Consider the following 56,681-nt stretch of genomic DNA (forward strand, 5'->3'; position numbering starts at 1 on the left):
GCGCACCGAATGCCGCGTTGGGTGCGTGGGATGCACCGAATGCCGCATTGGGTGCACCCGATGCACCGAATGCCGCGTTGGGTGCGTGGGATGCACCCAACGCCACATTGGGGCGGTTCCCGGCGAAGCGAACTTCGAGTCGATCCGCCACCCGAACTCCGAACCAGCCCCCGCGCCGAACCGCAGGCCAGCGCCACGATCCCGATCCCGACCTCGATCCCGACCTCGATCCCGACCTCGATCCCGAGCCCGACCTCGAGCCCGACCCCGACCTCGAGCCCGACTCCGAGCCGAGCAAGCCTCGCCCGCCGAACAAGCCTCGCCCTCCGACCAAAACCGTCACCCGAGGTCCGCCAGCAAACCCATCTCCGCGATCACCGCGCGCGCCGCCCGCAGCGTCGGCACCGCCTGCACCGCCCCGCTGCCTTCCCCGAGCCGCAGGCCCAGATCCAGGATCGGCGTCAACCCCAAAGCCTTCAAAGCAAACGCTTGCGCGGGCTCAGTCGAACGGTGCCCCGCCAGCCACCACTGCTCCGCACCCGGTGCGATGTCCCGGGCCACCAACGCGGCCGTCGCGGAGAAGATTCCGTCCAGCACCACCGGGATCCCCCGAACCGCCGCTTCCACCAGGAACCCGGCCGTCGCGGCGAGACAGGCGCTGCCCAGAGCGGTCAGGCGGTCGAAAGCATCGGTCACGGAACGGCGCGCAAGAGCAGCGGCAACGACCGAAGTCTTGCGCTCCAAAGCCTCCCCGGACACACCAGTCCCGGTCCCGACCACTTCGGCAGCGGGCAGGCCCAAAACCGACGCCACCACCGCAGCACAGACAGTGGTGTTGCCGATGCCCATGTCGCCAGGAATGAGAACGTCCGCAGTGGACTCCGAAGCAGCGATGGCGCGACCCGCCTCGAAAGCCGCAAGAGCCTCGCCGGGGGCCAAAGCGTCTTCGACGTCGATAGCGCCCGAACCGCGGCGGATCTTGTGGGCGGTGACCTCTGCGGGGACGTCCGAAGCATCCCAGTCCACGGCGATGTCGGCTACCCGCACCTTTGCCCCGACCTGTGCCGCGAGCACTGTTACCCCGCTCCGCCCGGCCAGGAAGACGCGCACCATCGCCGCCGTCACCTCGCGCGGGTACGCCGACTGCGCCGACACCCCGTGGTCGCCGGCGAAGACGACCACGCGGACGTCGTCCAGCGGGCGCGGCGGGACCGCGCCGTGCGCGGCGCTCAGCCAGGCCGCGAGTTCTTCCAGCCTGCCGAGGGAGCCGACCGGTTTGACCAGGCCGTCCAGCCGCTCCAGGGCGGTGGCGCGGGCGGCGGCGTCCGGGACGGGGATGGCGAAACGCGGCACGGCTAGCTCCTCACGGAAGGTCGAGCGCCCGCCCGGCGACGATGAGCGAAACGCGGTCGCTGTCGGCGGACACCCGGTTGTTGAGTGCGCCCAGCACATCACGGAAAAGCCGCCCGGACACCGTTGCGGGCACCACACCGCTGCCGACCTCGTTGCTGACCGCGACGATCGGCACCCGCGCCTGGCTCCACGCGGCGAGAAAATCCTCGAGCCGGTCGTCCAGTCTGCGCTCCCAGCCCGTTGTGCCCGTCCACGCGCCGACCTCGTCGAGCACCCGCGACAGCCAGGTGCCGAGACAGTCGATCAGCAACGGGCTGGTCGCGTTGCGCAGCACGGTCGCCAGATCGGTGGTCTCGATCGTCGTCCAGTGGCGCGGGCGGCGGGCCCGGTGCGCCTCGACGCGGGCGGCCCATTCCGGGTCCTCCGCCGACGGGGGCAGCCCGGGAGCGACGTACACGAGGTGGGGGTGGTGCGCGACGAGCCGCTCCGCGTGCCTCGACTTGCCCGAGCGAACCCCGCCGAGAACGAGCACCTTGCCGTCGTCGCGTCCGTACCGGCGGAGGGCCTGCGCCAGGGTTTCGAGAGACCCGGCGAGCCGGTGCGTCAGCTTGGTCATACCCGGCATTCTCTCCCTAGCGCTACGGTTCGCCACGTGCCACTCCGACAAGCCGCCGCCGCGGCCGGGATCGTTGCCGGATACGCCGCCGACGCGTGGTTCGGCGACCCGCGCCGGGGCCATCCGGTCGCGCTCTTCGGCACCGCCGCTGGCCAGCTGGAACGCTGGTGGTGGGCCGATTCCAAGCCGCGTGGCGCGGGCTACGCGGCGGTCTGCGCGGGGTCGGTCGCCGGGCTGGGATTTCTTGCCGAGAGAGCCGCGCGGGACCGGCCTGGTGTCCGATTTGTCCTGACTGCTGCGGCGACGTGGGTCGTCCTCGGCGGTCGCGGGCTCGCCGCGGAGGGGCACGAAATGGCGCGATTACTCGAATCGGGTGAATTGCCCGCCGCTCGGCAGCGGCTCAGCCACCTCTGCGCGCGCGACGCCACCGGCCTCGACGCCGCCGAGCTGACCCGCGCGGCCACCGAATCGATCGCCGAGAACACCTCGGACGCGGTCGTCGCGCCCCTGCTGTGGGGTGCGGTCGCGGGCGTGCCGGGCCTGCTCGGGTACCGCGCGGTGAACACGCTCGACGCGATGGTCGGCTACCGCTCGCCGCGGCATCGCAACTTCGGCTGGTTCGCCGCGCGTGCCGACGACTGGATCAATCTGGTGCCGGCGCGCGTCGGCGCGGTGCTGACGGTGCTGACCGCGCCGTTGGCCGGTGGGCACGCGCGGTCGGCTTGGCGTGCTTGGCGACGGGACGGGAGCGCGCATCCGAGTCCGAACGCGGGACAGGTCGAGGCCGCGTTCGCGGGGGCGCTGGACATCCGGCTCGGCGGCACGAATACGTATCACGGCGAGGTCGAGCGCCGGGGCACGCTGGGTGACGGACGTCCGCCGGGGGCGCGCGATTTGCGCGGAGCCGTGCGGTTGTCGCGGCTGGTGGGGGCGGCGGCGCTGGCTGTCTCGGCCGGGATCGCGATGAGCGGGTTGCGGAGCGCAAGGATTACGGTGGCGAAATGAGCGGGCTGCTGATCGCCGGGACGACCTCCGACGCCGGGAAAAGCCTGGTCACCGCCGGACTCTGCCGGTGGTTCGCGCGGCGCGGGGTGCGGGTCGCCCCGTTCAAGGCGCAGAACATGTCGAACAACTCCATGGTGTGCGCGGACGGCGCGGAGATCGGCCGCGCGCAGTGGCTGCAGGCGCGGGCCGCGCGGGTGGAGCCGGAAGCGGCGATGAACCCCGTGCTGCTCAAGCCCGGCAGCGACCGGCGCAGTCACGTCATCGCGCTCGGCAAGCCGTACGGCACCCTCGAAGCCGGGGAGTACGCCACCGGACGCGCTGGTCTCGCGGAGATCGCCTTCGACGCGTTCGCCCAGTTGCGGCAACGGTTCGACCTCGTCGTCTGCGAAGGAGCGGGCAGTCCGGCGGAGATCAACCTGCGCTCCGGCGACTACGTCAACATGGGCCTCGCGCGGCGGTTTTCCCTGCCGGTGCTGGTGGTCGGCGACATCGATCGCGGCGGGGTGCTCGCCGCGATGTTCGGGACGCTCGCGTTGCTGTCGGCCGAGGACCAGGCCTTGGTGGCGGGCTGGCTGGTCAACAAATTCCGCGGCGACGTCGGATTGCTGCAGCCGGGGTTGAACAGCCTGGAGAAGGTCACCGGACGGCCGGTGCTGGGTGTGCTGCCGTGGCTGGACCGCGTGTGGATCGACTCCGAGGACGCCCTGGCGGCAGCCGGATGGCGGCACGAAGCCGCGCAACGCGGGTTGCGGGTGGCAGTGGTCCGGTTCCCTAGGGCTTCCAATGCCACCGACGTGGACGCGCTCGCGGCCGAGCCGGGCGTCACGGTGAGCCTCACCGCCGATCCGGACATCGTTGCCGCAGCGGATCTGGTTGTGTTGCCGGGCTCTCGGGCCACTGTGGACGATCTGAACTGGTTGCGTGAGCGAGGTTTGGCGGACGCGGTGACCGCGCGGGCCAAGGCGGGGCTTCCGGTGCTGGGGATCTGCGGCGGGTACCAGATGCTCGCGGAGTCCATTGAGGACGATGTCGAATCGGGTGCCGGTCTCGTCGAAGGGCTGGGGCTGCTGCCGACGCGCGTGACGTTCGCGGGGGAGAAGGTGCTCGGCCGTCCGACCGGCGAATGGCGCGGACATCAGGTCGACGCGTACGAGATCCACCATGGCAGCGCCGCACCGGCGGACGCGGAGTCGTTTCTGGACGGTTATCGCGTCGGTTCGGTGTGGGGCACGACATGGCATGGCGCGTTGGAGAACGACGGGTTCCGCCGCGCTTGGCTTGCCGAAGCGGCGGCGCAGGCGGGCATCGAATGGCAGGCCGCTGAAGGGGCACCGGGGTTCGCGGACTTGCGCGAGGACATGCTGGACCGGTTGGCCGACGCGATTCAGTCCGAAGTAGACACTGGGATGCTCATGGCACTGGCGGAGGCGGGCGCTCCGGGCGGATTGCCGTTCGTGCCGCCGGGCGCGCCCTGACCGGTCAGTGCACGACCCGGCCGGTGGTGGGGAAGTCGGTCTCGAGCGTGCACACCGCGTGTTGATCGGGTGAGTCCGATGTGGACGGCTGCCGTGCGCTCACGTGAACGTAGTCCGGCGGGACACTGCTGGCGAAGTACTCCTTGGCTTCGGCCGCGCAGGCGCTGCGGAGCGAATCGCCGCCGGGTGCCAGGCGGAACACCTCGATGTCGTGCGCGTCCTCGCATGAGACAGGACTGGCCTTGGTGCCTGAGCGGAAGCAGTCGCCGGGGCTGGCCTGGAACAACGGGTCCGCTGACGGACTGGCGACCGCGAGCCCGATCAGGAGCACCGCCAGCCATGCGCCGCTGATCGACAGCCCGGCGATCGCGAGCCCGCGGCCCGGGCTGCCGAACACGCGGATCTGGCGGAGCGCGATGATCCCGAACGCGATGCTCAGCGGCAGGCTGAACGCCGGGATGGCGAGGACCAGCGACGCGATCGCGAAGCCGTTGGCGCCGCGCGGTTGCATCGGCGGCGGTGGCGCGTCTTCGTAGCTCGGTCCGGTCGGTTTTGGCGGCAGCATGGGGTCCCCTCGGAAATGGCCCCCCGACCCGGCGTTGAGCATAGAACCTGGCAACCCGTTGCGGGATAACGATTCAGGCGAGCCCGGCATCGTGCACGAGAATCGCGACCTGGGTGCGGTTCGCCGCCTCGGTCTTGGTCATGATCCGTCCCAAGTGGACCTTCACGGTCGCCTCGCTGAGCCCGAGCCCGCGGGCGATCTCGGCGTTGCTCGAACCCTGCGCGACGGCCACGGCGACCTCGCGTTCCCTCGGTGTCAGCGGTTCGAGCCGGGCGCGGGCGGGCGTCGGGGTGGCGGCGGTGGCGAAGTGCGTCAGCAGCCGACGGGTGATCGACGGCGACAGCATCGCCTCGCCGCTGCCCACCACGTGCATCGCCTTGACCAGCTCGCGCGGCGGCGTGTCCTTGAGGAGGAAACCCGTGGCACCGTGGCGAAGCGCCTCGTGCACGTACTCGTCCAGGTCGAACGTCGTCAGCACGACCACCGCGGGCGCGTCCGGTTCGGCGGTCACCAGCCGGGTCACCTCCAGGCCGTCGACCTCGGGCATCTGCACGTCGGTGAGCACGAGGTCCGGCCGGTGCTCGCGGACCAGCCCGAGCACTCCGCGACCGTCGCCGGCCTCCGCGACCACCTCGATCCCCGGATCGGACTCCAGGATCATCCGGATGCCGCTGCGCACGAGCACCTCGTCGTCGATCAGCAGGATTTTCAGCACTTTTCCTCCGCTCGCAGCGGGAACGCGGCCCGCACCCGGTAGCTGCCCGCGCCGTCCGGACCGACGCGGAGCGTTCCGCCGGTCAGCGTGACGCGTTCGCGCATGCCGATCACGCCGTAGCCCGCACCGGGCAGCCCGGCCGAATCGGCGAGCGGATTGGCCACTTCGACCACCAGGTCATCGTCGGAAGCGGACAGTCGCACGTCGATTGTCGTTCCCGGGGCGTGTTTCGCGGCGTTGGTGAGCGCTTCCTGCACGATCCGGTACGCCGCGCGCCCGATCTGATCGGGCACATCCGGCATCGGGTCCGGCAGGTCAGCGCGGACCCGCGCACCGGCGGCGGCGAGGTCGTCGGCGAGCTGGCGGACTCCGGCCAGCGTCGGGTCCGGCAGCGAGCGCGGTTCCGGACCGTCGTCGCGGAGCACCTGCAGGATGTCGCGCAATTCGTTGAGCGCGGCGGAACTCGATTCACGGATGATCTCGGCGAGCTGCACGGTCTCGTCGTCCTTGGCCCGCACGGAAAGCGCGCCCGCCTGCAGCGCGACAATGCTGACCCGATGCGCGACGACGTCGTGCATCTCGCGCGCGATCCGCCGCCGCTCCGCTGTGACGGCCCGCTCGCCGAGCAGGTCACGCTCGCGTTCGGCCTGTTCCGCGCGGTCGCGCAGGGCGGCGAGCAAGGCCGCGCGCTGGTGCATCCACAGTCCGGCCAGCGTCGGGACCCCGACCATCAGCACGAGGGCGAGTCCGAACGTCTTCCAGTCCTGCGGCGTTGACGTCCGGGAAAACGACGCCATCAGCCCGATCTCCGCCAGCACCGCGACCGCGGTCGGCCAGCGGAGCCCGCGCAGCGAAGCGACCGTGTAGAGGGTGACGGACGTACCCCAGAACGGCGGCGTGGCGAGCGCGACGCCGACCGACACCAGCATCGCGCTCAACGGGAACCGGCGGCGCAGCAGCACCGCCGCGAACATGCCCGCGACCGCGACCGGCCAGAACCACGGCCGGCTCGCGTCCGGCAGCTCGCCGGCCAGCGTCAGGCCGAGCACGGCGAGCGCGACGGCCAGGTCGATCAGGTGGTTGCGCACCAAGCCACCGTAGGCCTTGCACGAAATTCCCTCACCGGGCGTCCGCGGGGGAAATCGGGGTTCAGCGGCCGGCGAACCCGGCGATCGAGGCGAGCAGACCGTCCACATGGGACGCGAAGCCCGGACTGGGCGGCTCCGGGCACGAGCCGCCGGGGGGATCGACGGTGCGGCGCTGACGGAACGGATCGTCCGGGGCAGGGGAGCACGCCGAGCGCGGCCAGTTCGGCATCGGCGTGTCCGGAGGTGACGGGCTAGGCCTGCATCAGCGCCGGTCGATTCGCCGCGGAAGCCCAGCGCGAGACGCACGGCTGCGGGGCCGGAGCTCCCACTCGAACTGGCGACGACAGCGATGGGCTGGTCCGGCAGAAAGCGGCGACATGCCCGGCTTCGGCTGGCAAGTGCGGCGGATCCCGGAGGCGATCAAGGCCCATTGCCGTCCCGGCGGAGGCCACCGGTGATCCCCGGCCGCGTCCAGAACCGGTCGGCGTCCATGTCTTCCCACAGTCCGCCGTGGACCAGCAGGAAAACCACGTTCACCGGGCCCGGTCGGCGGGGGTGATTCCCAGAGTCTTCGTCAGGTCCAGCAGTTCGGCCCGGTACAGCCGCCCCGGGTCGAGCACCTGCGGCCGCAGATGCCCGTACACCTCCAGCGCCACCAGCCCGTGCATCCGCCCCCAGACCCGCATCGCCAGTGCGACCGCGGCGGGCGGCAGGTCGGGGAATTCTCCCCGGATCACCGCGGCGAAACCGGGGTCGAAATCCGCCCAGGCGTAGCCGTCGTCGGACAGGCGTTTGCTCGCGTGGGGCCAGGCGTCGGCGACGAGTCCGGTGAGCACCGCGCACGCCCGGTGTTCCGCGTCCGCCGCCGCGCCGCCTTCGGGGGCCTGGTAGCCGGGCAGCGGGTCGCCGTAGATGAGCTGGAACTCCTCGGGACGGCTGACCGCCCAGTCCCGGAAGGCTTCCCCGACGGCGAGCACCCGGCCCTCCGGATCGTCCTCGGGCACGGCGTCGCGGGCGGCTTCCTCCTTGCCCGCCAACGCCGAGTAGATCTCCGCGATCAGTGCGTTGACCAGGTCGTCGCGGGTGGCGTAGTAGCTGTAGAGCGCGCCGGCGGTCATGCCCATCTCGCGCGCGATCGCCCGCAGCGAGATCGCGGACGGCCCGCCTTCGGTCATCAACCGCAGCGCGATCGCCTTGATCTCCTGGCTGGCTTCCGCGCGCAGCCGTTCCCGCCTGCTGGGCACCCGAGTTTCCACGCTTGACACTCTACAGCGCTCGGCTACTATTCGCCGTGCTGTTACTGAACGCCGTGTAGTAATTGATAGCCGTGTAGAACGGCTCGGAGGAAACACATTCGATGGAGACCTCAGTCGCCCGGCGGTCCGGGCTGGCCCTGGCGCTGCTGGCGTTCGCCCAGTTCGTGATCGCGCTGGACTACAACATCGTTTACGTCGCGCTGCCCGACATCGGCCGCGAACTGGGCTTCACGGCGCAGTCGCTGCAGTGGGTCGTCAGCGCGTACGCCGTGGGGTTCGGCGGGTTCCTGCTCTTCGGCGGCCGGATCGTCGACAGATTCGGGGCCCGACGCACCTTCGTCGCGGGCCTCGCCATTTTCGGATTCGCCTGCCTCGCCGGGGGTTTCGCGGGAAATCCCGGACTCCTGGACGCGGCGCGCGCCGTCCAGGGGCTTGGCGCGGCGCTGCTCACCCCGGCGACGCTCGCGTTGATCAGCACGAGCTTCGCCGAAGGCCCTGCCCGCAACCGCGCGCTGGCGGTGTGGGGCGCGGCGGGCAGCGGCGGACTCGCCGCCGGCGCGTTGCTCGGCGGCGTGCTCACCAACGCGCTGGGCTGGCAGTGGGTGCTGTTCCTGCTGGTACCGCTTGCCTTGGGTGCTGCCCTCGCCGCTCGTCCGGTGCTCGCCGCCGACCCCGTTCGTTCCGCTGCGCGCGGCGGATTCGACCTCACCGGCGCGATCGTGGCCAGCGCCGGCTCGTCGCTGCTGGTCCTCGGCCTGGTCAGCGGGCCGGAAGTGGGCTGGGTTTCGTGGCGGGGCCTCGGTGCGTTGCTCGGCGGGGCCGTGCTGCTGGCCGGGTTCGCGGTCGTGGAGAAGCGCACTCGCGACCCGCTGGCCCCGCTGCGACTGTTCGGCAACCGCAGCCTGCTCGTCGCGATGGGAGTGATCCTCGTCTTCCAAAGCGGCCTGGGCGGGGCGTACTACCTGTTCACCGCCTACCTGCAGAACGTGCTGGGGTACAACGCTTTGCAGGCCGGTCTCGCGTTCCTGCCGCTGACGATCATCTCGATGGCGGCGTCGCTGAAGCTGACCGGAATCCTCCTCGGCCGGTGGGGCATCCGCACAACGCTGTTCACCGGCATGCTCGTCAACGGCGCCGGACTGGCCTTGCTCGCTGTCGGAATGGCCGTCGGCGCGTCGTTCTGGACTGTCCTCGCCGGACTCGTCGTCTGGGGCATCGGCGGCGGGCTGACCTTCCCGGCGATGTTCGTCTCCGCGGCCTCCGGCGTCGCACCTGGAGAACAGGGCATCGCCTCCGCGTTGGCGACCACCTCGCAGCAGATCGGCGGCGCCATCGGCCTCGCGGTACTCGTCGCGGTCGCCAACGCGGGCCTCGATCTGCACGCGGTGCCGGAGCCGTCCGCGGTGGTCGGCGGACTTCGCGTCGCGCTGTGGGTCGCCGGTATCGCCTCGGTGGCCGGCGGCTTCCTCGCGTTCCTGGTGAAACGACCGCCGCGGCAAACCCGCACAGCCCCGGACGCCGTCGGCGCTTCCGCCGAATAACCCACAGAAATGGAGAAACATCAATGAGCACCACTGCAAGCGAACTCGTGCAGGACTACTTCGAGGCGTGGAATACCTTCGACGCCGAGCAGCGCCGCAAAACGCTCGAAGCGATCTTCACCGAGGACGCCGACATCGTCGACCCGGACTGGACTGCCGACGGCCGGGAGGCGATCGTCGACGCGGTCGGCCAGGCCCGGGAGAAGCTGGGCGACCTCGCCCTAGGCCTCACCCAGGTGATCAGCGCGCACCACGACGTGGCTCTGTACGCGTGGTACCTCGGCAAGGAGACCGAGCCCGTGGCCGCCGGATACGGCGTCCTGACGTTCGAAAAGGGCCGCATCAGCCAGGCTCGCAACTTCTTCGGTTGACCGACCGGGGCCAGGCAGCGCTGCCCGGCCCCGCGCCGGGGAACGAGTCGCGAACGCCCGCGAGCCCGAGGTAGTCTCCCGACATTGCCAACGGACCCAGCCCGGGAGTGCGGATCATGTCCTACACCGTCGATTTCACCACCGTGTCGACAGTCGGCCTGGAGTCCTCTCCGGTCGCGGACGCGCTCGCCGGGCTGCGGGCCAACGAGGCTCGCTACTTCAAGAACAAGTACGACCACGTGTTCACCGTCGAGCCCGCGGCCGAGGTCCCGGAGATCGTCGACTGGGTGCACGGGATTCTCAAGGACGAACGGGATCTCGTCATTTCCTCGCGGCCGCTCGAGGCGAGCGAATTCGAGGTCGACGGCATCCGGATGGCTTACGTCTTCTACGAGAGCGGCCTGTCGATCAACGTCATGTACACCCTGGGGGAGGGCGGCAAGCGGGCCGTCGGGTTCAAGCTCTCCGACGGGATGGACGTGCCCGGGGAACTCGCCGACAAGTTCAAGTTCGCGCGGCAGAAGTCGAAGCTCGCCGGCACGATCCGCGGGTCCTACTTCGTCATCAAGAACGAGCACTGACCCGCAGCGCGGCGCTGCGCAGGCACAACAGCAGCGGGAGAGAGCTGTCGTCGCGCAGTCGCGGCGGCAGTGCGCTCGCTTCGGCCAGGGGCACGCCGTCGGTCAGCTCTTGGCCTAGCGCGGCCAGATCGATCTCCAGGACGGTGACTCCGGCGCTGTAGAGCCGTTCCGCGCCCTTCGCCCGGCGGCTGGTGAGTTCGCTGCTGTCGACGGACAGCTGCGTGATGCCGAAGAACTCCGGTTTCGCGCCGCGTTCGAGCCAGCGGGCGAAGCCGGTCAGCCGCGTCGACGAGACTTCGCTGGGCTGGACCGCGGCTTCCTCGCAGAGTTCGCGTTCCATTCCGGCGCACACTGCGGTGTGCAGGGTCCGGCGGGTTCCTCCTTGCGCGGTAAGGAGATCTCGCGGTTCGAGGCTGCCGCTTCCGGACGGGGCGAGCAGCAGTCCACTGGCCGAATTCCGCGCCGACTGGCGGACCACGACGAGCAGACCGTCCGAAGTGAACGCGATCGTGGACACTCCGACGAGATCGGCGAGCGTGCTCGCGGCGAGGGTGCGCAGGGCGCCGGACGAGTCGGTCAACTCCTCGTTGCGCAGGTCGTATTCGCGGCCGTCAGCGGAGTTCGTGATGCGCAGCGACGCCAGTTCGTTGCTGCAGACCGCGTCGAAGAACCGGGCGCGGTGCAGGACGATCGGCGCCGGCCTGGCTCCGGTGACCGGCAGCGGTTCGCCGCGCATGCCGACGATCGGGCCGTTGAACAGCAACCGGCCGCGCGCCCGCAACGGCAGCACGTGCGGTGCGGTGGCCTTCAGCTTCGCGGGGAGCCGGTACGGATCTTCGGAGACGGTGATGCTGAAGGTGGTTTCGGTGAGCGCCGCGTCGATGGCGTCGCTGACCAATGCCGTGCCGCGGGCGGGAATCGCCAGGTACTGCGCGTCTGGGTAGGCGGTCGGCGGCGGCGTGTCCGCGATCGGGAACGGCGCGACGATCGCGGTGAATTCGTAACCCGCCCACCGTTTCCGCAGCAAGCGGATGTCTCGCACCAGGGTCAGCAGGCCGAGCAGGAGGGCGACGATCGAGACCGCGACGCCGAACGCGCTCGGCAGGATCGTGACCGCACCGAGCACGACCCCGAGCGCGGACACGGCGACCGGCCATTCCCCGGCGCCGACGAAGAAGAGATAGTCGGCCGTGGCCCGGGCCCGGCGGGTCAGTTTTCCCATCGCCGCACTGTTTAGCACGGGATCGGCCGCCGGGTCACCGGATCGGGCGAAAAAGCCGCTACAGCCAGATCGTGCAGTAGAGACGGTGGCCGTCTGTGGCGGCCCCCTTGGCCAGGGCGGCGAGTTCCTTCAGAAAGGGGACGAGAAGCTCAGCGCTGATTTCTTGCCAGTGCTGCTCCGCGAAGGCAGCAGACGCGTCTTGGAGAGCAGTGTCGTCGGCGGCAGCCAGTGCGTCGCGGAAGGAGTTGGCCAGCGACAGCACCGCAGCAGCTTCCCCGTCTTCGAGGAGCGCGATGTCCCGGCCGCGGTCAGGGTCGGCCTCGACCTCCGAGGTGGTCCTGCGAGTCAGAGATGTCTCGACGGGCAGCAGATCCGTGATCGGATCGGCTCCCTTCACGGCGAGTTCGGCGTAGCCCGCGCAACGGGCATTGTCGGGATCGTCGAATGCGAGCGCGGCCATGGTGTCGTCCACCGCGACGAAGTAGTCATAAAGCACCAGCCGAGAATAGCCAAGCAAACCCGTTGTGCCCCAACGAAAACTTCTCACCGAGTGCGGCTCATTCGCCCAACGCGCCACGAAACTCCCGTAACCCCTCGACCAGCGCCAGAATCGACGGCCGGGCGTAATGGTCCGGTCGCCAGCCCGCGTAGAGCGGCACGGTCAGCGGCCCGTCGGCGGTTTCGATCGGGACGGAGCGCAGGCCGAACCGGACGAGGTCGGTCACCAGGCACACCTCGCCGCGACCGGCGGCGCGGGCTTGGGCGACGCTGGGTGAGCCGGTCTCGTTCAGCTCCGACGGGATGAGCCCGGCGCGGTGGAACGCCTCGTCCACGACCAGCCGCGCCGCGTTGCTGCGGTTCATCACCAGCAGCGGTTCGGTGGCCAGTTCGGCCAGCGGGATGGACGCCGCCTCGTACCAGCGGTGGCCCGGCCGGACCTGCGCCGACACCAGAACCCGGCCCAGCGCGGCGGTTTCCAGCTGCGCGGGCGGCGGGGACGTCGAGATGCCGAGGTCGGCGCTGCTGTGCAGGAGCCGGTCGAAAACCTGGTCCGGCGCGACCGGGAACGCGTCCCGCAGCACCGGCCCGGCCTTGCCGGTGGCCATGAACGGCGCCAGCAGACTGTCCACTGTGCTCGGCGGCGCGACGAGCGTCAGCGGAGTGTCCTCGGTGCGGCCGATCGCGGCCATCACCGCGCCCGCCTCCTCGGCGCGGCGCACCAGATCCTGGGCGATCGGCACGAACCGGGTGCCCGCCGCGCTGAGCGTCAGCGAACCGGGCGACCGCGAGAACAACGCCACCCCGAGTTCGGTTTCCAGCGCCCGAAGCTGCCGCGACAGCGACGGTTGCGCGACCCGGACCGTGCGCGCCGCGGCGGTGACTGAGCCTTCTCGCACGACGGCCAGGAAATAACGCACTACGCGCAGTTCCACGCCTATGCCTCCGAGGTATCGGAATGGGTCCGGACAGGTATTGGACAGCATAGGTTCCGGGACGAAGACTCTGGGGAACACCGCCGCCAGGGAGTAGCCCGTGAACCACGAAACCGCCACCGGCCGCCGGGCCGCGCTCGCCTCCTTCGCCGGGACGGCGATCGAGTGGTACGACTTCTACTTGTACGGAACCGCGTCCGCACTGGTCTTCGGCAAGCTGTTCTTCCCGGAGCTGAACCCGGCGACCGGCGTGCTCGCCGCGTTCGGGACGTTCTGGGTCGGCTTCCTCGCCCGGCCGCTGGGCGGGATCGTGTTCGGGCACCTCGGCGACCGGGTCGGGCGCAAGAACACGCTGGTCGTCACGCTGCTGCTGATGGGTTTCGCCACCTTCGCGGTCGGGTTGCTGCCGACCTACGCCAAAATCGGCATCGCCGCGCCCTTGCTGCTCGTCGCACTTCGCGCCGTGCAAGGCGTTGCGGTCGGCGGGGAGTGGGGCGGCGCGGTCGTGCTCGCTGCGGAGAACGCGCCTGCTGGGCGGGGTTCGTACTTCGCCATGTTCGCTCAACAGGGCTCGCCGGCTGGGTCGATTCTGTCCACAGTGGTCTTTCTGGCTGTGGGTGCGTTGCCGGACGAGCAGTTTCTGACTTGGGGCTGGCGGGTGCCGTTCCTGCTGTCCGGCGTGCTGGTCGCGCTGGGCTTGGTGATCCGGCTGAAGGTCGAGGAACCGGCGGAGTTCCTGCGGGCCAAGGCAAACGCTGCTGTCGCGAAGGTGCCGCTGGTCGAGGTGCTGCGGACCGCTTGGCGCACAGTGCTGCTCGGCATCGGCGCGAGCATCATGGGCATCGCCGCCGCGTACTTCAGCAACACGTTCGTCCTCGCCTGGTCCACGAACGAACTCGGTATCGGCCGCCAGACCATGCTCTACGTGCTGCTCGGCGCGTCCGTGGTGCAGTTCTGCTGGCAGCCGCTCGCGGCGCGGCTGGCCGAACGGGTCGGCGAAACCCGGTTCATGGCCGTTTCGCTGGCCTGCAACATCGTGGTGACCGTGCCGATGTACCTGCTGATCGCGTCCGGCAACCCCGGGCTGGCGTTCGTCGGCATCGCGGTCGCGACCGTCTGCGGCTCCGGCTACTACGCGGTGCTCGCCGGATTCCTCACCCGCGGGTTCCCGATCCACTTGCGCTACACCGGAATCTCGCTGTCCTACCAGCTGTGCAGCACGATCTTCGGCGGCACCACGCCGTTCATCGCGCAGGCTCTGCTCAACTCGACGCACGGGGCGATCTGGCCGGTTGTCATCTACCACGTCGTGCTGCTCGCGCTGACTCTCACCTGCGTCCTGGCACTGGCCCGCCGCACCGCGGCCGTCGCCGAATCCGAGAAAACCCTGACCCGACAAGGATGAACCACGTGCGTCTCGATGCTTTATTCCATAATGGACGATTCAGCACGCTGGACGGAGACCGTCCACAAGCGACCGCGCTGGGGGTGATCGGCGGCCGGATCGTCGGATTCGACGACGAGGTCCGCGGTCTCTCCGCGGACGTGGTGGTCGACCTCGGCGGCGCACCGGTCGTCCCTGGTCTCAACGACGCGCACCACCACTTGAGCATGCGCGGCAAGCGAATCCGCGAGCTGGACGTCTCCGCCGAGGCCGCTCCGACGCTCGACGCGCTCTACCGCGCGGTGGCGGAGCGGGCCGCGACCCTGCCCGCCGACGCCTGGGTGACCGGCGCGGGCTACGACCAGAACAAGATCGGCGCACATCCCACCGCCGAAGCCCTGCACCGCGCCGCCGGAGGACGGCCGGTCTGGCTCACGCACACGTCGCGGCACATGGCCGTGGCGAGCACCGAAGCCTTCGCGCTGGCCGGATATCCGGACCGCCTGGGCGTTCCTGACGTTCCCGGCGGCACCGTGATCCGCGACGAAGACGGCCGCGCCACCGGATTGCTGCAGGAACGCGCGACTGCCCTCGTCGACCGCCTGCTGCGCCCCGAGGCGACCGAAGAGGTCATCGCCAACATCGCCGCCGGTGCGCACGCCGCTCTCGCCGACGGCCTGACCAGCGTCACCGAACCCGGCATCGGCACCGTCGACGGCATCGGCCACGGCCGCGCCGACCTCGATTCCTTCCAGCGCACCCGGGAACGCGGCCAGTTGGGCGTGCGGATGACGGTGATGCCCTACATCACCGCCCTGCGCGACTGCGGCCCGTTCGAGCCAGGCGGCGAATGGTTCGGGCTCGACCTCGGCGTGCGCACCGGCGTCGGCGACGACCGGTTGCGCATCGGCCCGGTCAAGATTCTCTCCGACGGTTCGCTGATCGGCCGGTCCGCCGCGATGTGCTGCGAGTACGAGGACACCCCCGGCAACCAAGGGCTGATGCTGTTCGAGCCGGACGAGCTGCGCCGCTACATCCTCGAGGCGCACCGGTGCCACTGGCAGATCGCCACCCACGCGATCGGCGACGCGGCCCTCGGCGCCGTGCTCGACGCGTATGAGGAGGCTCAGCAGAAGTACCCGCGCGAGGACGTCCGGCACCGCATCGAGCACTGCGCGGTCGCCGACGATGCCGCGGTGGCTCGAATCGCTCAGCTGGGCGTGATTCCCGTGCCGCAGGGGCGATTCCTGTCCGAGATCGGCGACGGGCTGCTCGCCGCGCTTGGTCCGGAACGCAGCCGTCTGGCGTATCGGATGCGGAGCTTCCTCGACGCCGGGGTAGTGCTGCCGGGGAGCACGGACGCGCCGGTGGTCGCGGCGTCGCCGTTGCTGAGCATCCACGACATGGTCAACCGCCGGACCGCGTCGGGCCAGCCGATCGCGCTGGAGGAGGCGGTGACTCCACTGGAGGCATTGCGCGCGTACACGGTCGGTTCGGCTTATGCGGTGCACGAGGAAACGATCAAGGGCACGTTGAGCCGGGGGAAGCTCGCCGACTTCACCGTGCTGAGCGACGACCTGCTGGCGGTCGACCCGGTAACGATCGGCGAGATCAGCGTCGGCGCGACTGTGGTCGGCGGCGAGGTCGCCTACAACGACGGGGCGGCGCGATAAAAAGGGCGGGTGCGACGTCGTTGTCACACCCGCCCAGCAGCCGGGGCAACGCGGCGGCAGTGACGCATCAACCCCGAAACTGAACGGAGCAGGCGCGGCGACGTTGACGCGCCTGCTCCGAGCCATCAGGAGATCGGCCGGTCCGTCGGCGCGATCGGGGCCGGGAGCACGCCCCGGCCGGTGAGGAAGGCGTCCACGCCGGCCGCGCACGAGCGGCCCTCCGCGATCGCCCACACGATCAGCGACTGCCCGCGGCCCATGTCGCCCGCCACGAACACGTTGTCCACAGTGGTCTGGAAGTTCTTGTCCCGCACGACATTGCCGCGCTGGTCCAGGTCCACGCCCAGGTCGGTCAGCAGGCCTTCGCGCTGCGGGCCGAGGAAGCCCATCGCCAGCAGCACCAGCTGCGCGGGCAGCTCGGTCTCAGTGCCCTCGACCGGCACGAACTTGCCGCCCTCGTTGCGCACCTCCACCAGCTTCAGCGCGCGCACGCGACCGTCGGAATCGGACAGGAACTCCTGCGTGTTGACCGAGTACAGCCGCTCGCCGCCCTCCTCGTGCGCGGACGTGACGCGGTAGATCATCGGGTACGTCGGCCACGGGTGCGCGTCCGAACGCGACTCCGGCGGCTTCGGCATGATCTCCAGCTGGGTCACCGACTTCGCGCCCTGCCGGTGCGACGTGCCGACGCAGTCCGCGCCGGTGTCGCCGCCGCCGATGACCACGACGTCGAGGCCCTTGGCCGAATACGGCGACTCCGCCAGCTCGCCCGCCGCGACCCGGTTGGCCGGCGGCAGGAACTCCATGGCCTGGTAGATGCCCTCGGCCGAACGGCCCTCGATCGGCAGATCGCGCCACGCCGTCGCGCCGCCCGCCAGCACCACCGCGTCGTGGTCCGAACGAAGCTGCTCGACAGTGACGTCCACGCCGACGTTCACCGACGTCCGGAATTCCGTGCCCTCGGCCCGCATCTGGTCGAGGCGGCGGTCAAGACGGAACTTCTCCATCTTGAACTCGGGAATGCCGTACCGCAGCAGCCCGCCGATCTTGTCGGCCCGCTCGTAGACCACGACGGTGTGGCCCGCGCGGGTCAGCTGCTGCGCCGCGGCCAGCCCGGACGGACCGGACCCGACCACCGCGACCTTCTTGCCCGTCTTCGTGACCGGAACCTGCGGCGTGACCCAGCCCTCCTCGAAGGCCCGGTCGATGATCGAGATCTCGACCCGCTTGATGGACACCGGGTCGTCGTTGATGCCGAGCACGCACGCGGTTTCGCACGGCGCCGGGCACAGCGTGCCGGTGAACTCCGGGAAGTTGTTCGTGGCGTGCAGCCGGTCCGCGGCCTGCTGCCAGTCCTCCCGCCACACCAGCGTGTTCCACTCCGGGATCAGGTTCCCGAGCGGACAGCCCTGGTGACAGAACGGGATGCCGCAGTCCATGCAGCGCCCGGCCTGCTTTTCCAGCTTGGTCGACGCGAAGTCCTCGTAGACCTCGCGCCAGTCCATCAGCCGCAGGTCCACCGGACGCCGCTTCGGTTCCTCGCGCGTGGTGGTCAGAAAGCCCTTGGGGTCAGCCATGTGCGGCCTCCGTGTTCTGCGGGATACCCGCACCCAGTCGGCACTCATAGCTGGCTTCGCGATTATCAGCCATGAGCTGCCTCCATGATCGCCTCGTTCACGTCCCGGCCGTCGCGCTCAGCCGCGACCTGGGCGGCGAGAACGCGCTTGTAGTCCTTGGGCATGACCTTGCCGAACCGGTCGACCGCACTGTCCCAGTCCGCCAGCAAGGCCCGCGCGACGGCGGATTCGGTTTCGTTGTAATGCTTTTCGATGGTTTCGCGCAGGAAGTCGACGTCCGCGGTGTCGAGCGGGTCGATGTCGACCATCTCCGGGTTGACCCGGTGCGCCGGCAGGTCCAGCACGTACGCGACGCCGCCGGACATGCCCGCCGCGAAGTTGCGGCCGACGTTGCCCAGCACGACCATCCGGCCGCCGGTCATGTACTCGCCGCCGTGGTCGCCCACACCCTCGACGACCGCCAGCGCGCCGGAGTTGCGCACGCAGAACCGTTCGCCCACCTGGCCGCGGATGAAGATCTCGCCGCTCGTGGCCCCGTACGCGATGACGTTGCCCGCGATGATGTGGTTCTCCGCGACGATCGGCGATTCCTTCGGCGGCCGCACGACGATCCGCCCGCCGGAGAGGCCCTTGCCGACGTAGTCGTTGCCGTCGCCGTAGAGCCGCAGCGTGATGCCCTTCGGCACGAACGCGCCGAACGACTGGCCCGCGGTGCCGGTGAAGGTGACGTCGATGGTGTCGTCGGGAAGCCCTTCGCCGCCCCACTTCTTCGTCAGCTCCGAGCCGAGCATGGTGCCGACGGTCCGGTTCACGTTGCGCACCGGCAGTTCCAGCCGCACCTTGTCGCCCGCCGCCAGCGCGCCCTCGGCGAGCTGGATCAGCGTGTTGTCCAGTGCCTTGTCCAGCCCGTGGTCCTGCTTCACGGTCTGGTGCCGCACCGCGCGCGGCGGCAGCTCGGGCACGTGGAAGATCGGCGACAGGTCGAGCCCGGCGGCCTTCCAGTGGTCCACCGCCTTGCGCTTGTCGAGCAGCTCGGCGTGGCCCACGGCCTCCTCGACCGACCGGAATCCCAGCTCCGCCAGGTATTCCCGGACCTCCTGCGCGATGAACTCGAAGAAGTTCACCACGTACTCCGCCTTGCCGCTGAACTTCTCGCGCAGCTTCGGGTTCTGCGTCGCGACGCCGACCGGACAGGTGTCGAGGTGACAGACGCGCATCATGATGCAGCCCGACACCACCAGCGGCGCGGTCGCGAAACCGAACTCCTCGGCGCCGAGCAGCATCGCGATCATGACGTCGCGGCCGGTCTTGAGCTGGCCGTCGGTCTGCACCACGATCCGGTCGCGCAGCCGGTTGGCCAGCAGCGTCTGCTGCGTTTCGGCCAGGCCCAGCTCCCACGGTCCGCCCGCGTGCTTGATCGAGGACAGCGGCGAGGCGCCGGTTCCGCCGTCGTGACCGGAGATCAGCACGACGTCCGCGTGCGCTTTGGACACGCCCGCGGCGACCGTGCCGACGCCGACCTCGGACACGAGCTTCACGTGGATGCGCGCGTCCGGGTTGGCGTTCTTGAGGTCGTGGATCAGCTGCGCCAGATCCTCAATGGAGTAAATGTCGTGGTGCGGCGGCGGGGAAATCAGCCCGACGCCCGGCGTGGAGTGCCGCGTCTTCGCGATCCACGGGTACACCTTGCCGCCGGGCAGCTGCCCGCCCTCGCCGGGCTTCGCGCCCTGCGCCATCTTGATCTGGATGTCGTCGGAGTTCACCAGGTACTCGCTGGTGACGCCGAACCGGCCGCTCGCGACCTGCTTGACCGCGCTGCGCCGTTCCGGGTCGTACAGCCGCTCCGGGTCTTCGCCGCCCTCGCCGGTGTTCGACTTGCCGCCGAGGCGGTTCATCGCGATCGCCAGCGTCTGGTGCATTTCCATCGAGATCGAGCCGTACGAGATGGCCCCGGTGGCGAACCGCTTCACGATCTCCGAAATCGGCTCGACCTCTTCGATCGGCACCGGCTTCCGGTCGCTGTACTTGAAGTCGAACAGCCCGCGCAGCGTCAGCAGCTTCTCGGCCTGGTCGTTGACCGCCTTCGTGTACTCCTTGAAGACGTCGTACTTCCCGGCCCGCGTGGAGTGCTGCAGCTTGAACACCGTCTGCGGGTTGAACAGGTGCGGCTCGCCTTCGCGCCGCCACTGGTAGTCCGCGCCGGTTTCCAGCTCGCGGTGGCTCGCCCGGACGCCGTCGGCCGGGAACGCCCGCACGTGCCGCTGCGAAACCTCCTCGGCGAGGGTGTCGAAGCCGACGCCGCCGAGCCGGGAAGTGGTTCCGGTGAAACAGGTGTCGATCACTTCGGCGCCGAGGCCGACCGCCTCGAAGATCTGTGCGCCGGTGTACGAGGCCACCGTCGAAACGCCCATCTTCGACATGGTCTTGCGGACACCCTTGCCGAGCGCCTTGATGAGGTTCGTGGTGGCCTGCTTGGGAGTCACGCCCGGGATGAGGCCCCGGTGCGCCATCTCCTCGACCGTCGCCATCGCCAGGTACGGGTTCACCGCGGCCACGCCGTAACCGACCAGCAGCGCGATGTGGTGCACCTCGCGCGCGTCGCCCGCCTCGACGATGAGGCCGACCTGCGTGCGCGTCTTCTCCCGCACCAAGTGGTGGTGCACCGCGCCGGTGAGCAGCAGCGACGGGATCGGCGCGTGGTCGGCGTCGACCCCGCGGTCGGACAGCACGATCAGCCGCGCGCCGTCCTCGATCGCCTCGGACACCTCGGCGCGGATCTCGTCGAGCCGCTGCAGCAGCGCGTCCCCGCCGCCGTTCACCTTGTACCGGCCCATGACCGTGACCGCCTGGAACTCCGGCAGATCGCCGTCGTCGTTGACGTGCACCAGTTTCGCGAGCTGGTCGTTGTCCAGCACCGGGAACGGCAGCACGATCCGGCGGCACGACGACGCATCCGCGGCCAGCAGGTTCGGCTCCGCGCCGATCTGCGTGCCCAGCGCGGTCACCAGCTCCTCGCGGATCGCGTCCAGCGGCGGGTTGGTCACCTGGGCGAACAGCTGGATGAAGTAGTCGAACAACGGACGCGAACGCGACGAAAGGGACGCGAGCGGCGAATCGTTGCCCATCGACCCGATCGGCTCCGCTCCGGTGCGGGCCATCGGCTCGAGGATGGTTTCCAGCTCTTCCTCGGTGTAGCCGAACGCCTGCTGCCGCCGGACGAGCGCGGCGTGCAGCGGGACCTCGCGGTCGCGCTCGGGCAGTTCCTCCAGGCGGAGCAGCCCGGCGTCGACCCATTCGTCGTACGGGTGCTCGGAAGCGAGCTGGCCCTTGACCTCCTCGTCCTCGACGATGCGCCCGGCGACAGTGTCGACCAGGAACATCCGGCCCGGCTCCAACCGTCCTTTCCGGACAATCTTCGCCTGGTCGAGCTCGAGCACGCCGACCTCGCTGGCGAGCACCACGAGACCGTCGTCGGTGACCCAGTAGCGGCCCGGACGCAGGCCGTTGCGGTCCAGCACCGCGCCGATCTGCGCGCCGTCGGTGAACGCCACCAGCGCCGGCCCGTCCCACGGCTCCATGAGCGTGGAGTGGAACTCGTAGAAGGCGCGGCGCGCGGGGTCCATCTCCTGATGGTTCTCCCAGGCCTCCGGGATCATCATCAGCACCGAATGCGGCAGCGACCGGCCGCCCAGGTGCAGCAGCTCCAGCACCTCGTCGAAGGACGCCGAGTCGCTCGCGCCGCGCGTGATGACCGGGTAGATCCGCTTGAGGTCGCCGGGGACCAGGTCGGTCTCCAGGAGCGCCTCGCGGGCGTCCATCCAGTTGCGGTTGCCCTTGAGCGTGTTGATCTCGCCGTTGTGCGCCACGTAGCGGTACGGGTGCGCGAGCGGCCACGACGGGAAAGTGTTGGTGGAGAAGCGGGAGTGCACCAGCCCGATGGCGCTCGTCACGCGCTCGTCGGAGAGGTCGAGGAAGAACTTCTCGACCTGCGGCTCGGTCAGCATTCCCTTGTAGACGATCGTGCGCGAAGAAAGAGAGGGGAAGTACACCCCGCCTTCTTCACCGTCCTCGACCAGCTCGTGCTCGGCGCGCTTGCGCACGCAGAAGGCGGCGCGCTCGAGTGCGAGGCCGTCGAGATTGTTCTTGCGCCCGGCCAGGAACAGCTGGGTGAAGTGCGGCATGGTCTGCGCGGCGGTCGGGCCGCAGTGCGCGGTGTCGACCGGCAGCTCGCGCCAGCCCACCACGCGCATGTCCTCCTCGGCGGCGATCCGCTCGATGGTGGTCATGGCGCGGCCGCGGCGTTTTTCGTCGCGAGGAAGGAACGCGGTGCCGACGGCGTAGCTGCCTTCCGGCGGCAGCTCGAACCCGGCGACCTCGCGGTAGAACGCGTCCGGAACCTGGATGAGCAGGCCCGCGCCGTCCCCGGTGTCCGGTTCCGCCCCGCGGGCGCCGCGATGTTCCAGATTCTTCAACGCGACAAGGGCTTTCGCCACGATCTGATGGTCTCGGCGACCGGTCAGGTCCGCGACGAACGCCACCCCGCAGGCATCGTGCTCGTAAGCGGGGTCATAGAGGCCGTCAGTGGCCGGGCTGCTCGAACGGTGGGTCACGGCTGGCCGCCTCCCAAGGCGTTGGCGCGGTTTCTTTACTCCGAAGAGGGGTTCATCACTGAACCGGTTAACGAAGTGGTCCGAAACCGCGATGGTCAGTCGAGAAGGGAAACCATCCGGTGCCTTCGCACCCGCGAGGCGCGGCACTGCGTCGCGATGCGTGGCTGACCGCGGCCGGTCGACGACCGGTCCGGGTGCCGGATGGTTTGTCACCGCACGGCGATGGGCGGCGGAAAAAAGTTCTGCACGTCGCTGTACAGGCGCACGCGCCGGGGTCGGTCAGCCTGTGTGGTGGGGGCCAGCCGGGGCGCGTGGTGGTGACTCCCGGGTTCGCCGGGTCTTATGACGATAGTGTGAATTCGCTGTGATCGACATACGTCATCGCGCTCTCGTGGGATAAGCCACGCATACGTTGACGCCCTCCGGGGTACTCCCATATGTCGGGCCGTCTCTCCCGGCACGCGGTCAGCCAGTGCGCTGACCTGCGAAAACATGTCTGCCCGCCCGGTGTCAACCCCGCGTCTGCTGCTGGTTGACTGGTGGTCATGAGGGGGAGCGCCGATGACTGATCGTTATCTGTCCGTGGCGGCGGCCGGGGCGCACGAGATGGAAATACGGCGTTCACGGTTCCTGTGCGCGCTCGCTCCGGTGGCCGACGAAGCCGCCGCGCGGGAGATCATTTCGGCCCGCCGGCGCGCCGAACCCGCGGCCCGGCACCACTGTCACGCGTTCGTCCTCGGCCCGGACGGCCGCACCCAGCGATCGAGCGACGACGGCGAGCCCGCCGGGACGGCCGGGGTGCCGATGCTGGAGGTGTTGCGCCGCCGCGAGGTCACCGACACGGTCGCGGTGGTGTCGCGGCATTTCGGCGGGGTGCTGCTCGGCGCGGGCGGGTTGATCCGCGCGTACGGGCAAGCGGTGTCCGATGCGCTCGACGCGGTAGGCCTGGTGGAGTATCGGCGATTGCGGCTGTTCGACGTAACGATGGACTACACCCGGGCGGGCCGCTTCGAGAACGATCTTCGCGCTTCGCCGTACGTGCTGCACGAGACGCGTTTCGAGGCGGCGGCGCACTTCGCGGTCGGGCTGGCGCCCGGCGAGGAGGAACGATTCAGCAGCTGGCTGGCCGACCTCACCGGCGGCGAGGCGGTCGCGGCCGAGTTGGGGGAGGAGTGGGTGCGCGGGTAGCCGCGCACCGGCTCGGGCTCCGGAAGATCAAGCCGCGACGGGCTTTCCGTCCAACGCGCGCGCCCCGGCCTCGGTGAGCACCGCGCGTACCCGTGCGCCACACGCTCCGTCCTCGGCGGGCGCGATCAGCCCTTTGCGGACGAGGTCGCGGACCGTGCCCTGGTCGCAGCAGCTCAGCCCGTCGACGAACAGGTCCGGTTCGCAGCTGCAGCTGATCTCCGCGTGCCCTCCGGCGACGGCGCGCAGGGTTGCCCGCTCCCGATGGTTCAACTCGGCAGTCACGGCGGTTCCTCCTTCTGTCCCGGCCCCTGGTGTACCCCGGGAACAGTTCCAGTGTCCGTCGCGATTGCCGGGTTGTCGCGTATTTCACTCCTTTTTACGGGGGTATGTCGCGGGGTAGTTTCGGGGTACCCCTCACGCGCCCCACCATGCGTCCGCGAGGGATACGAAAGTAGGTTTCTCGGGGGCCGGGAGCACGTCGAGGTACCAGCGGAAGTCGCTGTAGACGTGCAGAAGCGTGTACGCGAGGCAACGGCGGGAGAAGTCCGGGCCGAGGTCGGCCGGACGGTAACCGTAAGCGAGCAGAAGACTCCGCAGAAATGCCGGGTCGCCGCCGGAAACGAACAGGCCGACCGCGCCGAACTCGTATTCCGCCGCGCCGCGCATCGCCGGTTCGAAATCGAACAGGCCGGACAGCTGCCAGTGCTCCCCTTCGGGGGTGACCAGCAGATGGTCGCGCATGACCTCGGTGTGCAACGGCACGGTTTCCGGCGTTCCCAGGTCCACCGCGTCGACGAACTCCGGCAGCTGGGCGAGCCAGTATTCGTCCAATGTGGTCTTGCGATGGTGGTCGACCAGCTTTTCGCGTTGCCCGGCAAGGAACGCGGTCCAGTCCCGCGGAGCGAGCACGGACAACGCCGGGTCGCGCACCGAGTGCAAAGTGGACAGCGCCTCGCCGATCTTCGGGGCGAGCGCGAGTTTGTCCGCTGTGGACAGTTCCGGCCAGACCTGCTTGAGCGTGCGCCCGGGAAGCCGTTCCATCACGACGTAACCCCAGCCGTCGCGCGTTCCGGCGTGCACGACGCCCGGAGTCGGGATGGGGAGCTTGCCGTGCAGGACTTCCAGCATGGTCCGCTCAGTGGTCAGCTCGTCGAGGTACACCGGCGGATAGAGCTTCAGGACGAGCTGGTCGCCGACCGCGTACACCGGCAGCGAACCGTCGTCGAACGGCACGGGTTCGCCGGGTTCGCCCAGCGAGCGCAGGAGGTCTCGTACCGCGGGCAGCAGGCCTTCGCGGGTCAGCTGGCCGGACTCGGCCGCGGTGGCGGCGGGCGGGAACATGCGCCGACGGTATCGGCGAGCCCTCCGCCGCTGTAGCGAATTACTTGCCGCGGGCGGGTTTGCCGTCCGTGAGGGGAACCCTGAGGGAATCAGAGTCCCTCAGGGTTCCCCTCACGGACCTCTGGGGTGCCGTCGGCAGGCGAGTTACTTGCTGCGCTCGAGCAGGGTGCGCACGGCGGGGCCGATGAGCCGTTCGATCTCGTCGGCGGGCGCGGTGGCGAGCGGTTCCTTGCGGGTGATCGAGCGGACCAGCCCGATGCCGAGCAGCCAGGCCATCGCGAGGTCGGCGCGGAGTTCGGCGTCCGGCTCGTCGGTGAGCCCGGACAGCGCGCGGGTGTACTCGGCGTCGAGTTGCGCGCGGAGAGCCTCGTCGGCGCGATCGGTGCCCGACGACCGCAGGTAGGTCTCGATGGAGCGCGACGCCGTGTCGTCGCGTTCGAGGAGGCTCCGCAGCGCCGCGGAGAACAGCCGCTCCGGCGGGGTCGTCTCGACCTGGGCCAGGCCGCCGCGCGCCATCACGTGCTCGAACAACGCGTCCTTGCTGCCGAAGTACCGGAACAGCAGCGCCTGGTTGACGCCCGCGCGGTTCGCGATGTCGCGCACCGTCGTGCGGTCGAAGCCGCGGTCGGCGAACAGCTCGGCCGCGGCGTCGAGCAGCGCGGCTTTCGTCGCCGTCGCGTCGCGTTTGCGCGAAGGCTGGTCCGCGGCCATTCGGTTTCCCCCTGGGGTGCGCTGGTGTGCGCGACGAGGTTAACCCGGATGGTCGCGGATCGGCCGGACGAACTACGCGGGCCAGGCGACCGGCAGCTCCTCGGGGCCGTAGACGAGCGCGTTGTGCTTGTACGCCAAAGATTCCTTCGGCACCGCCAGCCGCAGGTCCGGCACGCGGCGGAACAACGCGGTCAGCGCCTCCTGCATTTCGACCCGCGCGAGCTGCTGGCCGACGCACTGATGCGCGCCGAACCCGAAGGCGACGTGCGTGCGCGGCGATTCGCGGGTGAAGTCCAGCCGGTCGGCGTGCGGATAGCGGTCCTCGTCGCGATTGGCGGAGTTCAGCGCGGCGATCAGCCAGTCACCCTCGGCCACCGTCTGGCCGCCGACCTTGACCTCTTCGGTGGCGTACCGCAGCACGCCGAACTGCACCACCGACAGGTACCGCAGCAGTTCTTCGACCGCGCGCGGCGGATCGGCGAGGGCCTGCGTGCGCTGGTCCGGGTGTTCCAGCAGCAAGAGGGCACTGAGCGCGATCATGTTGGCGGTGGTTTCGTGCCCGGCGACCAGGAGGCTGAGCCCGAGCATGATGAGCTCGTCCAGGTCGAGCGGTTCCCCGGAGGCCTCGGCCCGGACGATGAGCTTGCTGAACAGGTCGTCGTGGGGGTCCTGCTGCTTGCCGGCGAACAGTTTCCCCAGGTAGCCGGCCAGTTCGTGGTACGCCTGCCCGGTGGTTTCGGCGTCCTGGTCGGTGCTGACCAGCACGCTGCTCTGACGCTGGAACAGCTCGCGGTCGGCGTACGGGACGCCGAGCAGTTCGCAGATCGCCAGCGACGGGATCGGCAGTGCGAAGTCCTGCACCAGGTCGGCGCGGCCCGGCTTGGCGAGCATGGCGTCGAGATGCTGTTCGACCTGCTCGCGGACGTACTCGCGCAGCTTCTCCACCCGCCGGACGGTGAACTCGGCGACGACCATCTTGCGCAGCCGGGAATGCTCCGCGCCGTCGAGCTGGATGATCGAACCGGGATCGACCTCGGCGTACGGGTCCTGTTCGGCTTTGACGTGCACCGACGAGGCTCCGCGCGAGCTGAGCGCCGGGTCGGCGAGCACGGCGCGGACGTCGTCGTAGCGGGTGACGAGCCAGGTGTCGAACCCGGCCGGGCAGCGGATCCGCGACACTGGCGCGGCCTCGCGCAACGCGGCGTATTCGGCGGGCGGGTCGAACGGACATCCGGTGGTTCGGGTGGTCGGGAGTGCCGGGGTCTCGGGCGGGGTGGGCATGCGGACGGCGCCTTTCCTCCGACGGTGCGGGCATCTCCCACTCTGGAGACGCCCGCACCGTCGCGGGGCGATCGACCGGGATAGGCGACGGAAGGACCACACCTCTGCCCGATTCACCCCATCGCGATTAGACCGGTTCGGTGATCGGCTCGTCGGCGAAACGGCGGGCTACCCGTTCGGCTCCTGCGCGCGCCCAGCCGGTGGTGGCGAGGACGGCGAGCAAGATGATGAGCGCGGTCCCGCCCGCGACGGCCCACCAGGCGGTGGAGTAACCGGCCAGCGGGGTGGCCGCGGCGGCGAGAATCGTGCCCGCGACAGCAACACCGAGGGTCTGCCCGACCTGTCGCGAAGTGGACGCGACCGCGGCGGCGACCCCGGCTTGCGACCGCGGCATGCCGCTTACCGCCGCGTTGGTGATGGGCGGGTTCAGCAGGCCGAAGCCCATCCCGAACACGCCGTACGCGATCGCGAGCACCCACAGCGGCGTGGTGGCCGACGCTGTCGTGAGCACAACGGCAACCACGGTCATCGAGATCCCCGCGGTCAGCAATGGAATCCGCGCGCCGCGAGTGGCGACGAGACGCCCGGCCAGCGGCGCGGCGATCGTCACGGCCACGGCGGTCGGCAACAACATCAAGCCGGATTGCAGCGCCGACAGCCCGCGCACGTCCTGCAGGTACAGCGGCGACAGGAACAGGAACGTCCCGAACGCGGCGAGCCCGCACACCGCGCTGATCGTGGCCGACGAGAACGGCGCGCTTCGGAAAAACCGCAGCTCGACCAGCGGTTCCCGGCGGCGGATTTCCCAGCGGATCAGCGCGATCAAGGCGAGCACGCCGAGCCCGGCCAGGCTGAGGATCAGCGGCGAACCCCAGCCGAGCCGCTGGCCTTCGATCGCCGCGGTCACCACCGAGCCAAGCAGCACCACGACCAGAATCTGCCCCACCGGATCCGGTCGGCGCGCCCGTGGGGCCCGCGATTCCGGCACGTAGCGCACGGTCAACGCGATCGCGGCGACGACCACGGGGACGTTGACCCAGAAGATCGCCCGCCAGCCGATGCTTTCGGTGAGCACGCCGCCGAGCACGGGGCCAACGCCCAGCGAGATTCCGACGATCGATCCCCAGACCCCGATCGCCCGCGCGCGCTCGCCCGGGTCGGCGAAGACGTTCGTGATGATCGACATCGCGACCGGGTTCAGCATCGCGCCGCCGAGCGCCTGCACGATCCGCGCGGCGACCAGCCAGCCGATCGACGGCGCGACGCTGCACAGCAGCGAGCCGAGTCCGAAAAGGACCAACCCGGCCAGGAAGGTTCGCTTGCGCCCCAACCGGTCCCCGGTGGCGCCGCCGAGCATCAGGAAGCAGGCGATCACGAGGGTGTAGGAGTCGATTGTCCATTGCAGACCGTTGATCGACGCGTCGAGATCGGTGCGGATGACCGGGAGCGCGACGTTGACGATGGTGTTGTCCATCGCGACGACGAGGATGCTGGAGCAGAGGATCGCGAGAATGCCGAAGCGACCGCGTGCGGTGTCCACGCCCATTCAGCGCTCCATCCAGTCGGCGGTGATCTTTTCGCCCGCTGTCCACACTTCGGCGGCGTAACCGTCCGGGCGCACGAGCACGGCGGCCAAGTCGTGCCAGTCCCGGGTTGAGCGCACGACGTTCTCGCCCTCCGGGACAGTGCTGCCGAAAGCCACGAGAGTCAACCGGTCCGGCCGCAGCGCGCGGTGGAGCGTGCGGCCGTCGGCGAGCGGGAGGTTGGGCACGCGACGGCCGACGAGACTGCCGTCCTCGGCGTAGGAAACCTCCAGCCCGGACAGCCAGCCGCGCAGTTCGTCCGCGGTGTCGCCGTCGCGGCCGATGAGGCCGGACATCAAGTCGCGCAACGCTTTTCCGCCGGGTGTGAAAGTGACCATGAGCGCGGCCTGGGCGAGGGTGTTCGCCGCGAGCCGGGCCGCGATGGGGCGGCGTTCGGCGTCGTAGGACTGCGGGCCGTCGATGATCCGCCGCGGCGCGCGGCCCTTCACCTCGGCGGCGAGCTTCCACGCGAGGTTCGCCGCGTCCTGCACGCCGACGTTGAGCCCCTGGCCGCCCGCCGGGAGGTGGACGTGCGCGGCGTCGCCGGCGAGGAACACCCGGCCGGTGCGGTACTGCTCGACGTGGCGCGTGGTGTCGCCGGTCCGCGACGCCCAGATCACCTCGGTGATGCCGAAATCGTCGTCGGCGAGCCGTTTGAGCGTCGCGCGCAGTTCGGTCTCGTCGGGAATCAGTGCTTGGCGGCGTGCGGCTTCCTCAGGCGTGAGGCCGGTGTCGCCGGGTTCGTGGCCGAAAATGCGGTGAATGCCGCCGGGCAGCGGAAGCACGCTGTACGAGCCGCGTTCGCAGTCCCAGTTGTGCGGGTGGGCTGGCGGGCGTTCCAGGCGCACGTCGGCGAGGAAGCCCACGGTGGAAGCCGGATTTCCGGGAAAGCCGAGGCCGAGCGCGTGCCTGGTCGCGCTGTGCGCGCCGTCCGCGCCCACGACGTAACCGACGCGCTGAGTATCGCCGGTTTCCGAGACGATCGTGACGCCTTGCTCGTCCTGCGTCAGGTCGGCGAGTTTCCACCCCGGCTGGATCACGACGCCCTGTTCGGCCAGATGCTCGGCGAGCAGCCGCTCGGTTTCCGGCTGCGGGAGCATCAGCACGAACGGGAACGAAGTGTCGAGTCCGGTGTAGCTCAGCAGGTTCGGCAGGGTCGCGAAATGCGCGGCGGGCACCGGATTTCCCTCGGCGACCATGCGCGCGGCCAGCGAACCCGCGTCGTCCGGCAGCGCATCGAGGACCTCGAGCGTGCGCGGATGGACGGTCGTGGCCCTCGATTGCCCCGCGCGTTCCGGAGCCGCCTCGAAGACCCGGACCGAGACTCCGGCGTGGTGCAGGAACGCGGCCGCCGCCATCCCGACGGGCCCGGCTCCGATCACCGCGACTTCGATGTCCATGGTTCCCCCTTGGTCGATGTTCGACTGGCCAACTGTCTTGACGTCAAGGTATTCTCTCACTGTCTTGATGTCGAGAGAAAGGTCCGTGCCGGTGAACACAACGCCGCGGGACGCGGTCGACGACCTGGTGGACGCCGTCCGGCGCGGCGGCGGCGACGAGGGCGTGCTGGGCGCGAAGTCGCTGTCCTACCGGCTGCGGCGGGTCGCGCACCAGCTGGAACTGGCGATGCGCCGCGAGCTGTCCGCGCACGGGATCGAGTTGTGGGAGCTGGAAATGCTCGCCGCGCTCAAGCGCGCGCCCGAGCACCGGCTGACGCCGGGGCAGGTGATGGCCGCGGTCGAGCTGACCTCGGGTTCGGTCACGCACCGGATCACCCGGCTCGAGGCCCGCGGCTGGGTCCGCCGGGACAAGGACCCCGGCGACCGGCGTTCGGTGTTCGTGACCCTCACCGAGGAGGGCAAACGGCAGGCGCTCGCGTCGTTCGAGCTCAAGACCGAGATCGAACGCGAAATCGCGCGCGCTCTCGACCCGGAAACCATCGACGTGGTGAACGACGCGCTGCGGCGGGTTTCGCACCACCTCAAGGGAAAGGACGAGCAATGAAGCGGGAAACCTTGGGCGCGGCAGCCATTGTCGCGGGCCTGGCCGCAGCCGCGCCGTCGGTGTGGCAGACGGTCACGCACATCACCGATCCGAGCTACCGCGCGCCGGAGGTCCGCCACGGCGAAGGTCACGTGCAGTACCACATGGCGCGCGAAGCGCTGATCACCGCGGGCGCTTTCGGCGCCGTGGGCACCGGTTTGGCCGCCGGGCGGGATCGCTCGCCGGCGCTGTGGCGGGCAATGGCTTGTGCCGCAGGCGGTTTCGTCGCGGCGATGTGGTCCGGCGGTCCGACGACCGGAGTGTGGGCGCCGAACCAGAAGGCGCTGGCGATCCACGTGGCGTCGACCAGCGCGTTGACCTTGGGCGTCGCGCTGCTGCGGCCCAGGCGTCGTTAGAGGAAGACCCGGGCGTTCTCCAGCCAGGCCTTCGCGTCGTCGCCGATCGCGGCCAGGCCGGTTTCGTCCAGGGCGCGGCGCTGGGTGATGCGAAGGCAGAAATCCCGTGCGCTGCCTCGGATCCGTTGCGCGGCGTCGTCCGGACCCCAGCCCCAGACGGCGCCGTCGGGACCGGTCAGCTCGACCCGGATCGGCTCGGTCGGCAGTGGCAGCTGGGCGGCGTAGAACGAAAGCCCGCGCCCGGCGAAGCCCAAGGCGGCGATGTGCTTGAGCCGGTCCGTCGGATGGTGTTCGACGCCCACGGTGTCGAAGATGTCCTGCCCGTGCGCCCACGTTTCCATCAGCCGAAGCGCCACCGCGAGCTTCGCGGTGGACTCCGAGCCGTACCACGGAAACGCCTGGTCCAGCGGGATCTCGCCGAGCGCGTCCGCCACTTCGGCGCGTCCGGCGCGCCAGTGGTCCAGCAGCTCCGAACGCGGACGCGCGGCACCCTCGGCCGCGACGGCGTCGGCGTCTTCCTCCAGCACCGCGGCGAACTTCTCCGGCGTCCGGATGGCGAGGAGGACGTTCGCGTCGGCCGCCGCGAGGTGCGCGATCTGGTGGCCGATCGTCCACCGCGGGGCTGGCGTCGGTCTCGACCAGTCCGGTTCCGCGGACACCACCGCGTCGAGGTCGTCGCCTTCCGCGCGCAAGTCCGGCAACGCGACTTCGAGGGCTATCTCGGACAAATCCAGGCCGTAGTCCAGCATGCGACCACGCTATCCAAACCGCGGCCGGGTCCGGGACGTTCGGGAACCGGTTATTGGCCTATCGGGCAGCCGGTTTCCGCCGCGACGATCAGGAAGTTCGGCATGCGCGCGTAAGCCTCGATCCCGTGCGCCGGGTCGAGCCCCGGCTCGACGACCTCGCGCACCCGGCAGCCGAGCGCGGCCACTTCGTTGAGATACGCGGAAATCGGCCGATGGAAGTCGGACGCGCCGCGCCCGACGATCTCGTACTCCGCCAGATACTCCTTCCGGCGGTATTCGCCGTGTTCGCGCCAGGTGCCGAACAGCTCCTCGAACGCCGGGTGCACGATGGCGAACACGAACAGCCCGCCCGGCCGCAGCGCCTCGACGCAGGCGCGCATCGCGGGCTTCCAGTCGGGAATCGCCATCAGCACCATGCTGCAGACGACAGCGTCGAACGGCTCCAGTTCGGGCAGGTGAGCGAGATCCGCCTGCAGGTAAGAAATATCCGCCGCGGACTTCTCCCGGGCGAACGAAACCAGGCTCGCGGCCGGTTCGACGCCCGTCACCTGGGCTCCGCGCTCGGCGAGCATCCGGCTGAAGTATCCGTTGCCGCAGCCCGCGTCCAGCACCCGCCGGCCGCGCACGTCGCCGAGAAGCCGGAGGAGGACGGGGTTGACCAGATGCTCTTTGGAGAAGTCGCCGCTGACGGCGGTCGCTTCCATCGATTCCCGGGTGCTGCCGCTGTCCCACTGCTGGATGGCGGCTTCGTTCGTCCATGCGGAAGTCATTGGGCCGAGCCTAGGGCGGGTGTCTCGGGATTTTCTGGAAGCTCCTGGCGTATTGACGCGTGACCGACCCCAGGTGTAGGCATGTAAGCACCTGCTTACAAAGGGATCCGGGGAGTCGTTGGCATGACCACCACGCACACCGAACCGCTCGCCTATCCGTTCAACGAGGAGGCTGGCCTCGCGCTCAACGAGGCCTACACCGCCGCCCGTGAGAACGCCGGGATGATTCGCGTCCAGATGCCGCACGGCGAGGCCGCCTGGCTCGCCACCCGCTATGCCGATGCCCGGCTCGTGCTCGGCGACCGGCGGTTCTCCCGCGCGTTGGCGCAGGACAGCGACGAGCCGCGGATGTCGGGGTATCGGCGTCCGGGCGGCATCTTGTCGATGGATCCGCCGGATCACACGCGGTTGCGGACCCTGGTGGCCAAGGCGTTCACGGCGCGGCGGGTGGAGGAGTTGCGGCCCCGGGTCGCGCGGTTGGCCGATGAGCTGATCGCGGAATTGCGGGAGCACGGGCAACCGGCTGATCTCGTCGATCTGTACGCGTTGCCGATTCCGGTCGCGGTGATCTGCGAGTTGCTCGGGGTGCCGGTGGGGGATCGGCCGCAGTTCCGCGAGTGGAGCGACGCGGCGTTGTCGACCACACGGCTGACGCCGGAGGAGTCGGAGCGCAGCCGGGAGGAACTGCGGGCGTACATGGCCGGGCTGATCGCCGAGCATCGGGCGCAGCCGCGGGACGACCTGATGACCGCGCTGATCGAAGCCCGTGATGTCCGGGACCGGCTTACCGAGCTGGAACTGGTCGATCTCTGCGTGGGGATTCTGGTCGCCGGGCACGAAACGACCGCCAGCCAGATCCCCAACTTCGTGTATGCGCTGCTGGACCAGCATGAGCACTGGGAACGGCTGTGCGCGGACCCGTCGCTCATCCCGACCGCGGTCGAGGAGTTGCTTCGCTTCGTGCCGCTCGGGGCCGGGGCCGGGTTCGCCCGGTACGCGGTGGAGGACGTCGAGGTCGGCGATGTCCTGGTGCGCCAAGGGGAACCGGTGCTGGTGGCGATCGGGGCGGCCAACCGCGACCGGCTGCGGTTCGGTACCGCGGATCAGCTCGTTCTGGATCGCGGCGACAACCACCACCTCGGGTTCGGGCACGGGGTGCACCATTGCCTGGGCGCCCCGCTCGCGCGGCTGGAACTGCAGGAGGCGTTGCGGGCGTTGACCCGGGAGTTGCCGGGGCTGCGGCTCGCCGGGGATATTGAGTGGAAGACGCAGATGCTGGTCCGCGGGCCGCGGTCGATGCCGGTGGGATGGTGACGATGAGCTGGACGGTCGAGGTCGACGGGGGCGCGTGCATCGGGAGCGGGATGTGCGCGTCGCTGATGCCGGAGACGTTCGCGCTGGACGGCGCCACCGCGCGTGCTGTCGCCGGGACTGTCGGACCGGACGAGACTCTGCTGGACGCGGCGGATTCTTGTCCGGCTATGGCGATCACCGTGCGGGACGGCACCGAGGTCGTCGGCCCGCGCCCCTAGCTCCGGACCGCCACCGCACCAGGCTCACGCGCCGAACACGCCGTCCTCGGTGACGACGGCAGTGATGAGCGCTGTCGGCGTGACGTCGAAGGCCGGGTTGAACACCGCCGACCCCTCTGGCGCGATCCGCGCCCCGCCGAACTCCGTCAGCTCGACAGCCGCGCGCTCCTCGATGTCGATATCCGCCCCGGTGGCGATGGCTTTGTCCACAGTGGACGTCGGGGCGACGACCACGAACGGCACACCGTGGTGCGCGGCGGCGATGGCCAGCCCGTAGGTCCCGATTTTGTTGGCCACGTCGCCGTTCGCCGCGATCCGGTCCGCGCCGACCAGCACGCAATCGACCAGTCCGCGCGCCATCGCCGCGGCTGCCGCGCCGTCCGGTTGCACGCGGTAGGGCACCCCGGTCTGCTCGAGTTCCCAGGCGGTGAGGCGGGATCCCTGCAGCAACGGCCGCGTCTCGTCCACCAGCACCGACTCCACCAGCCCCCGCGCGTGCAGGTGCCAGACGACGCCTAGCGCGGTGCCCCAGGCGACCGTCGCCAAGTGGCCGGCATTGCAGTGGCTGAGCAACCGCAACGGCCTGCGCGGGCACGCGTCCAGCACGACCTCCACCGCGTGTGCCGACGCGGTGCGGTTGCGTTGCTCGTCCTCGTCGAGCATCGCCAGCGCCTCCGCGAGCACCGCATCGGCTCCGTCCGGCAATCGGTCCAGCGCCCGGGAAACGCCCCAGGCCAGGTTGACCGCTGTCGGCCGGGCGTGCGCGATCCGGTCCGCTTCGGCACGCACATCCCCGCCTTGGCGGGCCGCCAGAGCGACGCCCAGGGCACCGGCCGCTCCCAATGCCGGTGCTCCGCGGACTGCCAGTCGTTGGATCGCGTCGACCAGTTCGGTCACTGTGTGCAGGGTGAGCGTGCGGTATTCGCCCGGAAGCGCTACCTGGTCCACGATCACGATGGTCCCGTCGGCCCAGTCGATGGTCCTGCGCATACGCCCTCCCGGTCCGGAAATCCCGTGGCGAGACGCCGCGCGCGTGCGCGACGATCTGCCTCGTGACCATTCAACGGCAGAACCCGCCCGCTTTGCACCCGACTCCCGGATATCACCACGTGACCACCGTCGACGCGCGCCGCGCAGTGCACCTCGCTGGTCAGTGCCCGTTGGCCCCCGACGGCCAGGTCGTGTCGGGGGACGTCCTCGCGCAGGTGGACCAGGTTGTCGCGAACACCGAGGTCGCGCTGGCCCACGCCGGAGCGACTCCCGAGGACGTCGTGCGCACGGTGATCTACGTGGCGACCTCCGATCAGCCGACCCTCGCCGCGGTGTGGGAGCGGTTCGTGAACTCTTCGATCGCGGAGGCGTTCACGACTGCGAGCACGTTGGTCGGCGTGACGTGTCTGGGCTACCGGGGGCAGCTCGTTGAGTTGGATGTGACTGCGGCGCTCGCGTGAATCACCGGCCAACCGCGGCCAGGCTGCAGCGGGACACCGTGTCGGTCAGCTCCGCGCGGTCGAGGTTCCGGCCGATCAGGACGAGTTTGCTGACCGGCGGCTCCGCACCCCACTCGCCCGCATCGGTCAGTTCGTAGATCCGGTGCACGCCTTGCAGCACCGTCCGGCGGTCGAAAGCCAGGATTCCCTTGAACCGGTACAGATCGTCGCCGCGTTCGGACAGCAGTGCGGTGAGCCACTGTTCGAACGCGGCACGGTCCAGGGGGTAGTCGAGTTCGATCGAGACGGATTCCAGCGTCGGGTCGTGGTGGTGGGACTCGTCTTCCAGCCAGCCGGGGTCGGCGGCGACGGTGCGGTTCAGGTCGAAGGCGTTGATGCCGAGGATGTCGTCCAGGTCGACGCTCCCGTAGCTGGACGTGAGGATGTCCGCGGTCGCGTTGACCGAGCGCAGCCGCGTGCGCAGTTCCTCGATTTCCGGCTCGGTGACCAGGTCGATCTTGTTGAGCACGATCCGGTCGGCGAACGCGATCTGGTTGCTCACCTGGCCGCCGACGCCGTCGTGTTCGCCCTCCTCGAGGTGGCTGCCGACGTGCCGCGCGTCGACCAGCGTCACGATCGCGTCCAGCGCGAAGGCCGACGACACCTCGTCGTCCACGAAGAACGTCTGCGCGACCGGGTTCGGGTCGGCCATTCCGCTGGTCTCGATGAGGATCCGGTCGAACCGTTCGCGCCGGCGCAGCAGCGACTGCAGGATTTCGATCAGGTCGGTCCGCGCGGTGCAGCACAGGCAGCAGCCGTTGCTCATTTCGATGATCTTCTCGTCGCCGCCGAGCACGAGCGCGTTGTCGATCGGGATCTCGCCGAACTCGTTCTCGATCACCGCGATCCGGTGGCCGTGGTTCGCGGTGAGGATGTGGTTGACGAGCGTGGTTTTGCCGGAGCCGAGAAAGCCGGTCAGAACGGTCACCGGGATTTTGGCCATGATGATTCCCTCCTTAAACGTTCCCGCCGAGAATCCGGCGAGCGTGCTGACGTGCTTCTTCCGAAACGACGATGCGGTTGCCGTCGAAGTGCGGGCCGCGGGTGGCGTCCAGGCCCATCCGGGACGTCGTGCCGTCGGAGCCCGAGGACGGGTCGAGCGGCGAGCCGGGCAGACCGTCCACAGTGAACAAGTCTTGGTGTGGCTGGAAATGCGTGGCCAACGCCCACAAGACTTCACTGTCGTCGGTGATGTCGACGTCCTCGTCGACTGCGATCACCGTCTTCACATACGGGTCCCAGCCGAGCAGGCCGAGCATCACCTGCCGGGCTTGGCCGGGTCGTCGCTGGCGTAGTGCGACATAGCAATGGAAGTGCGTGCCGGACGTTGGGTAATGGACCGCGGTGACGTCCGGGAAGCGGGCCTTGAGTTTCTCCGCCATTTCCGATTCTCGTGGCACCCGGGCGAGATTCAGGTGTTCGTCGGTGTTGCCACCGACGACGTCGATGAGCATGGCGTCGGAGCGGCGCATGATCGTTTGCACGCGGAGCACGTTGTTGGTCGAGCGATTCGAGGAATAGCCGGAGAACTCGCCGAACGGGCCTTCGTCCGCGTGCTCGGCGGCGTCGATCGTGCCCTCCAGCACGAAGTCCGACCAAGCCGGGACGCCGATGCCATGTCGTGGAGTGCGCACGACTTCCAGCGGTTCGCCGAGCAATCCGCCCGCTACCGCGCGTTCGTCCACGTCGTAGCCGACCCGGGCCGACGCGGCCAGCATGAACAGGGGATGCCCGCCGAGCACCATCGCGACGGGCATCGGCTCCCCGCGTTCGGCGTACTTCTGCAGCATTCGCCACAGATCGCCCCGGGAATGGAGGCTGGTCGCCAGCTCGGTGCGGGAATGCGGCATCGCGCGGTGATAGCTGAGGTTGCCGACGCCGGTGTCCGGATCCTCGGCGACGATGATTCCGCTGGTGACGTAAGGGGAGCGGTCGCTGGCGAAGTGCCGGAGCATCGGGATGGTCGCCAAGTCGACATCGGTCGTCACGTCGTCCAGTACGGGTCCGCTGTCGACCACCCTCGGTGGCACCGCGCGAAGCGCACGCTGTTGATAAGCACTGTGCAAACCGGACGGTCCGGTTTCGAGCATGCGAGCGATGCGCTCCCGTGAAGCGAACAAATTGCTGACCACCGACACGTCGATGCCGGTCACCTTCCGGAACAGCACCATCTCGTGCCGTCCGGCCGCGGCGAGTTCGTAAATCACCCCGGTGACGCCCTCGTCGGCCGGGACGGGGTCGTCGAGGACGAGCACGTCGTCGGGAAAATCGTTCCGATACTGGTCTACGAAAGCATGGGGATCTTGCCGGTGGTTCACCGCGAAACTCCTTGCGAGGCGGGCGGACCCTGCCAGCGCGCGAACAGTTCGTTCTCGATGCCGAACTGGTCGAGCACCTTGCCGGTCAGGTGGGCGAGGATGTCCTCAATGGACTCGGGCCGGTGGTAGAAGGCGGGCACCGGCGGCAGCACGGTCGCGCCCGCCTCGGTCACCGTCACGAGATTGCGCAGGTGCACGAGGCTCAACGGGGTTTCCCTGGCGACGAGCACGAGCGGACGGCGTTCCTTCAGCGTGACGTCGGCGGCGCGGACGAGCAGGTCGTCGCTGTAGCCGTGCGCGATTCCGGCGACGGTTTTCATCGAACACGGCACGACGACCATGCCCATGGTGCGGAAGGAGCCGGACGCGATCGACGCGGCGATGTCCCCGCGGGCGTGGCGGACGTCAGCCAGTTCGGCGACCTCGCCGGGAGGCATTCCGGTTTCCAGTTCGATGGTGCGGTGCGCGGCCCGGGACATGACCAGGTGCGTTTCCACCGTGCCGAGCTTGCGCAGCGCGGTCAGCAGGTGGACAGCCAGGTGCGGGCCGCTGGCCCCGGTGATGCCGACGATCAGCCGGGGCCGCTGCGGTTCGGTGCCCATGACGTCCTTTCAGGACTGGGAAAGTTTCGCGGCGGGTTCTCGTTGCACAAGCGGTTCTTTCGGCTGCCAGGTGTGCCGGGCGAAGAAGAGCAGGTTCAGAAGTATCGCCAGGACAGTGCCGGTGGCCACGCCGCTCTTGAGGAAAACCTGAGCCGCGAACGGGAACTGCTTGTAGAAGTCCGGTGCCCCGGCGGGGATCAATCCGACGCCGAGCGACAGCATGACGATCACGAGATTGCCGGTCTTGGTGAAGTCCACTCGGGACAGGAGCTGAATGCCGGACACCGTCAGCGCCGCGAAGGTAGCGACGGCGGCCGCGCCGATCACCGGTTGCGGGATCGCCGCGATCACCCGGCCGATCGGTTGCACCACCCCGAAAACCACCAGGATCATGCCGCCGACCGCGACCGGATAACGGCTGCGCACCTTCGTCAGCGCGACGAGCCCGATGTTCTGGCCGAACGTGGTGTAGGCGAAGCCGTTGAACACGCCGCTGAGCGCGGTGAGCAATCCGTCCACCCGGAGCAGGTTGGCGATGTCGCGCGGCCCGACCTTCTTGCCGACCACCTGGCCGACCGCGAGCCCCTGCCCGGAGGCCTCGACCATCAGCACGAAAACGATCACCAGGAACAGCAGAATCGACGGAATGTCGAAATGCAACGCTCCGTAATGCATGGGTCGCAGAAGCCCGAAAACGGGACCGTCGGCGACTCCGGCGAGGCTGCCCAGGCCGGTCAGCCAGCCGACGATCGCGCCGACAGTGAGCGCGATCAGCATCGCGAGCTGGCCGAGCAGGCCGCGGAACACCCGGTAGAACACCGCGATCAGCGCGAGCGTGAACCCGGCGAGCGCGAGATTCGCCGGCGCACCGTAGTTGTGCGCGGACGGATTGGAACCGGCGATAAGTTTCAGCCCGACCGGAATGAGCGTCAATCCGATCAACGTGATGACGGTGCCGGTGACGACCTCCGGGAACAGCTTGAGCAGTTTGCCGAACAACGGCGCGATCAGCACCCAGAGCACGCCGACCACGAGCAGCGAGCCATACACTGTGGACAGCCCCTGCGTGCTGCCGATCAGCACCATCGGGACGATTCCGTTGGACGCCGCGCCGACCACGAGCGGCATCCGGATGCCGAATTTCCAGACGCCGAACGCCTGCAGCATGGTGCCGATCCCGGCGAGCACCAGGTCGACGCTGACCAGGTCGGCGATCTGCGACTGGGGCAGGCCCAGCCCGGCGCCGACCACGATCGGCACCACGACGACACCGGCGTACATCACGAGCACGTGCTGCAAACCCAGCAGCACCAGCGGGCCGAATCGGGGACGTTCGTCCACCGGGGACAGGGGAGACGGGTGATTCGCCATGATTCCCTCACCTCGTTGGGCCGGCGGGACCGGGAAAGCGGCCGGGCCGGGCGGATCGTGGGTCGTCGCCGGAGCCGGACGGGCAGCCGGCGTCGATGACCCCCGGCCGCGCGCGAATCCTGCCGCCGCACCTACGGGGTTATGGGATGATCGAAGATTTTTCCTTCCCTGCAAGGAGTTTCGACTATGGTGCATCGGAAGCCGCCGAGGGTCAATACCCGGGCGCGGCTTCCGGCCCGGTGCGCGGAGCCCGCTCGCGGCGGTTGAGCACGAGGTTCAGCAGGAACGCCGCGATGCCGCCGGCCGCGATGCCGCTCGTGAGCACGGTCTGCACCACAACGGGCAGATGTTGGTAAAACTCCGGCGCGCCGACCGGCAAAAGACCGAAGCCGAACGAAATGGCGACGATCAAGATATTGCGCCCGTTGCTGAGATCCGCCTGGCTCATGATGCGCAGCCCGACCGCCCCGACAGTGCCGAACATGACCACTCCGACGCCGCCGAGCACCGGGCCGGGCAGCGACGCGACGGCTGCCCCGAGTTTCGGCACCAGGCTCATGAGCACCAGCACCGCGCCGGCGGTGGCGACCACGAACCGGCTCATCACGCGGGTGATGCTGACCAGGCCGACGTTCTCGCCGAAGGTGACGACGGTGAACGAGCCGAACACGCCCGCGAACGCGGAGCCGATCCCGTCCGCGCGCAGAGCCCGGGAAATCTCGGGCGGTCCGACGTCGCGGCCGACGATCTGCCCGATGGCGAGCGTGTCGCCGGTCGATTCCACCATGTTCACCAGCTGCACGATGATCATCGGCAGCAAGGCGGACAAGGCGAACGTCGGCACGCCGAATTCGAACGGCTTCACCACGCCGACCCAATCCGCGTGCCCGACCGGGCTGAAGTCGGCCATGCCGAGCGGGATCGCCACGAGCGTCCCGACGGCCAGCGCGATCAGGATCGCGAAACGGCGCACCGCGGGCGGAGCGAACCGTTCCAAACAGACAGTCAGCACAATGGTGCCCAGCCCGAGAATCAGCCGTCCGGCCGAACCGTGGTCGGCGGCGCCCGGATCGGACCCGGCGATCAGCGTCGCGGTGGAGGGCAGCAGCGAGAATCCGATGATCGCGATGATCGTCCCGGTCACGATCGGCGGGAAGAACCGGATCAGCTTGCTGAACCACGGCGCGACCAGCCACGTCAGCAGCCCGGCGACGATCGTCGCGCCGAAGACCGCGGGCAGCCCGGCCTCCTTGCCGACGATGATCGCCGGGGTGATGCCGGTGAAGGTCGAGCCCATCACGATCGGCAGCCGGACGCCGACGTTGCCGATCCCGAGCGTCTGCAACAGCGTCGCGATGCCGCTGACCAGCACGTTCGCCGTGACGAGCGTGGCGATCTGGGCAGTGGACAGGCCGACGCCGAGCCCGATCAGCAGCGGGACGGTGACCATTCCGGAGTAGGCGACCAGCAGGTGCTGGACACCGAGCGGGAGCATCTGCCGCAGCCGGGGGACGGTGTCGACCGCGTCACGGGTCGTGGCTTCGGCTCGGGTGGTGCGCGGACGGAATCGCATGGTTTCCTCCACAGCGGGGAAAGGGGAGCGCGGATCACCGCGCCCAGGGAGTGCGCAGGCCGCCCATGCCGCTGCGTTCCAGCAGCCGGGCCGCGTGCCGTTCCGCCTCGCTGGCGGCGGCCTCTTCGTCGACGCGGACGCACTGTCCGTCGCGGTAGACGATCTCGCCGCCCACGATCGTCAGCTCCACATCGGACCCGCGGGCGGAGTAGACGAGGGCGGCGACAGCCCGGTGCACCGGGCGCACGTGCGGACGGTCGAGCGCGGTCACGATGACGTCGGCGAGTTTTCCCTCGCTCAACACTCCCGCGTCGATTCCGGCGTACCGGGCCCCCTCGCGGGTGGCCATTTCCAGCGCGTCCTCGGCTCGCAGCGCCGTCGGGTCCAAAGTGGCCGTTCGCTGGCCGAAGACACTGAGTTTCATTGCCTCGAAAAGATCTTGCCGATGGCCGCAGCTGGGACCGTCGGTGCCCAGCGCGACCGCAACGTTCTGCTTGCGCATGTTCGCGATCTGCGCGGTGCCGGAGGCGAGGTAACCGTTGGACGCCGGGTTGTGCGAGACCCCAGCGCCCGCGGCCGCGACCTGCTCGATTTCGGCTTCGTCTAGCCAAATCGCGTGCGCGAGGGTGGCTCGCTCGTCGAGCAGGCCTTCTTTCGCGAGCCATTCGACCGGCCGGACCCCGTGGGTTTCGAGGTAGCTGACCGGATCGGTTTTGCTCTCGCAGCAATGGGTGTGCCAGCGAGTGCCGAATTCCCGGGCGAGTTCGACTGTCCGGCGGACGAGTTTTTGCTCCACGTAACAGAGGTTGAGCGCGGCGGGCCACACCGCGACCTTGGACGTCGGCGGCCGGTGTTCCATCGCCTCGCGGGTGATCGCGAATTCGTCCTCGCTGGAATAGCGGAACAGTTCGATCGGCTGGCCGCGGCGGTCGGCGATTTCGGTGCGTTCGCCCAGCATGCCGCGGGCGACCGCGCCGCGAAGCCCGGCCTCCTCGATGACGTCGGCGACGGCGAGCGTCGTTTCAAGATCGCTTGGCGCGTAATGGTTGTCGATCACCGTCGTGATGCCGGCGCGCAACGCTTCGACCGCGCCGAGCCGTGCCCCGGCCACCGCTTCGGGCCCGGTGATCGCGATCGAATACGGCCACATGAAATCGCACAGCCACGGCACGATCGACATGCCTTCGCCGAGACCGCGAGCGAGCGCCTGGTAGAGGTGGTTGTGCCCGTCGACCAGGCCGGGCAGCACGGCTTTGCCGCGACAGTCGACGACCTCTTCGGCGCGCCAGTGCTCAGTGCCGGATCCCGCTCCGACGCCGACGATCCGGTCGCCGGTGATCGCCACGTGGCCGTTCTGATGGACAGTGCGCTCGTCGTCGACGGTCACCACGGTGCCGCCGGTCAGGAGGAGGTCGCAGGGTTCCGCAGCCGACATCGGGCCGCCCTTCCCCGGGCGGGGTCGGACCCGGCCCGGCGATCGTCTCCAGCGCGCGGCTGGAGGCATTTGGCCGAACGGTTGGCCCGAAACGGGAGGTCACCGGCGCCCGGCAGCGCCGCCGGGTCGTTCAATGCAAAGCCCTCGCGGGACCGGTGTCAAGAGCCTTCTCCGGAAAAGTCTTGCCGCGCAAGGCATTCGGCGATCATGTGTTGACAGCGGGCGGCGAAGGTGTTGCACTCGGTTGCGCCGGAGCGCGGATCGCGCTTCCGGGTCCCGTAGGTGCGGTGAAGCGCGGCCGGGGAGTCCTTTACTCAAGTCTTGCGTAAGGAGACATCCGGTGATTATCGATACCCATGTCCATCCGACGAATCTCGTCGACGAAGCCTGGCGGCACACCGGAACCCCGTTCACCGGCGAGCGCACGCTGGAAATGATGGACGGTCCATTCTGGATCAACGGCAAGCCGCGGCGCGTGGACGTCAGCTGCATCATGCCGCCGCCGGGCAACACGACCTGGCGCGAGGGCAACAAAACCGGGCGCGAGGGCATTCGCGAATACCAGGCGTACGTGACCTCGCTCGTGCAGCGGTACCCGGACCGGTTCGTCGGGAACTTCATGTACAACCCGCGGTTCGGCCCGGAGAACGGCGCGGCGGAGCTGGCCTTCCACGTGAAGGAATACGGCTACAAGATGCTGAAACTGCACGCCAACATGCATTCCTACCGCCCGGACCGGGCGCTGGACTGGCTGCGGCCGGTGATGCGGGTGTGCGACGAACTCGGTGTGATCGTGCTGATCCACACCGGGGACGGGCCGTACTCGATCCCGACCCAGTTCTACCCGATCATCCGCGAGTTCCCGAACGTCACGTTCATTCTCGGCCATTTCGGCATCCAGACCGGCGGCGTCTACTGTTTCGAGGCGTTCTGGATGATCCAGGACTCGCCGAACGTGATCGGCGAATCGGGCTGGCTGCTGCAGTCGCGGATCGTCGAATTCGCCAAGGAGATGAAGAAGAGCGACCTGGTCTTCGGCACCGACTCGCCGCCGAACGAGCCCGGCATGTGGGCGCGGGAGCTGGAAGTGCTGTGCCACCAGCCGCCGCAGGGCCTGAACCTGTCCGAGGACGACCTGGAGGGGTACCTCGGCAACAACATGGCCAAGCTGCTCGGCCTCGCGCCGACGCCGCCGCCGAAGGACAAGGCCGAAGCCGAGGCGTATTTGCGCGGGGACATTCCGCAGGCCTCGGCGGCGAATACGCACGCGTCGCATTATCTCGGCTACACGCCGTCGGCGTGGGCTGAGACCGCGAACTCCTGATTCGCTCGCGCCGGCTGCGGGTTCAGTCACACCCGCAGCTGGCGCGCGCGGTCAGATGTACGTCGAGGATGCGGTCTTCCGGTTGGGTGTTCTCTCGGAGCTTGTCCAGAGTGGACACTGCCGCGTCGGCGAAATCGTCGAAGGAATGCCCGGCGGTGGACAGCGCGGGCCAGCTGTGCGCGGCGGCATCGGTTCCGCCGAAGCCAATCACCGCAAGGTCTTTCGGCACGCTCAAGCCAAGCTCCGCCGCGACAGTGAGCGTATCGAGCGCGAGCCCGTCCGCGGTCGCCATGATCGCGCGCGGCCGCTCCGGCGATTGCAGCCACCGCCGGATGTCCGCCCGCGCGGCATGCCGATCCAGACCAGTCCGGACGACATTGCCCGCACTCCTCTTCGCCGCCCGCATCGCCTCGGTCCAGCCTCGAGCCCGATCGGCCACCGGCCCGGACCGCGCGGTCCCGGTGAGGCATCCGATCTCCCGGTAGCCGTGCCCGAGCAGATGTTCGGTGGTGAGCCGCCCGCCCGCCTTGTTGTCCAGCACCACGGACGGCGCGGCGGCACCGGACGGGGCGTGGTGGTGCAGGTAGACGACCGGAACGTCCAAAGTGGAGTGCGTCGCCGCCGCTCCGGCGATCTCCGCGCGGACGAGCAGCAGACCGTCCACGCGCATGTTCGCCAGCGATTCGGCGTACCGCAGCTCCTGCTCCCGGGAGAACGCCGAATTCCCCAGCAGAACAAGGGATCCGCGAGCGAACGCGGCCCGCTCGACCGCGTGGGTGAGCTGGGTGAAGTAGCCCTCGCTGCTGTCCGGCACGACCAGTCCGAGCACGTTGCTGCGCGTGGACCGCAAGGCCCGCGCGACGAGATTCGGCCGGTACCCGAGCTCGGCGATCGCCTGTTCCACCCGCGCCCGCGTGGCGGGGGCGACCGGACGCGGCCCGTTGTTGAGCACGTAACTGACCACGGCCGGCGAGGTGCCCGCCAGTCGTGCGACATCGTCCCGGGTGACCCGCTGCATGCGCCAGACGATACCCGAAGAGCCGTTGACACTCCCGATCTACACGTGTTGAATCCCGTGGAGTCGGCAAAGCAGGAAAGCTGGTGGTCACTGTGGACTCGCTGGTACGCGCCGCGGAAACCGGGAAAGCCGCCGGGGTGGGCGAAAGCGCCCTCCGGCCGGACGGCACCGCCAAGGTGACCGGCAGGTTCGCCTATTCGTCGGACTTGTGGATCGAGGGCATGGTCTGGGCGACCACACTGCGCAGCCCGTACGCGGCCGCGCGGATCCGGTCCATCGACACGAGCAAGGCGCTCGCCCAACCAGGCGTGCACGCCGTACTCACCCACGAGGACGTACCCGGCGCGAAAACGTACGGAATGAAGTCCGCCGATCAACCGGTCCTCGCTGTCGACGAGGTCCGCTACCACGGCGAACCCGTCGCACTGGTCGCCGCCGACGACCCGGAAACCGCGCGCCAGGCGGCAAAACTGATCATCGTCGACTACGAACCGCTGACCCCGGTCACCGACCCGATGACAGTCCTGGACGAGGGTGTCCGCCCCATCCACCCAGACGGAAACCTGGTACGCCACGTGAAAATCCGCCACGGCGACCTTTCGCGGGCCCGAGCTGAGGCGGATGTCGTAGTCACCGGCGAGTACGAGGTCGGTATGCAAGACCAAGCCTTCCTGGGCCCCGAATCCGGCCTAGCTATTCCCTCCGAGGATGGCGGCGTCGAGCTTTACGTTTCCTCGCAATGGCTGCACAAAGATCTAGAACAGCTAGCCCCGTGCCTAGGCCTGCCGCCAGAAAAAGTCCGCCTCACCCTGGCAGGCGTCGGCGGTGCCTTCGGCGGCCGAGAAGACCTCTCCGTCCACGTGCACGCCTGCATGCTCGCCCTGCGTCTCGGACGCCCGGTGAAGATGTCCTACAACCGCTACGAATCCTTCTTCGGCCACGTACACCGCCATCCGGCGAAGATGCGCTACGAACACGGAGCCACAAAGGACGGTCGCCTGGTCTATGTGAAAGCCCGCCTGGTTCTGGACGGCGGTGCCTACACCTCAACTTCCCCGGTGGTAATCGCCAACGCCTGCTATTTCGTGACCGGCGCCTACGACGTCCCGAACGCCGAAATCGACGGCCTGGCAGTATTCACGAACAACCCACCCTGCGGCGCGATGCGCGGTTTCGGCGCCGTCCAGTCGGCCTACGGCTGCGAGTCCAATATGGACAAGCTGGCGCACGAACTAGGCATGGACCCGATGGAGTTGCGCCTCCGCAATGCCATGACCACCGGCACCGTCCTGCCCACCGGCCAAGCCGTCGACGGCCCAGCCCCCGTCGCGGAACTCCTGCAAGCCCTGCGCGACCGTCCTCTACCACCCGCTGCCGCTTCGGACCTCCTTTCCCTCCCAGGCGGAGCCGCCAACACGACGCACGGCGAGGGGGTGCGTCGCGGAGTCGGCTACGCCGTCGGGGTGAAAGCGATCGGCTACTCAGGAGGCGTCGACGACATCTCGACGGCCCGAGTCACCTTGGCCGTCGTGAACGGCGCCCCGGTGGTCTCGGTGCACACCGCCGCCGCGGAATGCGGACAAGGCGTCACGACGGTCCAATCGCAAGTGGCGAGCACGGAGCTGGGTGTCTCCCGGGTAGTCGTCCTCCCCGCCGACACCCAAATCGGCGACGCCGGTTCCGCCTCCGCTTCCCGAATGACCTGGATGTCGACCGGTGCTGTGCAGGGGGCTTGCCGCCACCTCGCCCGCGAACTGTTACGCCGCGCTTCGACCGCTTCTGGCCTCCCCGCACTCTCCTTGGGCAACGACCAAGTCCTGGACACCGCCGGACGCCCCGTGTGCGCCATCGCCGACCTGGTCGGTTCGGAGACCCTCTCGCACACCTTCGAGTACCACCACCGCCCCACCCAAGGCATCGACCCGGAAACCGGTCAGGGCGACGCACACATCGCTTTCGCCTTCGCCGCCCACCGAGCCGTGGTGGACGTAGATGTCGAGCTGGGTTTGGTGAAGGTCGTCGAGCTGGCGACCGCCCAGGATGTCGGCAAGGCAATGAACCCGCTGGCGGTGGAAGGCCAGATCGAAGGCGGGAGCGTACAGGGCCTTGGTTTGGCTTTGATGGAAGAAATCCTGGTGGACGCCGAGGGGCGGGTACGAAACCCGTCCTTCACGGACTACCTGATCCCCACTGTGCTGGATGTGCCGCCGATGCCGATCAGCCTGTTCGAATTCCCGCACCCGGACTCGCCGTACGGCCTGAACGGCGTCGGTGAGCCGCCGACCCTCTCCTCGACCCCCGCGATCCTGAACGCCCTCCGCTCGGCGACCGGCTTGGCTTTGCCGAACGCCCCCATCCGCCCGGACGACATCGCGCTGGCCGGAGATCGCGGTGCGGGTTTGGGCGTGGCTTCGTGACCGGCTTGCCTTTGCCGGGCCCGATCCGTCCAGATGGCATCGCCCTTGCCGGAGGTCGCGGCACCGCTTCGGACCGGTTTGCCTCTGCCGGGTTCTCCGATCCGCTCGGTCGACATCGCTTCGGCGGGAGGTCGGGGTGCGGGTTTGGGTGTGGCTTCGTGACTGGCCTGCCTTTGCCGACACTTCCGGATCCGCTCGGTCGACATCGCTTCGGCGGGAGGTCGCGGTGCGGGCTCGGGTGTCGCTTCGTGACCGGCCTGCCTTTGCCGAACTCCTCGATCCGTCCAGGCGACATCGCCCAGGATCGCGGTGCGAGCTCGCGTACCGCTTCGTGACCGGCTCGCCCAGCGCGGCCGTTCGCCCCTTCCCGTTCCTTCCCGAGGCCGGAGGTGCCCCGTGGATTTCCTGACCCCTGCGACCTGGGCGGAAGCCCTGGCGGTCAAGTCGGACCGCCCCGACGCCGTCCCCCTGGCGGGCGGCACCGACGTCCTGGTTGAACTCAACTTCGACCACCGCCGTCCCACCGCACTGCTCGACCTCACCCGGATCAGCGACCTGACCGAGTGGACCGAAGAAGACGGCCACATCCGCCTGGGCGCGGGCGTGTCGTACACCCGGATCATCACCGAGTTGGGCACCCGCCTCCCCGGATTGGCGATGGCGAGCCGCACCGTCGGCTCCCCGCAAATCCGCAACCGCGGCACCGTCGGCGGAAACCTGGGTGCTGCCTCCCCAGCCGGCGACACCCACCCGATGCTCCTGGCCTGCGACGCGACGATCGAGGTCGCGTCCGTGCGCGGCACCCGGATGATCCCGGCGACGGAGTTCTACCAAGGCGTCAAACGCAACGCGCTGGCCCAGGACGAACTGATCGCCGCCATCCACCTCCCGACCGCGACCGGCCCGCAGCAATTCGCGAAAGTCGGCACCCGCAACGCGATGGTCATCGCAGTGTGCTCGTTCGCACTGGACCTGGCCCCAGAAACCGGCTGGGCAGGCGCGGCGGTCGGTTCGGCCGCGCCGACCCCGCGCCGAGCCACCGCCGCCGAAGACTTTCTCCGTGAGGCCCTCTCTGATGCGTGGGAATCCCGCCCCCCACTGCCGGACCCGGTGGTCCGCCGCTTCGGCGAACTGGCCGCGAGCGCCGCGTCCCCGATCGACGACGTCCGGGGCAGCGCGGACTACCGCGTCCACGCGATCGCAGTACTGGCCCGCCGGACGTTGAGCTGGGCCTGGGACGATTATCGGAAAGGCGGGCAGCCGAAATGCGCCTGAACCTCATGGTCAATGACGAGCCCCGGACTGTCGACGAGGTCTGGGAAGGACAAAGCCTGCTCTTCGTCCTGCGCGACCAGCTTGGCTTGCCAGGCTCGAAAAACGCCTGCGAACAGGGCGAATGCGGTTCGTGCACAGTGTATTTGGACGGTACCCCAGTGTGCTCGTGCCTGGTCGCCGCGGGCCAAGCCGAAGGCCGGAACGTCCGCACCGTAGAGGGCCTGGCCGACGGCGACCAGTTGGACGCAGTACAACAAGCCTTCATCGAAGCCGGCGCCGTGCAATGCGGCTTCTGCACGCCGGGGTTGATCGTCGCCGCACACGAACTCGTACACCGCGTGACCGCCCCGACGGACCCGGAAATTCGCGAAGCCCTGGCGGGAAACCTCTGCCGCTGCACCGGGTACGAGAAAATCCTGGACGCGGTTCGCCTGGCCGCGACTCGCGTCGGGGAGGCGGAGCCCGCGAGCCTCGCGTGACAGCTGCCCGCGTGCGGGAGCCATTGCGTCGACTGAGCTGCCTTGTCAGGCGCCTGCGCCCGACTTGCCAAGCCGCGCGCAGGAAACTGCCCGCAGTCCGGCATGAGGACGCGAACCGGCCAGCCACTTCGCTCGGCCCGCAGCACTCGCACCGGCTCGGGCTGTCTGCCCGGTGCCACGTGAGCAATTCCACCTGCTCCGGGAACCGTCAGTTTTGCCATCGGCCACTGGCTCGCAGCGGACCTTGCCGCTCCGCACAGCCGGTCCACGTGCGGCCGCCAGCGCCAACCCGCCATCTGGCCCGGCCTGCGATCCGCACCGGACACCGTGCCTGCGCGGGCGACTCCGTCGGCGCCAGCCCGCCGACCCGTTTCGGTCCTGCGGCCCAGCGCCGGTAACCCTGCGCTCCGGCTCGTACCAGCCCGCCGAGCCGTTCCGGTCTTGCGGCCCGGCAGCGGTGACCCCGGGCTCCGGCTCGTACCAGCCCGCCGACCCGTTTCGGTCTCGCGGCCGAGCGTCGGTAACCCCGCGCTCCGGCTCGTACTAGACCGGTCAGAGTCCCTTCATCAGATCCGTCTCCGTCACCCCCGGCCCCTGTCCTGCCCGGATGAACCACTCCGTCCCGAACATCTGGCCGAATTTGTCGTCCGGCAGGGCCAGGAAGAACGAATCCTCGCTGATCTGGCTCTGGTGCGCGCGCATCGCCGCCCGCTTCACCTTCGCGTATGCCGTGACGTCGACTTGCGCGGTCAGCTCCGCTGCTGGCTTGCCGATGATCATGTCCTCGTCCGGACCGCCTTCCTCGCCTGCCGCGCGCGCTGCTTCGGCGGCGCGGCGCACCTCGTCGCGGTTCACCGAGCCCTGGTAGATCCGCGGCGTGCCCGCGAGTTCTCCCGCGCGCATGCCGACGCGGTGGACCTGGATGTGATCCGGGTGGCCGTAGACGCCGAAGTCGTCGTACACCGTGAGCACGTCCGCCGACTCCTCGCGCAGGATCGTCGCCAGCCGCTCCGCCGCTTCTTCGACCGGTGCGCTCCAGAACGTGTCCGGGCCGTCGTTCGACGGGTCGCCCATCATCCCGGAGTCCTGGTATCCCAGGAACTCCACCCGCGAGACGCCCAGCACCTCAGCCGCCGCCCGCGTCTCCTTCACGCGCCGGTCCGCGAGCTGCTCGCCGTCGTCGAGCAGGCCCTCGGGGATCTCGCCCTTTTCCCCGCGCGTGGCCACCACGAGCACCACCCGGTGCCCCTCGTCGGCCGCCTTGCGCATCACGCCGCCGGTCATGATCGCCTCGTCGTCCGGATGAGCGTGGAACGTCACCAATGTCGCCATGCCAACGAATCTACCGGCACCCACCGACAAAAACCGGCGCCCGCCGCGAACGGCTTCCGGAAAATCCGCAACCCTCCATTGTGGACAAGTCGCCCACATGGGTGGACCTGCGGCTTTACCGGCGCGAGGGGTCCCCTCGCGCGCTCCGGCGCTTGGCTTCTCCCGCCGCCCGGCTTACGTTGGGGTCCGCCGACCGAGGAGGCGTCATGGCAGAACGGACGAAATATATCCTGGACGAGGCCGATCTCCCGGCGCAGTGGTACAACGTGGTGCCGGACCTGCCCGAGCCGCCGCCTCCGCCGCTGCACCCGGGAACGCGCGAGCCCGTCGGGCCCGCGGACCTGGCCCCGCTGTTCCCGCAGGCGCTCATCGAGCAGGAGGTCACCACCGAGCGCTACATCGACATTCCCGAGGAAGTCCGCGACGTCTACCGGCTCTGGCGTCCGTCTCCGCTCTACCGCGCCCGCCGGCTGGAAAAGGCGCTCGGGACCCCGGCCCGGATCTACTACAAGTACGAGGGCGTCAGCCCGGTCGGCTCGCACAAGCCGAACACCGCTGTGCCGCAGGCGTTCTACAACGCGGCCGAGGGCGTCACACGGCTCACCACCGAGACCGGCGCCGGGCAGTGGGGGAGCGCGCTGGCGTTCGCGTGCGCGACGTTCGGGCTGTCCTGTGAGGTCTGGCAGGTGCGGGCGTCGTACGACCAGAAGCCGTACCGCAAACTGATGATGGAGACCTTCGGCGCGCAGGTGTACCCGAGTCCATCGGACCGCACTGCTTCTGGCCGCGCGATCCTGGCGGAGAACCCGCAGTCGACGGGCAGCCTCGGCATCGCGATCAGCGAAGCCGTCGAGCAGGCGGCGGCGGATCCAGGCGCCCGGTACGCGCTGGGCAGCGTGCTCAACCACGTGCTGCTGCACCAGACGGTGATCGGCGAGGAAGCCCTCCGGCAGTTCGAAATGGCCGGCGACACCCCGGACGTGCTCGTCGGCTGCACCGGCGGCGGCTCCAACTTCGGCGGGCTCGCTTTCCCGTTCCTGCGGGAAAAACTGGCCGGCCGGATGAACCCGGTGATCCGCGCGGTCGAACCGGCGGCCTGCCCGACCCTCACCCGAGGCCGCTACGCCTACGACTTCGGCGACACGGCCGGCCTCACGCCCCTGCTGAAAATGCACACGCTCGGCCACGGCTTCATCCCGGACCCGATCCACGCCGGAGGCCTGCGCTACCACGGGATGTCGCCGCTGATCTCGCACATCTACGAGCTGGGTCTCATCGAGGCGCTCGCGATCGGCCAGCAGGAATGTTTCGCGGCCGGGGTGCGGTTCGCCCGCACGGAAGGAATCATCCCCGCACCCGAACCGACGCATGCGCTGGCCGCGTGCATCCAGGAAGCGTTGCGCTGCAAGGAGACTGGCGAGGAGAAGGTGATCCTGACGGCACTCTGCGGACACGCGCACCTCGACCTGCCCGCGTACGGCGCGTATCTGGCGGGGGACATGGTGGACAACGAACTTCCGGACACAGCGCTGGAGGAATCGTTGGCGGCGCTTCCCTGACGGGTGTGGCTGGCGGACTGGAGAGGAGGGGATGAGGGGTTAGTTGGCGAGTGATGCTGGGCTAGCGGGCTGGCTGGAAGCGGTTGGCTGGGACCGGTGAGCAGGCGGCGGTAGGCCGGACGGATCGACTGACGGCCCAGGCGGGTTGCGGTCGGCCGGGATCGGTTGGTGGGTGGTGGCGGGCCGGGTGGGTCGGTTGGCTGCCAGGCCGGTTGTGGTTGGCTGGGGTCGGTTGGTGGGTGGTGGCGGGCTGCGTGGATCGGCTGGCTGCCAGGCGGGTTGTGGTCGGTTGGCGGGCGGCGGCAGGCCGGATGGATCGGCTGGCTCGTCGCCGGTATCCAGCGTGGTTTCGGCTCCCTGGACGGCCATCAGGTACTGCTTGATGGCGAACTCCTCAAGCCGGGTCTCTTACCTTGGCTGCGAACGCGCTCGACGCCGTTCGACAGCCCGGCGAAAAACCCGGCAAGAAAAATCTGTCGCCGTTCCTCTGTCACCGTTCCTTGGAGACGGTCGCCAGCAGCTCCGGACCTCGCTCCACCAGTCGTTTCTGGGCCAGCGAACCCCACCACCACGCCAAGGCGATGCCGGTCGCGATTCCGGCCGGAATGCCCAGCCACTGCAGCACTGGCAGGTCCGTGAGCTTTCCGGCTACGCACAGCGCCACCACCGGCAGCGCGCCGAGCAGGATGAGGAGCGTTGTCGCCAGCATCAGGGCGGCGCGGGCACAGCCGGGGCGGCCGCCGGACGACCATGGGCTGCCGCTGCGGCGTTGATCCGGCAGCGGGAAGGCCAGGAAGACCGATTGCAGCATCAGGATTCCGGCTCCGGCGCCCAGGGTTGCCGGGACCAGGCCGAGGACCCACGGGTACGCCCCCGGCACGCCGGTGACGCCGGGCAGGACCAGCGCCAGCACAAGGGCGATGGGGGCGACGATCAGGGCCCACGCCAGCTGACGGCCGCGCACGTCGGCGCGTTCGGCGCCGGGGACGACGAGCGTGTGCCACAGGGCGCTGCCGTCCATTCCGTACAGGTTGCCGGACTGCATGGACGCGAAAATCACCACTGCGACACCGAAATACGGCAGCATCACCGACTGTCCGCCGCCACCGCCGGACAGGGCTGGCACGACGGTGATGACGAAACCGATGAGCAGCGTCGACAGCAGGGCGACGCGTCGGCGCGCGTCTCGCCACCAGGTGTAGAGCTCCTTGCGTGCCACGGCACCGATCGGCGTGGCGGGGAGCAGGCTGCGCCGCGTGCGGGTGCTCTTCGCGCGGGTGCGGGAGGCGCCGCGGAAGGAAGGGGTGGTGACCTGGCGGGCCAGCAACGCGCCCCAGACCAGGACCAAGACCGCTACTGCCCCGAGCAGCGCGGCGAAGAGGCCGCCGACGGTGCCCCATTCGCTGGCTCCGGCCGCGTGCACCGCGAGGGTGCCCCAGCCGGAGGGCAGGGCGTGCATGACGCTGACGAAGCCGGGCATCTGGCCGGTGACGATCGCCGGGCCGACGCTCCGCGTCACGTAGTTCACCGCGACGCCGGACAACCCGGTGAGCGCCACCAGGATGATGCCCAGTTCCTTGCCCTTGCGCGACGTCAGCAGCGTGCCGAGCGCGGCCATCACCACGCGGTACAGCAACACCACGAACGCCAGCTGCAGCACGGTGAACACGAGCCCGACGAACGCCGCACCGGCGCCGAACCGCAGCCCGTAGAACACCAAGCCGAGGAACGCCAGCAGGCTCACCAGCGCCGTGACGCCCACGAAACTCGCCGCGAGCAGGCCGACCGCCAGCTTGCGGCGGCCGATCGGCAGCAGCGCGAAGTGTTCCGGCCGCAGGGTGTCGTCCCCGCCGCCGGTCGCGATCGGCGCGAGCACCCAGCCCGCCATCCACACCGCGTAGACGGAGGTGAGCAGGTCGACCGTGATCCGCGCTTCCGGAGCCGGGAACACCGCGATGCCGATGGTGAACAGGGCCGCCAGCAGACCGAAGATGCCGCCGACGATCATTCCGGCGATCTGCCGCCCGCGCAGCGAATTGCGCAGGACCCGCAGCTTCAGTCGGACGAGGACGCCAACCACGCCAGCCCCTCCGCTCCACCGGTCCGCCCGCCGACAATGTGCACGAACGCGTCTTCCAGCGTGCCTTCGCCCCGCACGTCCGCCACCGCGCCCGCGGCGACGACGCGTCCGCGCGTGATCACCGCGACGTGGCTGCACAGCTGTTCCACCAACGCCATCACGTGGCTCGACAGCACGACCGCGCCGCCGGAAGCGACGAACCGCTGCAGGATCGTGCGAATCGTCGACGCGGAAACCGGGTCCACCGCTTCGAACGGTTCGTCCAGCACCAGCAGCCGCGGCCCGTGCAGCAACGCCGTCGCGAGGCCGATCTTCTTGCGCATGCCCGCGGAATAGTCGATGACGAGGGTGCGCTCGGCGTCCGTCAGCTCCAGCACGCCGAGCAGTTCCTGCGCGCGTTCGGCGACCGTGTCCGGCGCGAGCCCGCGCAGCAAGCCCATGTACGTCAGCAGTTCCCGCCCGGTGAGCCGCTCCGGAATGGACAATCCGTCCGGAAGAACGCCGATCAGGCTTTTCGCCCGTTCCGGTTCCCGCCAAACGTCCACACCGAACACGCGCGCTTCGCCGGCGTCTGGCCTGAGCAGCCCGACCGCCATCGACAGCGACGTCGTTTTCCCGGCTCCGTTGGGGCCCACGAGACCGAAGAACGACCCCCGCGGCACTTCCAGCCGCACATCGTCTACTGCCAGCGTGGTCCCGAACCGTTTGGTGAGTCCGTAAAGCCCCATGGCCGCGTCGTCGGACACCGGTTCCCCCTTCCCGTGGTGTGCGCACGACTGTACGCGGGGTCACCGACAGAAAGCGGGCGGAGTGGTTTCGGAAAGCCGCGGATCCGGGGTTCCGGACATCGCCAGCAGCCCGCGCACCGCGCGGACGAGCTTGGGCCACGACGTGGGTTTCCGGATGTCGTACGCGCTCAGCAACTGGCGGAGCATGGTGAGCGTGTCGAAGTAGATGCGTTCGCACACCAGCCGTTCGTCGGCGTCGAACAGGAAGTACGCGGTCATCCGGACCCGGAAGCGCTGCCCGGTCGGCGGGATCTTCCCGAGCGGCCCACGATGTGTGCCGAGAAGCCAGAATTCGACGATTACCGCATCCGCACTGTGCCGCAGGGCGATGATTTCGTGGTCTTGATCGGGAAAAGCGCGACGCGTTTCGTCGTAGTAGCCGCGCACCGCGGAATCGCCGTCGTGCACGGTCATCGTCGGGACGATCTCGTAGTGCGGGTGCGGGAACGTCTCCAGCACGTCGTCCCAGTCCTGGCGCACCTCGTCGCGGAAGTGGTCGAGGACGAGCTTGTGCCGGGCTCGCAGCACTTCGGGCGCGGGGATGGCCAACGGGTCCACGGGTTCCTCCAAGCCAGGAGAGCGGAACCGCAATTTAATCCACAGTGTGGGTTAACCGCAAGTGCGCCATGATGGAGCCGTGAACACCACGACGCGCCGGGGACGCCCGCGCAAGGGAGACGCCCGGCTGTCGCGGGAGGCGATCCTGACGGCCGCGCTGGAAGTAGTCGACGCCGACGGCGCGGCAGCGGTGAGCATGCGGACCGTCGGGCAGCGTCTCGGCGTGGACGCGAAGAGCCTCTACCACCACATCGACGGCAAAGAAGCCTTGCTCGACGCCGTCGCCGGGCACGTGCTCGGCGGGATCGACCTCCCGGACTTGACCGGCCAGCCCGAAGAAGACCTCCGCGCGATCGCCCAGTCCTTCCGGCAAGCGACGCGCGCGCACCCGCAGGCCGCCGCGCTGGTCCTAACCAGACAGTTGCCGTCGATCGCCGCGCTCGCCCCGGTCGAGGCGGTGCTTTCGGTGCTGCGCAAGGCAGGCGCGTCCCCCGAAGAGGCGGTGCACCTGCTGCGCTCGCTCCTGGCCGTCGTGGTCGGCTCGCTCCTGCGCGAGGCGGGTGCGGGGCCGGCGTTCGGCGTCACCGACGAAGCCGGAATCGCCCACCGCCGCGCCGAACTGGAGCAGACCGGACTTCCCGCCGTCGTCGAATGCGCGCCGCATCTGGCGCGGTGCGATCACGAAGCGGAGTTTTCCTTCGCCGTGGATCTGGCGGTGGCTGCCACGATGCAGCGACTCGTTACTCCCCGCAGGTGATCTTCGGCTGCGGGTTGTAGCGGACCGACCGCGTGTGCCGCGAAACTTCCCGGCCCGACGAGGCGTCGCGCAGGATCCGGGTGTCGCTCGCGGTGAAACCGGGCGCGCCGTTGGACGCGTGGCAGTTCTCCGCCGGACCCGGTTTCGTCGGCGGCGGCGTCGGGTTCGACCGCTCGCCGGGCACCGATTCGACCGTGTACCGCTTGGTGCCCCACAGCTTCACGGTGATCGACGACGACGTCCAGACGGTCTGGATCGCGACGCCGGTGTCCGAGTCGTTCGTGAA

General features: G+C 69.3%; 52 protein-coding genes (1 of these 52 running past the window's edge). 19 read left to right on the forward strand and 33 right to left on the reverse strand.

All coding sequences use genetic code 11. The features are described from left to right. Positions 1–339: 339 nt before the first annotated feature. Together cobT and ACFORO_RS29830 are read right to left on the reverse strand one after the other, a co-directional pair. The gene (gene cobT / locus ACFORO_RS29825) at positions 340–1,353 is read right to left on the reverse strand and encodes a nicotinate-nucleotide--dimethylbenzimidazole phosphoribosyltransferase (protein ID WP_377868285.1); all 1,014 of its coding nucleotides are present in this window, start codon (positions 1,351–1,353) and stop codon (positions 340–342) included. 10 nt (positions 1,354–1,363) lie between these two features. After that, complete coding sequence (locus ACFORO_RS29830; protein WP_354736686.1) at positions 1,364–1,969, reverse strand: bifunctional adenosylcobinamide kinase/adenosylcobinamide-phosphate guanylyltransferase; 606 nt, start codon at positions 1,967–1,969, stop codon at positions 1,364–1,366. Between the two features lie 36 nt (positions 1,970–2,005). Between ACFORO_RS29830 and ACFORO_RS29835 the strand changes: the two genes are divergently transcribed. Then, positions 2,006–2,974, forward strand: a complete 969-nt coding sequence (locus tag ACFORO_RS29835; RefSeq protein WP_377868286.1) for a cobalamin biosynthesis protein — start codon at positions 2,006–2,008, stop codon at positions 2,972–2,974. Continuing rightward, positions 2,971–4,449 carry a cobyric acid synthase gene (locus ACFORO_RS29840; protein ID WP_377868287.1) on the forward strand — a complete coding sequence of 493 codons (1,479 nt, stop codon included), beginning with the start codon at positions 2,971–2,973 and terminating at the stop codon, positions 4,447–4,449. Before ACFORO_RS29835 ends, ACFORO_RS29840 begins: the two co-directional genes overlap by 4 nt. A 4-nt stretch (positions 4,450–4,453) precedes the next feature. Here the strand turns inward: ACFORO_RS29840 and ACFORO_RS29845 are convergent, their stop codons facing one another. The 5 genes from ACFORO_RS29845 to ACFORO_RS29865 all read right to left on the reverse strand — a co-directional run bounded on the left by ACFORO_RS29845 (position 4,454) and on the right by ACFORO_RS29865 (position 8,073). Continuing rightward, a complete protein-coding gene (locus tag ACFORO_RS29845; protein WP_377868288.1) occupies positions 4,454–5,014 on the reverse strand; it encodes a DUF4190 domain-containing protein in 561 nt (186 codons plus the stop codon). 73 nt (positions 5,015–5,087) lie between these two features. Continuing rightward, positions 5,088–5,729, reverse strand: a complete 642-nt coding sequence (locus ACFORO_RS29850) for a response regulator (protein ID WP_377868289.1) — start codon at positions 5,727–5,729, stop codon at positions 5,088–5,090. After that, on the reverse strand, positions 5,723–6,817 hold the full coding sequence (locus ACFORO_RS29855) for a sensor histidine kinase (protein ID WP_377868290.1): 1,095 nt from the start codon (positions 6,815–6,817) through the stop codon (positions 5,723–5,725). The genes ACFORO_RS29850 and ACFORO_RS29855 overlap by 7 nt, the downstream gene beginning before the upstream one ends. Positions 6,818–6,878: 61 nt before the next feature. After that, positions 6,879–7,046 (reverse strand): hypothetical protein, encoded by a 168-nt coding sequence (locus tag ACFORO_RS29860; RefSeq protein WP_377868291.1) that lies wholly within the window; start codon positions 7,044–7,046, stop codon positions 6,879–6,881. Between the two features lie 304 nt (positions 7,047–7,350). Next, positions 7,351–8,073: a TetR/AcrR family transcriptional regulator gene (locus ACFORO_RS29865; protein WP_377868293.1), complete on the reverse strand. Its 723-nt coding sequence runs from the start codon at positions 8,071–8,073 to the stop codon at positions 7,351–7,353. Positions 8,074–8,174: 101 nt separating this feature from the next. Here ACFORO_RS29865 and ACFORO_RS29870 point away from each other — a divergent pair, with 101 nt between their 5' ends. The 3 genes from ACFORO_RS29870 (at position 8,175) to ACFORO_RS29880 (ending at position 10,566) form a co-directional block, all read left to right on the forward strand. After that, complete coding sequence (locus ACFORO_RS29870) at positions 8,175–9,614, forward strand: MFS transporter (RefSeq protein ID WP_377868295.1); 1,440 nt, start codon at positions 8,175–8,177, stop codon at positions 9,612–9,614. 23 nt (positions 9,615–9,637) lie between these two features. Next, a complete protein-coding gene (locus ACFORO_RS29875) occupies positions 9,638–9,985 on the forward strand; it encodes a nuclear transport factor 2 family protein (RefSeq protein ID WP_377868296.1) in 348 nt (115 codons plus the stop codon). 116 nt (positions 9,986–10,101) lie between these two features. Further along, positions 10,102–10,566, forward strand: coding sequence for a phage tail protein (locus ACFORO_RS29880; RefSeq protein ID WP_377868298.1), 465 nt, complete (start codon positions 10,102–10,104; stop codon positions 10,564–10,566). On the opposite strand, the gene ACFORO_RS29885 is transcribed toward ACFORO_RS29880, so the two are convergent. The 3 genes from ACFORO_RS29885 to ACFORO_RS29895 all read right to left on the reverse strand — a co-directional run bounded on the left by ACFORO_RS29885 (position 10,550) and on the right by ACFORO_RS29895 (position 13,221). Then, a complete protein-coding gene (locus ACFORO_RS29885; protein ID WP_377868299.1) occupies positions 10,550–11,788 on the reverse strand; it encodes a hypothetical protein in 1,239 nt (412 codons plus the stop codon). The two genes, ACFORO_RS29880 and ACFORO_RS29885, sit on opposite strands and share 17 nt — an antisense overlap. Positions 11,789–11,846: 58 nt before the next feature. Beyond that, positions 11,847–12,284: a hypothetical protein gene (locus ACFORO_RS29890; RefSeq protein ID WP_377868301.1), complete on the reverse strand. Its 438-nt coding sequence runs from the start codon at positions 12,282–12,284 to the stop codon at positions 11,847–11,849. Positions 12,285–12,345: 61 nt separating this feature from the next. Beyond that, positions 12,346–13,221 (reverse strand): LysR family transcriptional regulator, encoded by an 876-nt coding sequence (locus ACFORO_RS29895; RefSeq protein ID WP_377868303.1) that lies wholly within the window; start codon positions 13,219–13,221, stop codon positions 12,346–12,348. A 100-nt stretch (positions 13,222–13,321) separates the two neighbouring features. Here ACFORO_RS29895 and ACFORO_RS29900 point away from each other — a divergent pair, with 100 nt between their 5' ends. Then, entirely contained in the window at positions 13,322–14,626 is a 1,305-nt protein-coding gene (locus ACFORO_RS29900) for an MFS transporter (RefSeq protein ID WP_377868304.1), read from the forward strand. Then, positions 14,623–16,278 carry an amidohydrolase gene (locus ACFORO_RS29905; RefSeq protein WP_377868305.1) on the forward strand — a complete coding sequence of 552 codons (1,656 nt, stop codon included), beginning with the start codon at positions 14,623–14,625 and terminating at the stop codon, positions 16,276–16,278. The genes ACFORO_RS29900 and ACFORO_RS29905 overlap by 4 nt, the downstream gene beginning before the upstream one ends. A 125-nt stretch (positions 16,279–16,403) precedes the next feature. Here ACFORO_RS29905 and ACFORO_RS29910 read toward each other — a convergent pair whose 3' ends face one another. Continuing rightward, on the reverse strand, positions 16,404–17,855 hold the full coding sequence (locus tag ACFORO_RS29910) for a glutamate synthase subunit beta (protein ID WP_377868306.1): 1,452 nt from the start codon (positions 17,853–17,855) through the stop codon (positions 16,404–16,406). A 65-nt stretch (positions 17,856–17,920) separates the two neighbouring features. After that, positions 17,921–22,465: a glutamate synthase large subunit gene (gene gltB, locus ACFORO_RS29915; protein ID WP_377868307.1), complete on the reverse strand. Its 4,545-nt coding sequence runs from the start codon at positions 22,463–22,465 to the stop codon at positions 17,921–17,923. 561 nt (positions 22,466–23,026) lie between these two features. On the opposite strand from gltB, the gene ACFORO_RS29920 reads away from it, so the two are divergent. Further along, the gene (locus ACFORO_RS29920) at positions 23,027–23,653 is read left to right on the forward strand and encodes a YigZ family protein (RefSeq protein ID WP_377868308.1); all 627 of its coding nucleotides are present in this window, start codon (positions 23,027–23,029) and stop codon (positions 23,651–23,653) included. 27 nt (positions 23,654–23,680) lie between these two features. Here ACFORO_RS29920 and ACFORO_RS29925 read toward each other — a convergent pair whose 3' ends face one another. The 6 genes from ACFORO_RS29925 to ACFORO_RS29950 form a co-directional block, all read right to left on the reverse strand. After that, positions 23,681–23,935 carry a hypothetical protein gene (locus ACFORO_RS29925; protein ID WP_354747791.1) on the reverse strand — a complete coding sequence of 85 codons (255 nt, stop codon included), beginning with the start codon at positions 23,933–23,935 and terminating at the stop codon, positions 23,681–23,683. A gap of 132 nt (positions 23,936–24,067) precedes the next feature. Further along, positions 24,068–24,994 carry an aminoglycoside phosphotransferase family protein gene (locus ACFORO_RS29930; protein WP_377868309.1) on the reverse strand — a complete coding sequence of 309 codons (927 nt, stop codon included), beginning with the start codon at positions 24,992–24,994 and terminating at the stop codon, positions 24,068–24,070. A 144-nt stretch (positions 24,995–25,138) separates the two neighbouring features. Next, the gene (locus tag ACFORO_RS29935) at positions 25,139–25,705 is read right to left on the reverse strand and encodes a TetR family transcriptional regulator (protein ID WP_354747787.1); all 567 of its coding nucleotides are present in this window, start codon (positions 25,703–25,705) and stop codon (positions 25,139–25,141) included. Between the two features lie 72 nt (positions 25,706–25,777). After that, positions 25,778–26,986: a cytochrome P450 gene (locus ACFORO_RS29940; protein WP_377868310.1), complete on the reverse strand. Its 1,209-nt coding sequence runs from the start codon at positions 26,984–26,986 to the stop codon at positions 25,778–25,780. Positions 26,987–27,113: 127 nt separating this feature from the next. Continuing rightward, complete coding sequence (locus tag ACFORO_RS29945) at positions 27,114–28,532, reverse strand: MFS transporter (RefSeq protein ID WP_377868311.1); 1,419 nt, start codon at positions 28,530–28,532, stop codon at positions 27,114–27,116. Next, entirely contained in the window at positions 28,533–29,969 is a 1,437-nt protein-coding gene (locus tag ACFORO_RS29950; RefSeq protein WP_377868312.1) for an FAD-dependent monooxygenase, read from the reverse strand. A gap of 91 nt (positions 29,970–30,060) precedes the next feature. On the opposite strand from ACFORO_RS29950, the gene ACFORO_RS29955 reads away from it, so the two are divergent. Continuing rightward, on the forward strand, positions 30,061–30,573 hold the full coding sequence (locus tag ACFORO_RS29955; protein WP_377868313.1) for a MarR family winged helix-turn-helix transcriptional regulator: 513 nt from the start codon (positions 30,061–30,063) through the stop codon (positions 30,571–30,573). After that, on the forward strand, positions 30,570–30,968 hold the full coding sequence (locus ACFORO_RS29960) for a hypothetical protein (protein ID WP_354747777.1): 399 nt from the start codon (positions 30,570–30,572) through the stop codon (positions 30,966–30,968). Before ACFORO_RS29955 ends, ACFORO_RS29960 begins: the two co-directional genes overlap by 4 nt. Here the strand turns inward: ACFORO_RS29960 and ACFORO_RS29965 are convergent. Together ACFORO_RS29965 and ACFORO_RS29970 are read right to left on the reverse strand one after the other, a co-directional pair. Beyond that, a complete protein-coding gene (locus ACFORO_RS29965) occupies positions 30,965–31,717 on the reverse strand; it encodes a maleylpyruvate isomerase family mycothiol-dependent enzyme (protein ID WP_377868314.1) in 753 nt (250 codons plus the stop codon). The two genes, ACFORO_RS29960 and ACFORO_RS29965, sit on opposite strands and share 4 nt — an antisense overlap. Positions 31,718–31,767: 50 nt before the next feature. Next, complete coding sequence (locus ACFORO_RS29970) at positions 31,768–32,487, reverse strand: class I SAM-dependent methyltransferase (protein WP_377868315.1); 720 nt, start codon at positions 32,485–32,487, stop codon at positions 31,768–31,770. A gap of 123 nt (positions 32,488–32,610) precedes the next feature. On the opposite strand from ACFORO_RS29970, the gene ACFORO_RS29975 reads away from it, so the two are divergent. Together ACFORO_RS29975 and ACFORO_RS29980 are read left to right on the forward strand one after the other, a co-directional pair. Then, a complete protein-coding gene (locus tag ACFORO_RS29975) occupies positions 32,611–33,801 on the forward strand; it encodes a cytochrome P450 (RefSeq protein ID WP_377868316.1) in 1,191 nt (396 codons plus the stop codon). 2 nt (positions 33,802–33,803) lie between these two features. Beyond that, positions 33,804–34,019, forward strand: coding sequence for a ferredoxin (locus ACFORO_RS29980; RefSeq protein WP_354747769.1), 216 nt, complete (start codon positions 33,804–33,806; stop codon positions 34,017–34,019). 24 nt (positions 34,020–34,043) lie between these two features. On the opposite strand, the gene mtnA is transcribed toward ACFORO_RS29980, so the two are convergent. After that, a complete protein-coding gene (gene mtnA / locus ACFORO_RS29985) occupies positions 34,044–35,009 on the reverse strand; it encodes an S-methyl-5-thioribose-1-phosphate isomerase (protein WP_377868317.1) in 966 nt (321 codons plus the stop codon). A 62-nt stretch (positions 35,010–35,071) separates the two neighbouring features. Here mtnA and ACFORO_RS29990 point away from each other — a divergent pair, with 62 nt between their 5' ends. Continuing rightward, complete coding sequence (locus ACFORO_RS29990) at positions 35,072–35,470, forward strand: RidA family protein (RefSeq protein WP_377868318.1); 399 nt, start codon at positions 35,072–35,074, stop codon at positions 35,468–35,470. Between the two features lies 1 nt (position 35,471). On the opposite strand, the gene ACFORO_RS29995 is transcribed toward ACFORO_RS29990, so the two are convergent. From ACFORO_RS29995 to ACFORO_RS30020, 6 genes are all read right to left on the reverse strand, one after another. Beyond that, positions 35,472–36,452 (reverse strand): CobW family GTP-binding protein, encoded by a 981-nt coding sequence (locus tag ACFORO_RS29995; RefSeq protein WP_354747763.1) that lies wholly within the window; start codon positions 36,450–36,452, stop codon positions 35,472–35,474. Positions 36,453–36,465: 13 nt separating this feature from the next. After that, complete coding sequence (locus tag ACFORO_RS30000) at positions 36,466–37,827, reverse strand: UbiD family decarboxylase (RefSeq protein WP_377868319.1); 1,362 nt, start codon at positions 37,825–37,827, stop codon at positions 36,466–36,468. Next, on the reverse strand, positions 37,824–38,429 hold the full coding sequence (locus ACFORO_RS30005) for a UbiX family flavin prenyltransferase (RefSeq protein ID WP_377868320.1): 606 nt from the start codon (positions 38,427–38,429) through the stop codon (positions 37,824–37,826). The genes ACFORO_RS30000 and ACFORO_RS30005 overlap by 4 nt, the downstream gene beginning before the upstream one ends. Before the next feature lie 9 nt (positions 38,430–38,438). Next, positions 38,439–39,800 (reverse strand): nucleobase:cation symporter-2 family protein, encoded by a 1,362-nt coding sequence (locus ACFORO_RS30010; protein ID WP_377868321.1) that lies wholly within the window; start codon positions 39,798–39,800, stop codon positions 38,439–38,441. A gap of 211 nt (positions 39,801–40,011) precedes the next feature. Beyond that, a complete protein-coding gene (locus ACFORO_RS30015; RefSeq protein WP_377868322.1) occupies positions 40,012–41,373 on the reverse strand; it encodes a nucleobase:cation symporter-2 family protein in 1,362 nt (453 codons plus the stop codon). Positions 41,374–41,407: 34 nt separating this feature from the next. After that, positions 41,408–42,808: an amidohydrolase gene (locus tag ACFORO_RS30020; RefSeq protein WP_377868323.1), complete on the reverse strand. Its 1,401-nt coding sequence runs from the start codon at positions 42,806–42,808 to the stop codon at positions 41,408–41,410. 340 nt (positions 42,809–43,148) lie between these two features. On the opposite strand from ACFORO_RS30020, the gene ACFORO_RS30025 reads away from it, so the two are divergent. Continuing rightward, positions 43,149–44,132, forward strand: coding sequence for an amidohydrolase family protein (locus ACFORO_RS30025; RefSeq protein WP_354747751.1), 984 nt, complete (start codon positions 43,149–43,151; stop codon positions 44,130–44,132). Between the two features lie 22 nt (positions 44,133–44,154). Here ACFORO_RS30025 and ACFORO_RS30030 read toward each other — a convergent pair whose 3' ends face one another. Continuing rightward, a complete protein-coding gene (locus tag ACFORO_RS30030; RefSeq protein WP_377868324.1) occupies positions 44,155–45,150 on the reverse strand; it encodes a LacI family DNA-binding transcriptional regulator in 996 nt (331 codons plus the stop codon). 83 nt (positions 45,151–45,233) lie between these two features. Between ACFORO_RS30030 and pucD the strand changes: the two genes are divergently transcribed. The 3 genes from pucD (at position 45,234) to ACFORO_RS30045 (ending at position 49,321) form a co-directional block, all read left to right on the forward strand. Next, positions 45,234–47,567, forward strand: coding sequence for a xanthine dehydrogenase subunit D (pucD, locus tag ACFORO_RS30035; protein ID WP_377868325.1), 2,334 nt, complete (start codon positions 45,234–45,236; stop codon positions 47,565–47,567). 396 nt (positions 47,568–47,963) lie between these two features. Continuing rightward, the gene (locus ACFORO_RS30040) at positions 47,964–48,842 is read left to right on the forward strand and encodes an FAD binding domain-containing protein (RefSeq protein WP_377868326.1); all 879 of its coding nucleotides are present in this window, start codon (positions 47,964–47,966) and stop codon (positions 48,840–48,842) included. Then, positions 48,833–49,321, forward strand: coding sequence for a (2Fe-2S)-binding protein (locus ACFORO_RS30045; protein WP_377868327.1), 489 nt, complete (start codon positions 48,833–48,835; stop codon positions 49,319–49,321). The genes ACFORO_RS30040 and ACFORO_RS30045 overlap by 10 nt, the downstream gene beginning before the upstream one ends. 552 nt (positions 49,322–49,873) lie before the next feature. Here ACFORO_RS30045 and ACFORO_RS30050 read toward each other — a convergent pair. After that, complete coding sequence (locus ACFORO_RS30050; RefSeq protein ID WP_377868328.1) at positions 49,874–50,653, reverse strand: PIG-L family deacetylase; 780 nt, start codon at positions 50,651–50,653, stop codon at positions 49,874–49,876. A 206-nt stretch (positions 50,654–50,859) separates the two neighbouring features. On the opposite strand from ACFORO_RS30050, the gene ACFORO_RS30055 reads away from it, so the two are divergent. Continuing rightward, positions 50,860–52,212, forward strand: a complete 1,353-nt coding sequence (locus ACFORO_RS30055) for a TrpB-like pyridoxal phosphate-dependent enzyme (RefSeq protein WP_377868329.1) — start codon at positions 50,860–50,862, stop codon at positions 52,210–52,212. 490 nt (positions 52,213–52,702) lie between these two features. Here ACFORO_RS30055 and ACFORO_RS30060 read toward each other — a convergent pair whose 3' ends face one another. From ACFORO_RS30060 to ACFORO_RS30070, 3 genes are read right to left on the reverse strand one after another with little or no spacing between them, the layout of a single operon-like run. Then, positions 52,703–54,292 carry a hypothetical protein gene (locus ACFORO_RS30060; protein ID WP_377868330.1) on the reverse strand — a complete coding sequence of 530 codons (1,590 nt, stop codon included), beginning with the start codon at positions 54,290–54,292 and terminating at the stop codon, positions 52,703–52,705. Then, positions 54,268–55,038 carry an ABC transporter ATP-binding protein gene (locus tag ACFORO_RS30065; RefSeq protein WP_067582806.1) on the reverse strand — a complete coding sequence of 257 codons (771 nt, stop codon included), beginning with the start codon at positions 55,036–55,038 and terminating at the stop codon, positions 54,268–54,270. The genes ACFORO_RS30060 and ACFORO_RS30065 overlap by 25 nt, the downstream gene beginning before the upstream one ends. Positions 55,039–55,080: 42 nt before the next feature. Next, the gene (locus ACFORO_RS30070; RefSeq protein ID WP_354747734.1) at positions 55,081–55,638 is read right to left on the reverse strand and encodes an ester cyclase; all 558 of its coding nucleotides are present in this window, start codon (positions 55,636–55,638) and stop codon (positions 55,081–55,083) included. Positions 55,639–55,717: 79 nt separating this feature from the next. Between ACFORO_RS30070 and ACFORO_RS30075 the strand changes: the two genes are divergently transcribed. Next, a complete protein-coding gene (locus ACFORO_RS30075; RefSeq protein WP_377868331.1) occupies positions 55,718–56,395 on the forward strand; it encodes a TetR/AcrR family transcriptional regulator C-terminal domain-containing protein in 678 nt (225 codons plus the stop codon). Here the strand turns inward: ACFORO_RS30075 and ACFORO_RS30080 are convergent. Continuing rightward, positions 56,379–56,681, reverse strand: partial view of a VanW family protein gene (locus tag ACFORO_RS30080; protein ID WP_377868332.1) — the end only. 1,473 nt of this gene lie beyond the right edge of the window; only the last 303 of its 1,776 coding nucleotides appear in the window; its start codon lies off the right edge, out of view; its stop codon occupies positions 56,379–56,381. The genes ACFORO_RS30075 and ACFORO_RS30080 overlap by 17 nt on opposite strands.

The organism is Amycolatopsis halotolerans, assembly GCF_042647905.1.
GTDB classification, from domain to species: domain Bacteria; phylum Actinomycetota; class Actinomycetes; order Mycobacteriales; family Pseudonocardiaceae; genus Amycolatopsis; species Amycolatopsis halotolerans.

Bases quoted from the DNA above. Each gene is read 5' to 3' on its own strand.
- ACFORO_RS29980 (WP_354747769.1), top strand. From the start codon at position 33,804: ATGAGCTGGACGGTCGAGGTCGACGGGGGCGCGTGCATCGGGAGCGGG.
- ACFORO_RS29845 (WP_377868288.1), bottom strand. From the start codon at position 5,014: ATGCTGCCGCCAAAACCGACCGGACCGAGCTACGAAGACGCGCCACCG.
- mtnA (WP_377868317.1), bottom strand. From the start codon at position 35,009: ATGCGCAGGACCATCGACTGGGCCGACGGGACCATCGTGATCGTGGAC.
- ACFORO_RS29885 (WP_377868299.1), bottom strand. From the start codon at position 11,788: ATGGGAAAACTGACCCGCCGGGCCCGGGCCACGGCCGACTATCTCTTC.
- ACFORO_RS29905 (WP_377868305.1), top strand. From the start codon at position 14,623: ATGAACCACGTGCGTCTCGATGCTTTATTCCATAATGGACGATTCAGC.
- ACFORO_RS29945 (WP_377868311.1), bottom strand. From the start codon at position 28,532: ATGGGCGTGGACACCGCACGCGGTCGCTTCGGCATTCTCGCGATCCTC.
- ACFORO_RS29840 (WP_377868287.1), top strand. From the start codon at position 2,971: ATGAGCGGGCTGCTGATCGCCGGGACGACCTCCGACGCCGGGAAAAGC.
- ACFORO_RS30045 (WP_377868327.1), top strand. From the start codon at position 48,833: ATGCGCCTGAACCTCATGGTCAATGACGAGCCCCGGACTGTCGACGAG.
- ACFORO_RS30015 (WP_377868322.1), bottom strand. From the start codon at position 41,373: ATGCGATTCCGTCCGCGCACCACCCGAGCCGAAGCCACGACCCGTGAC.
- ACFORO_RS30055 (WP_377868329.1), top strand. From the start codon at position 50,860: ATGGCAGAACGGACGAAATATATCCTGGACGAGGCCGATCTCCCGGCG.
- ACFORO_RS29950 (WP_377868312.1), bottom strand. From the start codon at position 29,969: ATGGACATCGAAGTCGCGGTGATCGGAGCCGGGCCCGTCGGGATGGCG.
- ACFORO_RS29830 (WP_354736686.1), bottom strand. From the start codon at position 1,969: ATGACCAAGCTGACGCACCGGCTCGCCGGGTCTCTCGAAACCCTGGCG.
- ACFORO_RS29870 (WP_377868295.1), top strand. From the start codon at position 8,175: ATGGAGACCTCAGTCGCCCGGCGGTCCGGGCTGGCCCTGGCGCTGCTG.
- ACFORO_RS29875 (WP_377868296.1), top strand. From the start codon at position 9,638: ATGAGCACCACTGCAAGCGAACTCGTGCAGGACTACTTCGAGGCGTGG.
- ACFORO_RS29965 (WP_377868314.1), bottom strand. From the start codon at position 31,717: ATGCTGGACTACGGCCTGGATTTGTCCGAGATAGCCCTCGAAGTCGCG.
- ACFORO_RS29930 (WP_377868309.1), bottom strand. From the start codon at position 24,994: ATGTTCCCGCCCGCCGCCACCGCGGCCGAGTCCGGCCAGCTGACCCGC.
- ACFORO_RS30030 (WP_377868324.1), bottom strand. From the start codon at position 45,150: ATGCAGCGGGTCACCCGGGACGATGTCGCACGACTGGCGGGCACCTCG.
- ACFORO_RS30050 (WP_377868328.1), bottom strand. From the start codon at position 50,653: ATGGCGACATTGGTGACGTTCCACGCTCATCCGGACGACGAGGCGATC.
- ACFORO_RS29935 (WP_354747787.1), bottom strand. From the start codon at position 25,705: ATGGCCGCGGACCAGCCTTCGCGCAAACGCGACGCGACGGCGACGAAA.
- ACFORO_RS29920 (WP_377868308.1), top strand. From the start codon at position 23,027: ATGACTGATCGTTATCTGTCCGTGGCGGCGGCCGGGGCGCACGAGATG.
- ACFORO_RS29970 (WP_377868315.1), bottom strand. From the start codon at position 32,487: ATGACTTCCGCATGGACGAACGAAGCCGCCATCCAGCAGTGGGACAGC.
- ACFORO_RS29880 (WP_377868298.1), top strand. From the start codon at position 10,102: ATGTCCTACACCGTCGATTTCACCACCGTGTCGACAGTCGGCCTGGAG.
- ACFORO_RS29995 (WP_354747763.1), bottom strand. From the start codon at position 36,452: ATGGCCAAAATCCCGGTGACCGTTCTGACCGGCTTTCTCGGCTCCGGC.
- ACFORO_RS30005 (WP_377868320.1), bottom strand. From the start codon at position 38,429: ATGGGCACCGAACCGCAGCGGCCCCGGCTGATCGTCGGCATCACCGGG.
- ACFORO_RS30020 (WP_377868323.1), bottom strand. From the start codon at position 42,808: ATGTCGGCTGCGGAACCCTGCGACCTCCTCCTGACCGGCGGCACCGTG.
- ACFORO_RS29940 (WP_377868310.1), bottom strand. From the start codon at position 26,986: ATGCCCACCCCGCCCGAGACCCCGGCACTCCCGACCACCCGAACCACC.
- ACFORO_RS29910 (WP_377868306.1), bottom strand. From the start codon at position 17,855: ATGGCTGACCCCAAGGGCTTTCTGACCACCACGCGCGAGGAACCGAAG.
- ACFORO_RS29960 (WP_354747777.1), top strand. From the start codon at position 30,570: ATGAAGCGGGAAACCTTGGGCGCGGCAGCCATTGTCGCGGGCCTGGCC.
- ACFORO_RS29860 (WP_377868291.1), bottom strand. From the start codon at position 7,046: ATGCCGAACTGGCCGCGCTCGGCGTGCTCCCCTGCCCCGGACGATCCG.
- ACFORO_RS29975 (WP_377868316.1), top strand. From the start codon at position 32,611: ATGACCACCACGCACACCGAACCGCTCGCCTATCCGTTCAACGAGGAG.
- ACFORO_RS30010 (WP_377868321.1), bottom strand. From the start codon at position 39,800: ATGGCGAATCACCCGTCTCCCCTGTCCCCGGTGGACGAACGTCCCCGA.